Below are 56,233 nucleotides of genomic sequence, written 5' to 3' on the forward strand. Positions count from 1 at the left end.
GATCGCGAAATCCTGCATATCCGTGGTTTCGGCGGCAACCCACTTGGCGGAGCGTCGACGCTTTACTTCGGTCGCCGTGTGTTTGGCTTATCGCAGGCAGCGGATAGATCAGCCGGATCGATGTTTGAGAACGGTTTGCGACCTTCTGGTGTTCTCAAGTTCGAGAAGTGGCTGAACGATGAGCAGCGCGAGCTTGCCGAACAGAAACTTGCAGCGAAAATCGGAAGCGGCAATGCTGGCAAGCCTATCATCCTAGAGGGCGGCACCGAATGGCAGCAACTGACGATTACGCCAGAAGATGCCCAGATGCTGGAAACCCGCTCATTCTCTATTGAGGAAATCTGTCGGTTCTTCGGTGTGCCTCCGCATATGGTTGGTCACACATCGAAATCGACAAGTTGGGGATCGGGTATTGAAGCGCAAACACTCGGCTTTCAGAAGTTCACACTTCGCCGTCGTTTGAAGCGCATTGAACAGGCACTGATGAAACAGCTCCTGACGCCAGCGGATAAGGCGGCAGGGGTTATCATAGAATTTAACCAAGAAGGCCTTCTGCGGGGCGATACGGCGGGAAGAGCGCGGTTCTACCAGCAGATGACGGCAATCGGCGCGATGACGATCAACGAAGTCCGAGAGCTTGAGAACTTGCCACCTGTCGAGGGCGGAGATGTTCCACGCATGCAGATGCAGAATGTGCCCATTACCGAAGCCGGTGCAGACCGAGAACTGACCCCGCGTCAGAGCGACAACGAGGAATAATCTCGATGAAAACCAAAGACTTTGCCTTGCAGGTTAAAGACCTGTCGGAAGACGGCACCTTTACGGGTTACGGCTCGGTCAACGGCAATGTTGACAGCTATGGCGAGCGGGTAATGCCCGGTGCTTTCGCTGGCAGTCTCGCTAAGCATAAGCGCGAAGGCACAAGCGTTCTGATGCTTTGGCAGCATAACCCGAATGAACCGATCGGTATCTGGGATGATCTTGCTGAGGATGCAAAAGGCCTTTGGGGTAAGGGCCGCTTGATCATGGAAGTGCAGAAGGCTCGTGAAGTCCATGCGCTCATGAAGGCGAATGCTATCGGTGGTCTTTCCATCGGGTACCGAGAAATCAAAGCCACTCCTGACGGCAATGTGCGCAATCTGGATGAATTGGACCTGCGGGAAATCTCCCCGGTTTCTTTCCCAGCCAATCGCCGCGCCCGTATCGAGGCAGTGAAATCTGAACGCATGGATGAGTTTGCCAGACGCCTCCGCGATGGCGACCCCATGCCGATCAAAGAATTTGAGGACATCTTGCGAGAGGCAGGGGTTCCAAAAAGCATGGCATGCGCGATTGCCTCGCATGGTTATGCAAAGGCCGTTCTGGGTGATCCAGAGGGCGAAAAGGCAAGCGACGCAACCGCATTCTTAAAAGCATTGCGCGGTTAAATCTCACCCTCTTTGTCCAGAAAGGACATTATCAATGAGCGACAATAAAACAGCAGAGCAGCTTGCTCTGGAGGTTAAGGCTGACTTCGAGAAGAAGTTTGACAGCGTCAAGGAAATCGCTGAACAGGCCGTGGCTGAAGCCAAGAAGAATGGCGACATCAGCGAGAGCCTCAAGGCAAAGGCTGACGAAAGCCTTACCGCCATGAATGAACTCAAGGCACGTCTTGACGATTTCGAGCAGAAGGCAGCACGCGGCGGTGGCGAAGGCGACCGGGAAAAGTCGATTGGTGAGCAGTTCGTTGAAAACGACAAGGTCAAGGAATTTCTCGGTCAGGCGAACCCTCGCGGTCGCATCGACATTCAGACCAAGGCCACGCTGACCACGGCAACCACGAACGCCGCCGGTTCCGTTGGCGCTGCAATTCAGACCACCCGACTTCCCGGCATTCTTGAGCTGCCCCAGCGCCGTCTGACTATCCGTGATCTGCTCTCGCAGGGTCAGATGGACGGCGGTTCACTGGAATACGTCAAGGAAAAGGGTTTCAACAACCGCGCCGCTGGCGTGGCTGAAGGTGCGGCAAAGCCAAACTCGGATATTCAGTTCGAGCTGGTAACGACCTCTGCCAAGGTCATTGCACACTGGATGAAGGCTTCCCGTCAGGTGCTGTCTGACGTGTCACAGCTTCGCTCGATCATTGATCAGCGCTTGCTGTACGGTCTGGCATACGTTGAAGAAAACCAGCTTCTCAACGGTGACGGCACAGGCCAGAACCTGCTCGGCATCATCCCGCAGTCGACAGCGTTCGCTATCCCTGCCGGGACAACCATGCCAGCAACTGTTACCGGCATTGATCGTCTTCGTGTGGCGATGCTTCAGGCGGCGCTTGCTGAATATCCAGCAACCGGCCATGTCCTCAATCCGATTGATTGGACGTCGATTGAACTGCTCAAGGACACTCAGGGCCGTTACATCATCGGCAATCCGCAGGGTACGCTTTCGCCTACTCTTTGGGGCCTTCCTGTTGTCACCACTCAGGCGGTTGCGGCTGGTAAGTTCCTCACCGGTGCGTTCAAGCTTGGTGCGCAGATTTTCGACCGCTGGCAGGCACGTGTTGAAGTCGCAACTGAGAATGAAGACGACTTCATCAAGAACCTTGTCACCATCCTTGCTGAAGAACGTCTCGCTCTGGCTGTCTATCGTCCAGAAGCGTTCATCTACGGCGATGTGAACGCGGCTCCGGGTGGCGGCGAATAAGTTCTGATCAAATCGACGGGCAGTTAACGCTGCCCGTTTCTTGATCTGAAGGAGATTGCCATGAAAACCTATGAAGTTTTACGCCGTCATCAGGGTGATAAATTCTATGAACCCGGCGATGAACGACAGGCATCCGAAACTGATGTGTCGCATTTGGTGAAGAATGGCGTTTTGAAGGAAAAGTCCGAGGAAAAGCCGAAGAATAAGGCTGAAGGTCGGGCAGAAAAGAACAAAGGCGGTTGATAAATGCTGCTTCCTGTCCGCACACAAGCGCCAGCAGACCTACCGGTATCGCTTGAAGAAGCTCGTCAACATCTGATTGTGTCGGGTTTCACCGATGATGATAACCAGATCACGCGCTTTATTCAGGCCGCGACCGATCATCTTGAGCGTACGCTTAACATCGCGCTTGTCACTCAGACGTGGAAGCAATCGTTTTGCTCGTTTAATAGCTTCCTGCGGCTGCGTATGGGGCCAGTGGCTAGCGTTGAGGCCGTGAAGTACTTCGACACCGATAATGTGGAGAAAACCGTTTCAGAGGCCTCCTACAAGACGCTGGACTATGCCTGCGGAACAGTTCTTTCGCTCGCTTACGGTAACTCGTGGCCCGCTACTGTAGCCCGCGCCGATGCGGTCACTATCGAATACAAGGCAGGGACAGCCCCGGCAGACGTGCCAGCCTCTCTCAAGGCGGCAATCCTGATGCATGTTGGGCTGATGTACTCATACCGAGGCGACCCAGAAGGCCCACGGATTGAGAGCAATCAAGCCTATGAAGCTCTTATCTGGCCGTTTCGCCGTCCGAAGGTGTAATCATGGCTAGATTAGGATCAGGGCAACTTCGTTCATCTATCACCTTCAGCACCATCACCGAAGTGCCGGACGGGCATGGTGGTTTCGAGCCGACCCCGACCGATTTCACAGTCCGCGGCAATATCCGGTATCTGCGGGGAGGGGAAACGGTTCAGGCGGCAAGGTTGACGGGTAAGCAGCCGGTTGTTGTCACGGTGCGCAGAAGTAGCCAGACGGCAGCTTTGACCACTGATGACGGTATGCGTGATGCGCGCACCGGAACCGAGTACCAGATCAGGGCAATTGTCCCGACCGAGGATCGGCAGTTTATGGAAATTACAGCGGAAAGCGGGGTGGCGACATGAGTGTTTCCGTCTCATTCCAAGACCTGATTATTTCCACGCTCAAGGCCAACGCGAAGGTTTCGGCACTTGTCGGTGATCGTGTGTATGACGGCCCACCTGAAAAGCCGACATTTCCATATATCTCGATGGGCGCGAGTGATTTTCGCACCGATGATGCTGATTGCATCAATAGCCGTGAAGAAACAATCCAGATTGATTGCTGGGTGCGCAAGAATGGCCGGAAATGGCCGTGCAAAGAGATTGTTGACGCCATTGTAGGCGCTTTGAGAAACACCACTGGTGAGCTGTTAAGCGGCGCTCTTGTGGGTCTTAATATCGAATTGTCGCGTGTTTTGGATGATCCAGACGGTATAACCGCTCATGGCATTGTGCAAGTCACCGGACTGATTGACGAGGAATGGGAAGATGGTTGAGGGCTTAGACCGGCTCAAGCGAAAGCTTACTAAGACCATTCCGCAGGCTGTATTCGATGCGACGATCAAAGCAATGGAGCAAGGTGCTGGCGAAGTCGTCAGTATGATGCGTCGATTGGCACCGAAAGATACGGGTGCACTTGCACAGACGATCAACTGGACGTGGGGCGATGCGCCGAAAGGCTCAATGGTCCTCGGCAAGTCAGCACCGACACGCGACGGTTTGGTGATCACGATCTACGCTGGCGATACGTCAACGATGGTTGGTGAACGTGAGCAATTCCAGCTTGCCAGACTTCAAGAGTTCGGCACCCAGCACATGAAGGCCAGCCCGTATTTCTTCCCATCATGGCGCACGTTGCGAAAGCGTGTCCGGGGCAGGGTTACGCGCCAGATGCGCAAAGCAGTCAGAGACGGAGCGAAATAATGGCTTGGGCAATCTTTAAAGTGGAATGCAACTGGTCGCGTCCTCGCAGCCGGTATTCGTTCAACGCCAAGGCTTCGCCGGAACCGCAAGAACGTCCGCAAGACTTCATTGATTACTGCGTATCGAAAGGCTGGGCCGAAGCGGTCGCAAGCCCGACACGCGATCAGAAACGCGCCCTGAAAGGCCGTAAACGGGCTTAGCCCAATCACCTGAAACCGGGCCTCAAGCCCTATCAAGGCTGGCGTATTGCTGGCCCGTTTTCGCATGGAGAAATAACATGGCCGTTAAGCCAATTACCGCAGAATTTCAGCATCTTGTTGTTGAGATTGAAACAGATGTCGAGGGTACTTTCTCGAAGATTTGCGGCATCACACAGCGCGGTATCAACCGCCAGCACAACATGCAGACAACGGAAGTACCCGCCGATTGTGAAGATGAAAGCCTGCCAGCTGTTGTTGAACGTGCTGTTCAGTCCTCGGAAGTTACAATCTCAGGTACTGGCGTATGGGCCAGCCAGAGCCATCAAATGATGCTTGATTGGTGGTATTCGGGCGGTAAGAAGACAATTCGTGTTCAGCACGTCAATTCTGCTGTTGGTGACACAGAATATGAAACAGGATCAGCGATCCTCGTGTACCTCAACAATGCCGTTGAAAAAGGCCAAAAGGTATCGGCTGAAATCGAAATTCAGTTCGACGGATTGCCAACCCGTACCGCTAAGGCTGCGTAATGGCGAAGGCTCTCACATGGGCTGGCGGAGAGCATGATTTTGAACTCCGCCTTGTACACCTTCGCGCCCTGCAAGACAAATGCGATGCAGGGCCGCAATGGATATTGATGCGGCTCACTTCCAAGCAATGGTTCATTGATGATGTGATCCAGCCTATCCGCCTCGGTCTTGAAGGCGGCGGCATGGAAAAAGAAGCCGCTCGTAAGCTTGTCCAGAAATTCGTTGAAGATCGACCGCTCACATTGTCAGTGCTGACTGCGCAGGCTGTGTTGATGGTTGCACTCTTTGGCGATGAGGATGATCAGCCGGGGGAGCGGAAAGCGGGGGCGAAGAAGACCCGAACCCGCTCCCGCGCGGAAAGTGGAAATTCAACCGCTTCTACCAATGGGCCGGAATAATCCATCGCGACATCGGCAAGATGACGCTTTGGGAATTTCGCTGTGCGGTTGAAGGCTTCAAAGCCGCCAATGCGACCGAAGAAAAAGCCGCTCCCGGTATGAGCGACGATCAACTTGCAGAACTTGGAATTGAGGGCTTCTGATGGCGACTGACGTTGAACGCCTTGTCGTGGCTATGGAGGCCCGCACGGCCTCTTTTGAAAAGGCGCTCAACCGGGCAAATGGCGTTGCTAATCAACGCGCTCGCCAGATCGAGAAGCGCTTTTCCACGATGAACGACAACATCAGTCGTTCATTTCAGAATATGCTTCGTGCTGGTGCTGCGATCGGTGGCCTTGGCATTGGTGTAAGTGAAATCCAGCGTATGGCTGACACTTGGACTGATTTGTCCTCTCGTGTAGGCCTTGCTGTCGGGGATATGGATAAAGCTCCTCAGGTAATGGAGCGTATCTATGACATGGCGCAGCGCACCTATTCCGGTATGCAAAACACGGCTGAAAGCTTTCTCACAAATGCGGGCGCTCTCAAAGAGCTTGGTTACAATACCAATCAGCAGCTTGATTACACCGAAGCATTGAATAACGCGCTCGTGGTGTCAGGCGCTAAGTCTGATCGCGCAGCTCGTGTGATTGACGCTCTCGGCAAGTCGATGGCGGCGGGTAAGCTTCAAGGCGACAACCTGAATACGGTGATTGAAGTTGGTGGACGTGTTGCCGAAGTGCTTGCCGCCCAGCTCGGCATTGGTGTCAATCAGCTTCGCGAAGCAGGCAAGGAAGGCAAGATCACCGGTGACGTGATCTACAAGGCTTTGACCACGCGCTTGCAGGAACTGACAGCCGAAGCCGAGAGCATGCCTGCAACTATATCTGACGGGTTTCAGAAGGTCGCCAACGGCTTATTGAAGTTCGTCGGGACAATGGATCAGGCGTCTGGCGTTTCTGCTACTATCGCGCAAGGACTGGTTTTTGTCGGTGATAACTTCGAGCATGTTGCATTAGCAGCAGCGGCAGCGGCGACAGTTCTTCTGGGGCAGTATGTTCCGGCGATGGCACGAGTGGCGCTGGCAGGCGCGACGATGGTTGCAACTAACCCGTTCTTGCTTCTGATTACCGCGATTAGCTCGGCTACGTTCGCTCTCTCGGCGTTCGGTGACCAGATCCAGCCGATTGCAGGCGATATGGCTAATCTTCAGGATTACGCCTCGGTAGCATGGGAAACCATCAGTCAGGGCGCAATGGATGTTGCGTCACTTGTTCGCGATGATCTTCTAGGGGCGCTAAACCTGATATCCGATGCATTAGGCGGCAATGAGGTTAGCTGGGAAGATGTTTGGGAAACAACCAAGGGTGCAGCAAATAACATTATCGGTGCTGTTGGCCTTCTCTACGATACCACCGTAACGACATTTACTAAGCTGCCCGGTGCTGTTGCCGAAGCCGTCATTAATGCCATGAACTCGATGATTGCAGGCATAGAAAGCGGGCTTCAAACAGTTTTAAATGGCATCAACCGCGTTGCATCTGCGTTGAATGCCCTAGACCGGTTTGTCGGCGTCGCACCGATACTGCCAGAAGATATGACAGTAAATCTTGGTAGGCTTGATAACTCATTCGCGGGAGCTGGTAAGGCTGCTGGCGATGCATATGGCAAGGCTTTGACAAAAGCCGCTCAAGATCACCTTGGGAAGCTTGGCGAGAATTGGCGACAGTCTGCAAATGCCAGAGCGAGGGAAAGGACTGCCAATAGTAAAGATAACGACCTAGTTGCGCCGACAAGAAGTTCAGGCGGCGGCGGTTCGTCAAATGGTGGAGCAGGCGGATCGTCTGGTGGCGGCAAGGGGCGCAAAGGTGGAGGTAGGTCTCGACCTGATGAACTACAGCGCGAAATCGAGCAGATCAAAGAGCGCACAGCATCCCTACAGGCAGAAACGGCAGCTCAAGCCCAGATTAACCCACTGATTGATGATTACGATTACGCAATCACTAAGGCCCGCGCCACGCAAGAACTGTTGAATGCTGCCAAGAAAGCTGGGATTGAAATTACCCCAGCTTTGAAAGAGCAGATTGAGGGTTTGGCAGAAGGTTATGCCAATGCCACGGTTGAAGCTAATAAGCTCGCAGAAAGCCAAGAGCATGCGCGTGAATTGTCGGACTTCTTGAAAGGCTCCATGATGGATGCTTTTCAGTCGATGATCCCGGCCATTGAAACCGGCAATTCGGCGCTTGATAAATTCCTGAATACGCTCATTGAGGCCGTCATGCAGGCAACCTTGCTTGGCAAAGGTCCACTGGCTGGCATCTTCGGCGGCGGTGGGTCGGGGATATTCGGCGGTATTGGCAAGCTGCTTGGTTTCGACAAAGGCGGCTATACTGGCTCTGGTGGAAAATACGAACCGGCTGGCGTGGTTCATAAAGGCGAATATGTCTTTGACCAAGACGCGGTTCGCGCAGCTGGTGGGCCTGCCGCTTTGGATGCGATGCGCCGTGGCCTGAAAGGCTATGCCAACGGTGGTTATGTCGGCCCGTTGCCAACATCAAATGCACCGACCGCGCCCGGTATCAAAGGTATGCGGGGGCAGGGTTCAAACGAAACAATACGCATCATGTTGCAAGATGACAGTGGGCGAATGGCTAAAATCGCCGATCAGCGAATTCAGACGGCATCCGGTGCGATTGTACAGGTTTCTGTTCAGCAAAGCACCCGAACCGTTCAGCAGTCGCTACCGTCAATGATAGCCGACGCTCAAACAAGAAACATGTGAGGCCATGTAATGGTGACACCTATTTGGCCTCGTTCTGTGCTTAAGCCCAAACGAGCATCATTCAATATTGCCTCGCGCACATTGGCGGGGCCGTCGAGTGTGTCCGGTTTATCTCAGGTTTCCGCGTCTGATGCTGGTATATGGAAGGCAACATTTGCAGATATCATCATCAAACGTGGTTCATCAGCGGTTCTGGCATACCGTGCGATAGCCATGCTGCTTGAAGGCAAGTTGCATCCAATCCTTCTCCCGCGCTGTGGTGCTTATCAGCCATACGAGCCGGATTGGAGCAGCCTGCTTAAGGGCGTTCCGCATTCCGATACCAGCCCCTTTAGTGACGCTGGCCTATATCGCTCTCGCGCCATCGATATTCGCTTGATCAGCAACATTCCATTGCGTGGCACAACAGCAAATGTCGCCCTTGTTACGGCAGGTCAATTGCAACCGGGGCAGGATTTCTCAGTCGGTGAGCGCATGTATCGTATCCGTACCGTACAGATGACGGGCGACAAGTCAGCAGCCATCACTTTCAGGCCTCCTGCGCGTGAAGCTGTTTCTGCGGGTACTGAGATGGAATTCGATAATCCAATTTGCCGAATGCGTCTCGCAAGCGATGCGGAAATGGACATGGATCTAGACTTAGTCGCTCCATGGTCTTTCCACACCGTCAATTTCATTGAGGACGTGTGATGGCTTTTTTTACGAGCGCAGAACTCATTGAATTTTCTAAGCGCCAAGTGCGACTGGATTTGCTTGTTGAGTTTCGTTTTGCCTCTGAAACCATGCGAGTATGGAACGGCAATACCGCACTTGAGACAGGCGGGAACCGATATGAGCCGATGTATGGCTTTGGTTTGGTGGATGGGCTTGGAATGTCTTCAACGACAGCTGCACAGAATGTGACATTCCAACTGAGCGGATTGCCGGATACGACGCTGAATTTCCTTGCCGCTGCGCTCAACGCAAATGATGAGGTCGATCAACGCATAGTGGTCGTGTCGATCCAGCTATTTGACGAGGAATGGCAACCTTTGGGAACGCCTGCTCCGATCTGGTGGGGCTTCATGCAGCCGCCGCGTATTAGTCGGACCGAAATGCAGGGATCTGAAGGCGCTATTCAGTCAATTTCGATGACTGCTGAAAATGCATTCTTCAACCGCTCGCGTCCGGCCTTTGGCCGATACACCGACCGCGATCAGCAACGCCGTTCAGGTGGTGATAAGTTCTGCCAGTTTGTCGGTTCACTGCTTTTTAAATCCTTTAAGTATCCCGACTACTGATCTCATGCACATTGATGAATTTGTTGCTGCCGAAGCGCGAAAGCCCTTCCGCTGGGGCGAGACCGATTGTGTCTCGACTGCTGACAGATGGGTGCGAAACCGTACCGGGTTGTCACCTCTCGCGTGGATGGGTCGGCAATACAGAGATGAAGCGGAAGCTTCGGCAATCCTGTCTGTGCGGGGTTGCTTTCCCATACTTGTGAACCGCGCCATGCGCTCGCAAGGGTTTGAAAAGACGGCATCGCCGGTATGCGGTGATGTTGGTCTGATTATCCATAATCAAAAACTGTGTGTGGCTATACATGCCGAAACGATCTGGTTTTCTCATGATGAAACCGGATTGATCGGTGCACCGCTCGATGCAATCTGGAAAGCTTGGAGAATTCAATGCCAGTAGCGATTTCTGGATTGATTGCAGCGATTGCAGGTACTGGCGTAATCGGTGCTGCTTTGCAGACAGGTCTTGCGGCAATCACTATGTTTGCGGGTACGACATTAGGTGGGTTGGCTCTATCGCTAGGTTTTTCATATCTTGCCTCCTCCCTCTTTCGGCCATCCCAACCAAAACCTGAAGATGTTCAACAGCAGGTGCGGCAAGCAACGCCCGTTCGTGTTCGTCACTATGGTCGGGTCAAAACCTCTGGTGCATGGATATTCGCGGAAGCCAAGCAAGGCATCTTCCATAAAGTGCTGGCGGTCAATCAAGGAGAGATTGACGCTGTCGAGGAATACTGGATTGATGACCATCAGGTTGTTGTTGATGCGGATGGATGGGTACGAACCGGGCCATGGGGAGATTGGTGGGATTTGCGCATTCAGGTGCGTTTAGGTCTGCCAACTGAGACAAATTATCAAAGCCTGACTTCGACCTTTACAGAATGGACGTCTGATCATCGTGGCGATGGCATTGCATCGCTTTATGCCATGCAGGATGCCGTCAATGACGATGATTACCTTTCATACTTCCCCAATGGCGTGAACACTAATTATCGGCTGGTTATTCGCGCCTCCAAGGTGAAAAACCCCAGCACAGGTGTCGTTGCATGGGATGACAATGCAGCATCCATCATTCGGGATTTCATGACGCACAGTGACGGCATGCGCTTGCCGGAAAGCCTATTCACAACGCCTTTAGCTCAAGCCGGCTGGGTCGCAGCGTATAATCGCGCAGGACAAGCCATTGAACTCGCAGCTGGTGGCACTGAGCCGCGTTATCGCCTCTGGGGATCATACCAGCTCAATGAGCGTCCTGCTGATGTTCTGGGGCGTATGCTGGCTTGCTGCGATGGTCGTTTGGTTCCAACTCCAGACGGTGGGTTAACGCTTGACATAGGCGAATGGGCAGAGCCGACAGTCATCCTCACAGCTGATGCAATTACGGGCTTTTCTGATGTGGGTCGCGGTCGAGATGTTATGACGACTGCGAACACCATTCGCGCTACGTTTCTGGATCCTACACAAGATTATCAGTCTACGGATGCGGATCCTTGGGCGGATGAGGATGCTGTATCAGAGCGCGGTGAAGAGGCCAAAGACGTTCAATTCAACATGGCTCCATCGCACAGTCAGGCGCGTCGCTTGATGAAGCTTGAATGGTTTCGTGCAAATCCGAATTGGGTTGGCACCTTCAATACTAACCTGATGGGATTAGCAGCATTTGGAGAGCGCTTCATTCGCATTCATTATTCCCTTTTTGGGATCGATAGCGTCTTCGAGGTGCTAGACTTCAAGTTCATTATCGGTGAAGGCGGTATTCTGCAAGGCGCAACCATTCAAGTGCAGTCCATGCCATCAACCGCATATCAGTGGGATAGCTCTCAAGAGGGCGAGGCACCTGTGTCATCTGAGACAGATGTCGATGATGGTATCCCTGTCCCAGCCGCTCCAGTCATTGCAATAAAGGCTGGCCCTTCCGCTGAATTGACCTTCTCTCCAAGCTCAAGTGTTCTGTTGAACTATATGGTGCGTTGGAGAAAGACCTCAGACACCGAATGGACAGTTTACGGCCCCTTAGCAAACGAAGCTCAAAGCCTCACAATTCCGAACCTTGCAGCAGCCACGCAATACGAATTCCAGATGGCGCTGCGCACTGAAAAGGGACGCCTCGGTTCATATGGGCCAAGTGCCGTCGAAACAACACCGGCAGTGGATAGCTAACTTACTGAAACAATTAGACCAAAATCCCCCTGCTAAAGCGGGGCGCTTTGCTATGGAGCAATCGATGGGAAATATTAAGGAACTCGGCGACAAAGCTTTCCGTGATTACGTCAATGATGGCGTTCCGTCGAGTGGAGCCAATAATCCAAAGAAAGCCGAAATCCGTCAATTTATATCCGAGATTGACAGACAAGTTGATGAGCTTTCTGTGTCTGGTGATACCGTTACGAAGGCAACATGGGCGCAGCTCTCAGCTGTAGCAGGCACAAGAAACGGCCAACGTGGTTATGTCGAAGCTGACAGCGGAACACACACGGACCCGGTTGTCGGTGGCACGGTCCAGAATAATGGCATCTATACGTGGTCCACGTCGCCTGCCGGTTGGCGCTGGCTGCGATCTGACGACTATACGACAGTTGAGACCGAACTTGGTGTCAAAGAGGATTACTCTGTATCAACACCGGCTGGCGGTGTCGTTATTGACCACTATACCGGCAAGCTGCTGATCCCTCGTTTTGCCTTCAAGAGGAAGGCCGATGCCTTGCGCACCGTTGCCCCGACGCAAGGAAAGTATTTTGAGCTGGACGCGGCTGTTTTCAATGTTACGCAAACTGCCGTCTATTATAACCGTCAGACTTCAGCGGTGGAGTTCGCTGCCTTTTCAGCGATCCAGAATTCGCTTGTGAATGGCGATTATGTCTTGCTCGCCATTACCTCGCTTGGAGGCATAACCACTCAGATGTCGCGCGCCGATGTTATGAAGAACATCGTGGAAAAAGGCACGTTTGAGAAACAGTATAGCGGAGCGGCAACGTATAAGGCTGCTACCAGCAACGCTATCCTCAATGCCCTCGGGGTGACGGAAGTTTACGCCAGCACGGATGGCAATCCGGTCGTTGGTGTGCGCGTTCCTCATCGTTATCATGTCGGTTACGCCTTCATGCGCGTGTTTGTACTGCTTGGCGATGGTGAGCCGGAAAATAGCTGGCCTGCGACGATCACGGCATATTCCGTTTCCCGCGTGGCCTCGAATGCCGCTGGCGGGCCGCTGTCTCGTGGTGCGATGACGCTTGAAAAGGTTTATTCTGGCCGTTTGGCGTCATACGTACTTGCCAACAGTGGGGTTTCTCTGAGCTATGTGAACCAAGGCTGGCGTGTGGCAATCAGCGGCGAAAATGCATCGCGTGATATTTCCCTGTCGCTCCCTCAGATTGCACTTGGAGTGAACCCGGATATGTATGTGCAGCCGGATGACTGGCCACGTCTGGGTAGTTCAGGGGTGCCGCAGGAAAATGCCCGCGAGCCGAACTTGCTCTATCCAAAAATGGTTTACGGCATCGAGGGTAGGCCCATCGTTTTTTACCCTATGTCGATGCAGCTATCTCGTCGCGAGAGTGGTCCACTCACCATGATCAGTTGCCAGAATAACAGCGAAAACGGAAACAGTGCGATCCCGCCACTCTCCATCATGGGGCGGGATTACATTGAGGTGCCAGCCGGTCGTCTCGCTTCCGGCTTCCCGGTCGATATTATTACGTCCGAGCCGGAACCTCAGCCGGAATGGCGTGGACGCGTGGAAGCAACATCAAAGGTAACTGCTCTTTCTTATCTGGCGGGCAAGACGGCCAAGGTCTGCTTCATCGGGGATAGTATCACTGATGTTTTCCCGACTGCGGATCGTACGCTTGATATCCTTACCAATGCTGGGATCACGTCAACCGGCATAGGCACGATCACAGAGTATTCGCCGCCTAGAGAGGGTCGTAGTGGTCGCCTCTTGTCCGACTTGATTAACAAGACCACCACGCTCACGCCCGTTGATGGCAATATCACGCCTGCTGCGTATCTTGCCCTCACAAACGCAAACCGCCGCGCTTATAACCCCTTTGTGCGGCAACGGGTCGGCAACGAAAGTGGATCGTATAATGGGTATGTCTTCGATTTCGCACGTTATCTGTCTGATTACGGCCTCGATGTGCCAACCCATGTCGTCATTAACATGGGGACCAATGACATATCGTCCTATCCAAACCCGTCGGCGCTCTATGCCCATGTGCTTGATGCTCTCGGTATCATTGTGCCGTCCATTCTCGCAGCTGACGCCAATGTCAAAGTCATCCTGACGCACAATACCGATCAATGGTCTGCTGTCGATAATGCGCGATGGGAGCAGCGTGCACGCGGTGTGATAGCAGCAATCATTAATTATCAGGCGACCCTTGCCAATGCCCGATGTGTCGTAGCCCCGGCATGGGCGCACATGTCTCCGTTTGACTGGGGAAAAGCCACGATCACCAATCAACGGATCGATGCGATTACTGGCGCGAAGGTGCAGCAGATGGGCGGTGACGTGCATTTTCGGGATGTCGCGGTGCGCCAGTATGCCGAGTGCGTGGCGGCAGCGATTGCCGGGACGATCTAGAAGGAAATTAGCTTTCTTAAAAAATGGGGCGGGAGTTATACCCGCCCCGTGCATCATTTGTTATAACTATTATCTAGCTCAAGATAGACATGCTGTCTGTAGCTTCAAGGCCTTCATACTGCCAAGGCTTGAGGAACCTTAAACGTGCTGTTGTGGATATGGGCCCCAACGGATTATGTTGACTTTTCGGGCATCGATAACAGTCGAATAATATGCTTTGCGAATGGTCCGATTTGTCGCTTTGTTGCGCATAGCGCGCCAAAAAACTCATAAAGGGGTTCATCTGGTCCCGACAGTGATCCTCATCGCAAAGGTTCTGCCAGTAATAGATGCGAGGCAGACTTGCATCTGGCTGTTTAAGGCGCTCAATAACTGAAAATCGAGCACCGAACTGCTCGTGTGCTTCAGATAATCCAATACCATTAAATGCGCTTTTAAGGAGGGCATTTGTGCCACCTCTTTTGAATTTTAGCACATCGGTTTGAGGGTTGTTGATCAACACACTTGCGCCCGAAAAGTAGCTTGCCATCATTAACGATGTGAATCCTCCGGCAGATGACCCGTAGAACAGCAGGTTTTTGGGTCCAATTTCGAGTTGCTCAGCCATTAACCGGATAGCTTCCACGATGCGCGGAAGCGGATAATATTCTGGAGTTCCGATGCACCAGCCCAATGGAAGGTCAGCGATAAAAAGCGTTGGGTCGTTAATAACAACGACATTCTCTTTGATCTTCTCAGACCAATTCATTCGCTGGAACCGAGGAAGTTCTACTTCAGATCGGTCCAAGTACCCTTGACCAAATATGGTCAGAGGCAACTTTTTGTCCTTGATATGAGCGAACAAATAGAGAGGAAGCGGCTCATTGGGGAAATGATAAATATATTGCCCAACCTCTAATTGAAGCGATGAAACGTCATCGAACGAGAGAACCGGTAATTTTCGCTGTGCTAATATCGCTTCATTTAGATCGGACATGAGTATCCTCTGGTAAATTATAGAGAGATTGTATTCAGCGTCGGCTTGCCCGTCCAGCGGATTTGTCGGCGCCTCAGATAAAAACTGTTGTCATCCGATCTGTGGCGCGGCGCTAGCGATTTTGTCTTTTTGTGCCAAAGCTAATGACGGTCTGCCCAGAATGTGCCGCCGTGCCACACCTACCTCAGAACCGCTGATTTAACAGCTTCAATTCTTTTAAAATTTTCGCCTGACCGCCCACTGAGGCGGTTTTTTGTGCCGAAAGGAAATCACCTCGGCAAGCGCCACATGAGATAGCTAGCTAAAGCAAAAGCAAAAAATGCTGAACCCAAGAGCCAAAACTCAGGTTGTATGTTTTCTAAAATATTCATGCACGCCCCCACGTAACCCCTAACCGTGGCATCAATATTTCAGTGAGGTAGTGGTCACAAGTGGGTGTAACTGTCGCACTTTTCAAAAGTAAACCCCAGATGCTGGCGGGCGATCTGGGGCTACGCCTTGCACGATGCGGGTAGCATCAAAGCGCAATAGCATCATCTCACAAAAATAGGAAAAGACAATGAATATGCACCTTGGCGATACCCGCCTCTTGATTGAGGCAGGTCGAGAACGCGGACTATTGCGCAATCAAATGGCGTATGTGCTTGCAACTGCCTACCATGAGACAGCGCATACAATGAAGCCGATCAATGAGATGGGCGGCGACAAATATCTTCGCTCAAAGAAATACTGGCCTTACATCGGTCGCGGTTATGTCCAGATCACTTGGAAAGTAAATTACGAAAAGGCTGGTAAGGTTCTGGGCGTTGACTTCGTGTCAAAGCCTGAATTGCTGCTTAAGCCGGAATACGCGGCACCAATCATCATCGCTGGCATGGTCGAAGGCTGGTTCACTGGCAAGAAGCTTTCCGATTACATCACCCTGCAGAAGTCAGATTTCAAGAATGCGCGCCGGATCGTCAACGGAACGGACAAGGCTGGTCTGATTGCAGGATATGCTCGTGATTATGACAAGGCATTGCTGGCCGAAGGCTATGGCGTTGATCAAGTCGTTACGGCACCGGCTGCTGATGTCGTTCCTGAGCCTGTCGTCGAAAAGCCAATCTCGAAATCATCACGCTTTTGGTCATGGATCGGTAGCGGCGGGGCAGGTGCGGCAATCCCGTTTGTTGATTGGCGTGTTCAGATGGTGCTCGTCGTATTTGTTCTTGTTCTCACGGCTTATGCGATCTTCACCATGCCACAGGCCAAGGCCAAGCTTGAAAAGCTGGTGGATGCGTTATGAACGTAATCTGGGCGCTAATCCCCAACTGGTTGAAGATCGTCGCCGCCGCTGTTCTGGCGGCTTTTTTGTGTCTGGCGGTTGGATATGTGTCCGGAACCATCAAAGAGCGTCAGCGGTCGGCATTGGCCGCAGCAGAAGCAACCGCAAAGGCAATCCAAAAGAGGGCGGATATAGATGAGGAAGTTATCAACATGGATGCTGTTGCTTTGTGCAAGCGGCTTGGCGGCGGGTTGCAGTGCGACCAGCTCACCGTGCGCGGGATGGAAGCAGATAAGCGTTAAGCCTGACACAGCCGTCTATCTCGCCGGAAACGATATGAAAGCCGGGCAGGGGATTGCAGGACATAATGCCTACGGGCAGAAAGCATGTGGCTGGTAATGGGTGATGATATTAAGTGGCTGATCGGTATTGCTGTCACTTTTGGGCTGGCATTGATTGCGGCATTCCGATCTTTGTCAGCCTCGATGAAGGCTGGTGATGATGCTTTGCACGAGAGGATTAACCGCACTCGTGACGATTATGTGCGCCGCGTCGATCTAGACGGTCACGTCAGCCAGCTGCGCGATGGCATGAAAGAGCTGAAAGATGAAACCCGCGATAGTGCCAAGGAGACAAACAAACGTCTCGATCAGGTTCTGGCCGTTCTGGCTCAGGATAAGAAGTGACATGATTGGTCTTAGCCGAGGTTTTGGTTCGTATCTTATGACGTGCGCGGTAAAGGCTTCTGCAACTATTTAGCGAAAATTAAACTTCTTGCGCTAGAGCCGCTTAATTCGCGTACTTGGGGGAAATCATGACGTTTGCACAGTACAAAAGGCTGCTTCTTGTGGCGGCCATTCCGCTTATTTTATTGGGTGTACTTGCAACTGAAGTTTTCTTGCCATTACCTAGGTTTGCTCATGTTGGCTGCACAAAAATGGGGCAGGAGCAGTGTGTCAACTGGGGAGAATACGACAGTGAACTTTACAAGTTGAAGAAAAGCCAACAGGCGGCATGGTTCAACGTTATCAATCGGGACGAAAAAGGCAGCGTTAATGTTCTGGCATTGGCCGGAATAAGAATGATTATGCCTAAAATAACAGAGGTAAAAAGCCTTATAACTAATGACAGTGAAGTTCATAGATCAATGGAAAGATTGATTGGATTAGACGTTCCAGTCCAACTTGGTGATATTGAGGGCCGCAGTAAAATAGATACAACATCTAAAGATCGTTTTTATTGTAATACATTAATATTGGAAAACAATGCAGATAGCTATGCGTCTGCATGCGAAGTAGGAGCATGGAGCGGTTCAATTCGATTTGTTCCAAACGACAACGATAGAGATATGTTAATTGAATTGCAGTCGGCTCTGCATGAAAAACAGATGCAATGGGATAATGTGCTTATCCAAGCAAGGCTAGTTGGATATTCCATTTTTTTGATAGGATTTCTTCTTATTTCAATGATTATCTGGCTAAGTGTTCGCGCCTATAAATTTGTCAAAAACGGCTGAATTTAGAACTTAAATTTTCTTACTCGTCCGGGTCCGTTCCCCGCTCGCCCATGTGAATACCGTTGGCGATTTGGGGTAGAGCCTTGGCCGCTTCCAGCCTATCTCAGCCTGCTCTGCATTGTCTGAGGCTTCAACCAGTTTACCGGTGAGTCCCGCTAACGAACCATCGCGCAGTCTGGACATTTGTCCTGCTGCTTCAACGGAACTCTCGTTTTGAATGAAATAAATGTTCGTTTATAAGATTGACGAAACCTGTTCAATTAAGTCGATTTTAGTTTTTCTCGTCTAACAGCATTTTATCTCAGCATTGAGGAAGTTGGCTGACACTTTACAAACGAATAGAGGGTTGGGCTTATGACACTATCAACTAATGATGTTGTAAAGAGATGTATTGAAGCTGCTGATCTTGCATATCGTGATACTTACTTCGTCCGCCCAACCGGAGGAGATATAAATTTGGCGAGAAAGGTTGCGCTTTTGCATGCATTCCAAGCCTTTGTCTTAACGGCAGAAGATCTAGACCATAACCCTGCTCACTTACTAACTTTTGCCAAGATAAGTAATGATTTTGATGGGTTTTGATCATAATTTTCGGTCATTTTAATCAACCTCTTCCGATACTTATAAACAATCAGAAGTCAAATCGATCAAGTCAGCGTCTGGTAAAGGCTTCTGCATTTCCTTAGCTTCATCCCATGGCGCACGTAACCAAGTTTCGATCTCCTCAGTTGTGCGCAGGATTACAGGCATGGCCTTCGGGTGAACCGGCTTAACAACTGCATTAGGCTCAGTGGTCAGAAAGCCGAATATATCAACTTCAACTGGCCCTTCCTTTTTCTTCCGCATGCCTTTCCATGTCGTCCATATTCCAGCAAAAGCAAAAAGCGGCTTTTCTTCAGTCAGAGCAAACCAGTGCAGCGGTTTGCGCTTTGTCTTCGGGTCTGGTTCTTGCCCGTATTCGGAAAAGGATGTCGCAGGAACAACGCAACGGCTTTCAATGCCCTGCCAGCGCCTCCAATGGGGCGAGGTGAGATTGCGTATGTTTGTGACGCCGCTGTCTGCTTCACCCTTCACATAGATTGGTGGTGTCGGCATTCCCCATCGAAGGTGTGCCAGCTCATGCTCACCATCGGTCAAGTTACGCAGAACGGGCGCTGGATAGTCGGGATAAACGTCTAGCTGTGGATCAACACGGTTCGTCACGTCGCCAAACTTCGGAAACAGCCGGCGCATGGCCTCATGTGTCGTGGTGAGGTTATAAAGATTGCACATGTGATCCTCCTGATGAGGAAAGAATAGCGCGCCAATTGATGCCGCCCAGATACTCAGCCCGATTGCGAATAGTTCTAGCGAGGAATTTTTCTAACACCAAACTGACTTTCACCCTTTGATTTGCAAACCGTGCAACGCATTCGTTTGTGAAGGTCGATGAAAAAGGTGTGCGTGCCAAACTTGCGCAGAATGATCTTGTGCTGAATGGGCCCGATATGACCACACAGAAAACAATATCCGTGCAGCTCGTACCACGAAACAATATCCTTGATACGCGTCTCAGGCGGCATTCCTTCTAAGTGACGGGGCTTTGATCTCATTTTTCAAAGTAGGTTTCCCACGGCTTAGATTTCATGTCCCATGGATCATGTTTAACGCCGCCATAAAGCCGGATGAACTCTTTCTGACCTTCATCGGTCTGGAACATGGCAATCTCGAAATATTTGAGATCATGCCGTACGCCACCCCAAAGGTGATAACCACCCAGACGCGTCCGATCATTGAGCATTTCGATAAGATTTGTCCGATGCCAGTCGGTCAAGAAAAGCACGACCTGAAATGGATATTCCTTATTGATCAGCGTCTTTGACGGCTCACCGCGCGACCTGCTCATTTTACAAACACTGTCGGCTTCCATCCGCGAGCAAAGCCCATCGACATGGCAAGGCTGGCATACTCAATCTCTTTGACGAGGAAGTCCCGGTCTTTCAAAAGCGCTTCAATTGCCGCTTTTACATCGCCTTTGTGATAGGCGAGTACCAATTCAATTTCGTCGTCGTATCCGTTTTCTTGCGTAACCGCATTCATTGTACTGCTCCATTTAAAAAGCAGATACACACGCCATCCGTATATCTGTGTTTGTCACGACCGCCATCGATGTTCTTATTTTGTTCATGTCAATGAAAGAGTCAATCTTGAAATTGAATGTGATCTGAAAAACCAATTCAAAGGTGTATTATTCAGCATCGGAAACGAAGTCTCTGATCGAAGGAGGCGCTGAGGTGGAAAAGCGAAAAGCTGATGCACTTCCCAGATGGTTAACTAAGGCTAAACTGCAAACTCTTATGCAGATGGATCCAGAGGAAGCCCTTGAAGAAGCGCAGCGCCTGCGAGAGGCTTTCAACAGAAAGCGGCGCGATGATAGAGCCGCACGTAAAGAGATTGTCGCTCAGCAGGCGAAGAAATGGTCCCGCCGATACAAAGCAAAAAGGCGGGAAACAAGTCGAGCTCGGTTAGCCAAAATCAAAGTCGAAGACCCAAATTTATATCGCAGTATTTGCGATAGAAAAAATGCGCGTGATCGGGTCAGACGGCGGGGCAAAAAACAAATTCGCACAGACGCGATGCGTGAAAAAGACCGCCGAAAATATCAGCGCATCAAGGCACAAGATTTCGCTCGCGCTAACGTCACTGAAATGCGCAAGCTTATCAGTGTTCATGTGCCTGGCTATCTCATGGCCGCTGCGCAGATGGACGTTATTAATTCCGTGATGGTGCAAATTCTCGATCGGAAAGTTCCGTTCAATGAGCTTGCAGCATGGGTGAAGAAATCAGTCACCGAATACAATCGCCAGTATGACTACTTCAAAACCGTGTCAATTGATGCGCCAATAGCCGGAACTGACGGACTTACACGGGGTGATATGCTGGCTGACGACACCCCCCATTTTTAATCGCCATTAAGCCGTCGCCAGATTTGCAACACACAAGAAAAACCCCGCCGAAGCGGGGCTCAATCATGCCTGAAGGTGCTCACGCACTTCATCCTCAATGCGGTCAACGAGTTTCGGAACTTCGCTTTCCTCATATATCCTAGGGGAGAATGGCGCTGATTGTAAAATTTTCAACGCCCCATCGTATGCATTGCGCAGGCTTTCGTTACGGGGAGCGCCAACAACAAAGTTCAGATTGATATTCTCTGGAGATCCATCATGAACGGCTTCCAAGTGCCCTCTCCAACGACGCGCCTTATCCTTGATACCATCGGCGTCAGCCAAATCGAAAGAAAGCGCCTCATAAGCATGCCAAACGCCATTTTTCCAAGCGCGCTTGAATGAAATCTCGTCTGTTTTGCCAGAAACCGTTTTCTCTTCAAAGCTGACTGGAACGTTTCGCTCGTCCAACAACTGCCGCACCGGTCTCCAGATCTCATCATCAGTCCGGCGATGAGAGGATCTAACGTCATACTTGCTGACGAACCGCTCATATAGGCGTGCGAAAGTGCCATCCATATTTTTGCTTACACCTCCTCCCAGCGACGACCATTGCAATGAGCTATCGTCATGGACTACGGCAAACTTGCCAATAGAGGAGGCATCCATATTTCGGTCTAGCAAGTCTCCGCGCTCGCACCTTTTGCGATATGAGCTAATCGACCGATCAACGCTTTTCATCACTCTCAAGAACGCTTCTCGCTCGAAGTCGGGAAACACATTCTTTATGCGGCCAATCGATGTGCGAACTTGAGATTTGACAAAACCAGCTTCGCTCGAATGCATGACGAGCCCAACATTAATGAACTCGCCCGTTACCACATCATGCACATATCTCAGTACGACGTACGTGTATCGATGTTGTTCTGTCATGTTAGTACCCGTTCGATCTCTACGATGCAGGCATCTATATTATCACGAGCATCCTTAATCAGTTGTAACGCTGTTGCAACTGCATTGGTTGCCGCAGCCCATTCGTTTGGTATCACATTGCCATAAGAATGAATTCTGTCGTCACTAAGACCGGACCAAGAAGCTCGAATAGGCTGAAAATCTATTTCTCGCCCTTTCAATCCGTTTCTAAAAATATGAAATCCAGGCTGAGCAAGCACTTCAAGGCCGCCCGGTACCCAAGGCGGACGCCAACCCAATATAGGTCCTGCTGGGAATGAGAGTTCGTGATCGAAAATTCTTATCTCGTCGCCCTTAACGAGGCAGTTTGGATTGATGTCTCTTCGATCTGGATTTTGGATAATTCCGTCAAAAGTCAGAATAGCGGCAGCGTATTGACGCATAATTTCGGATACGATGGTCCCGGTTGTCCAGACCGTATATTGTCCTGTTATATGGCGAGATCCAAATGCGATGGCCGAACTATTACCCATTCTATTTTGCTGAGCGATGTCTGGAACGCTATTTACGAATTCACGTGATACGGTCACAATAAACGGCTGCGGTACAGGCAGCCCTAAATCTCCCGCCAAGCAAGCGCCAACAGCTTCAATTGCGAGACTGGTGACGCCTCTTTCACAACCAGCAGAGAACTTCGCAACGACCTCAACAGCCGTACCGTCATTTTTCTCGCAGGTTAAGAGGCACGGACCTGTTTTGCCGTTCGCCATAGACTTAACAAATTCGACTGCGTCAATTACTTCCAGCAAAATCGCCCCCGTTGGGTCAGCCCCGACATTTCGCCTGGCATATCTCATAAAGTGACTGCATTTCCAACATCAATGTTCATTGATGAACCAGCACAGCGTTTTAACCGCACCGTCAGAGATGCTTGGTCCAGTGTTCTTCGGATATGATAACTATTGGATGCCCCTGATCCCGCCATTCGCATGCGTTCAAAATCTTGTTCCCAAATGACGAGTGTTTCCAGGCTTCCGTAGCGTACGAGCCTATCACAAGAAAATTTGTCTTTTGGGACACTCCGCCGGTTGTTCCACCGCGTTCGTGGACAGCCTGCTCGCAATTCCGACGCTGGCCGAAAGTGAATGTGCCAGTGAAAGCGTAGCGCCTGCCTTCGAATGTGAGCGCCGGTGCAGGACGATCAAGAGGCAAGGATGTCGGCTTTAGAACTTCACCTAGTTCAAAATCGTGGTTTGCAAAACGGTTGAGTGTATCAAGCAACTCGGTCTTTTCGTCTTCATCAACCACGCCATCAGCAAGAATTTCATCGACCCGACGAAAAAGAACTCGCATCAACGGCTGATCACTAATGCCCGAGTTGGCAACTAGCCACTTATGAAGAAACTCGACTTCTGCTTGGTTAATTGCACCATCCGCAACTAACCCACGAGCTAGGCCAATAAGTTCATCAATCTGTCGGCTGCTGATGCGATCGCCATTCAGACGATTGTATAATGTGTCACGCATTTGAAGCTTCCCCACACGTTAAAGTGGAGCAAGCAGACTGAGTCGTCAATATGATGCTTAAGTAGCAATTTCTTATAATTTGCGGCCCCGATTTGTTTTTGCCGGTTTCAAGCCGACTCACACCGAAAATACATAATTAAAACTGAAACTTAATACCCGATTTAATGTGATTTCCTCTCAGTGGACTCGCGCTGCCTTTTTAGCCATTCGCTATCGTGCAAATTTCAAACTATTTGCTTTCCTCCAAAAGCTTGATGAGGCGCTCGTGAGTTCTTTTCATATCGAAAAGATGCTCAATTACCATGCCGAGACAGATCAATACCACACCCGAAACGCATAAGCTGATGCCGCAAGACAGGAGGACAAGCCTGTCGGTACCTGTCTCTCCAGCGCCAAAGGCGGCAATCGTTCCCCCGGGAATTAATGCCAATATGCCAATAATTTTTATGAAAAGACCCATCGTACCCAACCCACGCTTTCTAACAAGCTGTCAGAGCAAAGCGTAAACGTCAATCAACTCTTCCGCCTGTGCTTCTTTGCCCTTAGCTTATCGCGCAATGCTTTGAAATCAATTGGCTGGTACTGCTCGAATTTCTGATGCTTCGATGTTCGGACTGGTGCCGTCGCTTCGCGTGGGGTTTCTGTCACCTTGCGGCTTTCGATGAAAGCCTAATTGTCTGCCGGATCGTATCGGCGGATCGTTCGCAACCCACGACCGACATTTACAAACGGAGTTTCCCCGTCGCTGGTTAGATGGAGAAGGTGGCGCACCGAGATCGAGAGTGCTTCGGCTGTTTGTTCAGGCGTCAACAAGTTCACGATAAGCCTCGTTCCTGCTCAATTTTCTTCCACGCATCCATGCCAGCATCCGTCAAAGCGTAATGAGATATCTGGTTTGTGAAAGTTGGATGATTTCGCGTCTCGATAAATTTGCGAGCGATAAGCCGCTCCCCAGTATCCGAGCCGCAACCTTTGATCTCGATACACGCAACAAAAACACCAACACCGTGTAGACTAAGGACTTCGAGCGCATGTTTTTCCCGTTTGCCAATCGGCTTGCTAGGAAGTGAGGCTCGCCACTTATCTTCGGCTTTCTTATAAAGTACGGTGTACTCTTCGCTACCCATGGTCTTGGGATCAAAACCCAGCTTACGATAGTGTTCCGCAACAATATAATCGGGATTATCTAAGCGGGATCGGGCTGTTCTATCTTCCGGCGAGGAAGCTTCCGCCCGGTCCCGATCCTTTTTCCATGTATCGTAAGGAGAAAGAGCATCATCCTCCCAAACAAACGGAATGTGGTCCCCGCCGTCTTTAGTCGGCCAGTTGAGCATGGCTTTTTCGACCTCGGAGACCACCCAAATCTTTCGATTATGCCATTGTTTCGGTGGTGGAAGAAAACCTTCAGTGACCATATTGTCGATAGTGACAACGCTCACACCGATAGATTGAGAAAGCTCAACGCGGTTCATGCCAAGGCGAGGAATATGACGAGCGGGTTTCATGAGGTTCGCGTTGCCTTTGGCAGTATGCTTTCCAAAAGATTGCCGGGAACGTCTGGCAAATCAGTGAAACATGCATCTAACTTATACCTGTCCCAAATTACACGCCCGTCAACGCGTTTTCCTTGGGGCATGCGGCCATCTTTGACCAATTCATCAAACTTGGTCGTACCTACTCCGATATATCGTGCGGCATCTTCCCGGTTCATTCCGCGTGGTGGGTAAAAGTAGGGATCACTTTTCAAAAGTAGCCCTTTCCCTTATCCATATACGTTAATTCGTCTGAAACATCGTTTAGAAGCCCTTGAGGGATCAAACGGATAAAGGCGTTGCCGATCTTAATCTCTGGGAAGCATCCAGCCCTTTTTGCGCCTTCGCAAATGGCGGTCACTTGTCTGGCAGTTATATCAAGGCGCTTTGTCATCTATCGACCTCATGCAAATTTGCACGAAGTTCTCAGAGGCGGAGTGGGTGGTCAAGAGCGAAGAACTCCACAAAAGGGCAGTTGTTTAGAGGTCAGCTTTGGCATAGGCAGGTTCATGATTACAATTCCATGGTGGTTGGCCATCATTTTTTACATGTCGATGTATTGGCCGGTTACGTTATTGGTAGCTGCTTCAATTGTCGCGACCGCATTCATGGCAACGAATAGCGTTCGCTGGCGTCTCGCTTGGTCCTTAGTGGCTATTCTGCTTATTGCGCCGGTTATCTGTTTCTATTCAATGATTTAAATAAAAAGCCCCGGCACGTCTCCCAACGTCACGGGGCTGCTTGCCTTGGAGCCACAGGGTTTTAAAGACCCCGGCAAGCGGCATGAATTTAGTAATCAGTCACGCTGTTGCAAGACCCCGATTTAAATTTTTGTGCTGGCGGGTGTGTCCAAGTTTGGGCAGACCGTCTAGTTGCTCCAACTACGCTAGTAGATTAATAAGATTGAGCAGATAAACAATTGCTTGAGCCATTGCCGCCGCCGCTGCTGCTGATGCTGCCGCCTTGTTGTAGCGCGTAGATTTTAGCCATTGCTTGCGATGAGATTTCAAATTAGCCGAAAACTGCTCAACCCATTCATCCGAAAGGCTGCCTTCTTTATTCTTGTGGTGCTTCGTCGGTGCGATGTCCGGAATATCAATATCGGCTGAGCGAAACCACAAGATCGCGGCTGCGACGCCTGCAAATACAGAAATTACGTGTAACGAGATAATAAGAGCGTGCGTCATCATTTCGATTATTCCGGTATTTAGTGCGATTTAGTTAGATGAGTAAGAAAGCTCATTGGCTATGCAGATCGCTGCCATGAGGGATCAATGAGGCCTTTTCAAGCTAACGCACGAAACCTTGTCGCATGCACAGTTAACTTGTAGCCTATTGGCGCGAAGTTAAGGATCGGGAACTTAGGGACAATCGTCCCGAAGTGGGAATTTCCCGCTTCAGCGCAATTGGTTCTTTCCGCCGTGGAAATAACCTGAGTGACGCACAGGTTAAGCATCGTCTGTATTTCGGACTTTGTTCCGACGAAATCCGTCGCCACACCCAACACCGTGAAGCTTTTCAAATCGACAGCTTTAATCGCTTTGAAATCTGGGTAGGCAAATTTTCCGACTCACTAATCATCGATTTAGGCAACCCGCAAAAATGCATGCTCGTATTTGCAGTGCGCGACTCGGTGATTTGCGAGACGAAAACAAAGGTTCATGTCACGCCGCATGTCGCGTGGAATTGCCGATGATTTCAGTAAGTCATTGTTTTTTATTGGAATTGGTTTGTAATATGCTGCAACATGGAAACTGTGCAGATTGGAACCATCTAATCATCTAAGCTATTGAAAGCATTGAGATTTTAGTGGTGCCCCCAGAGAGACTCGAACTCCCGACCCCCTGATTACAAATCAGGTGCTCTACCAACTGAGCTATAAGGGCAGCACAGGCGTGGAATTAGCATATTTTTCACCTGTGTAAAGCGAAAATTCACATAAAACGGCAATGGTAAGCAAGTTTTGCATATGATAGCCATTTTGGCTGTGGAAACAGCACCGGCTGGTACATTGGAATGGAATAATATGGACGATAAATCCTTGGCGATTCACTTCCTTTCTTCTGGAACAGAGGAATCACTCGCAGCTCAAAAAGAGTTGGTGAAGCGTTATGGTCATGTGTCAGCCGAAGACGCAGACGTTGTCGTCTCGCTTGGCGGTGATGGGACGATGCTGCAAGCGCTTCGTGATTTCATGAACAGCGGCGTCCCGGTTTATGGAATGAACCGTGGTTCGGTTGGCTTCCTTATGAATGAATTTAACCTTGATTATTTGCCTGCGAGAATTCGTGCTGCACAAAAAGAGGTAATACGTCCGCTAGAGATGATTGCTGAAACAGAACATATGGCCCCCTTCAAAGCGCTTGCGATCAATGAAGTGTCCCTTTTCAGGCAATCTTATCAAGCGGCCAAGGTTCGTATCACTATTGATGGTAAGGTGCGACTTGAAGAGCTGGTCTGCGATGGCTTAATGGTGGCAACACCCGCAGGGTCAACCGCCTATAATCTCTCAGCTCAAGGTCCGATTTTGCCACTAGAAGCGCCACTATTGGCGCTGACCCCAGTAAGCCCGTTTCGTCCAAGGCGCTGGGGTGGGGCCCTTTTGCCCAAACATGTGACTGTGCGCATGGATTTGCTTGAGATTGAGAAGCGGCCTGTAAACGCTGTTGCAGATAATAATGAAGTGAAATCTGTCCGGGCAGTGACAGTGCGTGAGGCTGTCGATAGTCAGGTAGCGATCTTGTTTGATCAAAATCATTCTTGGGATGAACGAATTTTGACAGAACAATTCAGACATTAGTTGGTTTTGCTTTTAGTAAATACTCACGTAAGATAGATGTGAAAGATAATAAAATACAAATAAATAGGCATTTTTATATCTTGCAACCGTATTTTAGTTGACTTTTGCTCCTTGTAGACGTAGGCGATGCTGCAAGAAAACGCTTTTTGCGTTGCAGACGCCTTTTCTGCCTTCGTTCCTGCGCCTGATGACGTGGCGGCAATGACAGGATGGGTGGAACTTATTTCCAAACAGAGAGCTGCGCCTCCATTGACAACATTTGCCGAACTCGGTCTTTCCCCGAAAGTGCTCGCCGCCGTTGAAGCTGCGGGATATACAGCACCTACGCCTATTCAGGCGGGAGCTATTCCTCCTGCACTCGAACGCAAGGATGTGCTCGGTATCGCTCAGACTGGCACGGGTAAGACTGCATCTTTCGTTCTGCCGATGCTGCATCTTCTGGAAAAAGGTCGTGCACGTGCGCGTATGCCGCGCACACTCATTCTTGAACCAACGCGCGAACTCGCGGCGCAGGTCGAAGAAAATTTCGAAAAGTATGGCGTTAATCAGCGTCTCAACGTTGCGCTACTTATTGGTGGCGTCTCGTTTGAAGAGCAGGAGCGGAAGCTGGAGCGCGGCGCAGATGTGCTGATCGCGACACCTGGCCGTCTTCTCGATCATTTTGAACGTGGCAAGCTGCTTCTAACAGGTGTGGAAATTCTGGTTATCGATGAAGCTGACCGAATGCTCGACATGGGCTTCATTCCTGATATTGAGCGTATCTGCAAGCTGATCCCTTTTACACGTCAGACCCTGTTTTTCTCGGCAACTATGCCGCCGGAAATCACCAAACTGACAGAGCAGTTCCTGCATTCGCCAACGCGTATTGAAGTGGCGAAAGCGTCTTCGACTGCAAAAACTGTGACGCAGCGCCTAGTCAAGTCGGGCCGTAAGGACTGGGACAAGCGCGCAGCTTTGCGTGATTTGATCCGTTCTGAAGGTGATGCAATTAAGAATGCGATTATTTTCTGTAATCGCAAAAAAGATGTCTCAGAACTTTTCCGCTCGCTGACACGCCACGAATTCAATGCGGGCGCCTTGCATGGTGACATGGACCAGCGTGCACGCATGATGATGCTGTCGAATTTCAAGGAAGGCAAACTGCAGTTGCTGGTTGCCTCCGATGTTGCAGCGCGCGGTCTCGATATTCCTGACGTCAGCCACGTGTTCAATTACGATATTCCGATCCACTCTGAAGATTATGTGCATCGTATCGGTCGTACTGGTCGTGCGGGCCGCTCCGGTAAAGCATTCACGCTGGTGACAACCGGCGACACAAAATATCTGACCGCGATTGAATCCATGATCGGCGAAAAGATTGAATGGCATGACGGTGATCTTTCAACCTTGCCAGCAGCTGACGAATCTGAAGATACGTCGCGTAAGGGCAGAAATGCCCGAGGCAAAGGCAAAGATGCCAAGGGTAAATCGAAAGATAAACAGAAGGTCGAGGCACCTGTGATCGTTCAGGCCGATGAACCGCAGCCAATTATTCACGAAATCAGAGAGCGCCGTGATGCGATTCGCACATCAAATGATGAGCGTCGCAACAAGCCGCAGCACGATCATCATAAGCGTCGTCGTGATCGCGATGATGATGATGGTCCGGCACCAGTCGGTTTCGGTAGCGAAATCCCAGCGTTTATGCTGATCCCAACAGGGGTTTTGGCATAGAACGAAAAAAGCCGGTCTGATTATTCAGACCGGCTTTCTAGTTTTTTGCCCCAGAGCGCAGACTTGCAGCAAATGCCAGCTTTGCCCAGTCTGTCATGATCTCAGGATCATCAAAAGCATCGTCCGGCACACTCCAATAGGGCATGGCAACCGGCTTTCCGCTCTTCTTGCTGTCATAGGCCCATTGGCGCGAACCAGCGTCAATAAAAGCAGGCGCACTTTGAGCATCAGCTTTCAAAAGCAACTCATCACCAACGACGAGAGCTATGATCATCCCTTGATGATAAATACCTTTTCCGCCGAACATGCGGCGAATGCTGATCGCACCTAAGCCCGCAAATAACTCTCGTAGGGTCTCGTCATCCATTGCTTAAAGCCACTTGGTTAAGCGGCGCCTTGCATCTGGCGGATGCTCTCAGGTGAGACAGGTGTCAGTTCGACCGATTCACCACAACCGCAAGCGGATGTCTGATTAGGATTGTTGAATACGAAACCTGTGCGCAGTGTTGTGACTTCGAAGTCCATCTGCGTGCCGAGCAGAAACAGAACTGCTTCTGGCGCAATATAAACCTTAGCACCGTCTTTTTCGACGCAATCATCGCCAACTTTAGGCTCGGTTACGAGGTCAATGGTGTATTCCATCCCAGCGCAGCCGCCTTTTTTAACGCCAACACGAATGCCGAGCGCACCTTCTCTGGATGCCATGATTTCACTCACACGCGCTGCGGCTGCATCGGTAAGCGTCAAGACTGAGAAACGGCCCATTTTCATCTCTTCCGGTGTTCTGCTGGTCAGAGACTGAAGAATCATTCAGTCTGCTCAAAGCAATCGCTTTTTCTGCGGGATTGCCACGTTTTTACTATAGTTAGTGTTGTAACATCATTACTGCAAGACACCAAATCGCGAGCGCATCCAAAGGTGCGGTGCAGATTTCTAGGTTTTGCAAAAAAGAATTGCTGGAAGAGGAGATGCGAATGTCGATTGAGCGCATGAAGCCTTTGATGCTTGCCGGTGTTGCTGGTTTATTCAGTACAATGGTTTCGATTTCTGCCGCCGGTGCGCAAGACGTTCCGAAGAAGGCAGCGACAACACAAGAAGAGACAAAGCCTGTAGAGGAAACAAAACCCGCAGAGCAGACACAGGATGCTGCTGACGGTGTGATTGTTCCCGATTATCGCGATGATCGGTCAACACCGCAGGCGCTGATTGAATCCTATTACAACGCTATTAATCGCAAGGAATATGCCCGCGCTTATGGCTATTACTCGGAAGAGGGGCGTGAGCCCGATTTCAAGACTTTTGCTAAAGGTTATGACGGGACCAAGAGTGTGAAGGTGGCCGTACGCAAGACTGAACCTGATCCGGGGGCAGGGCAGATTTACTGGAGTTTGCCGATTGCTATTGAGTCAGAAGATAATGATGGCAAAACGCAGGTCTATACCGGCTGTTATACGCTGAGACTCACTAACCCGGCTATGCAGGAAGTGCCGCCCTATAAGCCAATCGAGATTATGACGGGTTCTCTGACAAAATCGCCTTTGGATATCGAGAAAAGCGTGCCTGAAAGCTGCGATGCTCCTTAATACATAACATGCTTGACCTTGCCACGATGGGAAGTTGTAAGGTCTTAGCCAAGTGTAGATAAGGAGTGGTTCAATGGTTACTTTTTCAGTTCCAAAGATGAAATGCGGCGGTTGTGCTCAGAGTGTTACGAATGCACTGCACAAGATTGATGCCACGGCCGCTGTAGAGGTCGATCTCGATAAAAAAGAGGTCAAGTTTGATGGCTCTGCTTCGCAGGCCGACGCACTCAATGCTCTGGCAGCGGCGGGCTATCCTGCATCTGTCGCGCAGTAATGTGAATAGTCCGCGCGGTCTTGTGATGGCTGTTGCCTTGCAAGATATTTTTTGAGAGCTTAGTTGCCGGATGCGAATGCTTCCGGCATTTTTGTGTTTACATAAGATGATACGCGTATGCAGAGGCGACCAAGTGTTGCAGTTGGGCTCGCAATTCCTGTGTCTGATTGACTGTAAGGTCGATTTTTGCCACATCAGCGGCAAAACTGGTTTATGGTGCCGAAAATGGCAGTGAACCGTGATTGTCACCGCTTTGTCGTATAGTCATGGTTCGTGTTATCTAGGATGCCGAAAGCATAATAATCGCGCAGGCGCGATATAGAAGGATGTAGGGCATGGCTATCTCAGCCGATTATCAAGATCTTCGCACAAAGATGGTCGACAATCAGATCCGTACGACGGATGTAACAGACTTGAGCGTTATTGATGCTTTTCTGGCAGTCCCACGCGAAGCTTTTGTTCCGGCAAGCCGTCAGGTTCTTGCTTATATTGATGAAGATCAGCTGCTTGAGGGCGAAGGCACTGCTCCGCGCTACATCATGGAGCCATCGCCTTTTGCAAAGCTTGTGCAGCTTGCACAGGTGAAAAAGAGCGATGTCGTTCTCGATATTGGTTGCGGTACTGGTTATTCGTCTGCAATCTTTTCGGAACTCGCAGGATCAGTCATTGGCCTTGAGAGTGATTCCGCATTGGCGGCTATTGCGACTGCTCGTTTGCAGGAGCTTGGCCATGACAATGTTGTGATCGTATCAGGCAATCTGAATACAGGCTATCCGTCTGAAGCACCTTACGATGTGATTTTCATCGAAGGCGCAGTTGATTTTGTTCCCGAAGTACTTTTCAATCAGCTCAAAGAAGGTGGCCGTCTGGTTGTCGTCGAAGGACGTGGAAATGCCGGAGTTGCGCGACTTTACGTAAAAGAAAATGGCACGGCTTCAGGTCGCAGCGTTTTCAATACGGCAGTTCGTCCGCTTCCTGGTTTTGAGCGTCTTGAGCAGTTTGAATTCTGATTTAGAGCGTGGGGCAATTCTGCAACCCTACTAAAATTGTTTGTGATAGTGGCTGCGGAAAGATGGAAATAACAAAATTTACAGGTTATTAAGTGCTTCCGAACTGATCGGTTCGATTAAAGATTCGTTTGTTCTTATATGAGGTATACGGTGTTCAAAGCGTGCAAAGGACTTATGGCGGCGGCAATACTCCTGTCTGGCACCGTTTTATCGGGTCAGGCTGCTTTGTCGGAAACGCTTAACGGCGCGCTCATCAAAGCCTATAAGAACAATTCAACGTTAAACTCCTCGCGTGCTGGTGTGCGCGTACAGGATGAAAACGTCGCTATTGCGAAGTCTGGCTATCGTCCACAGGTGACTGGTTCTTACAATGTTGGACGCAGTAAGTCGCCAACATCGGGCTACCGCACGTCCGGGACTTACGGTATCGAACTCAATCAGATGCTGTTTGATGGTTTTCAGACCAAGAATAACGTCGCAGCCGCTGAAACAACCGTTTTCGCGCAGCGTGAGAATCTTCGCAACACGGAGCAAAATACGCTTTTTCAGGCTGTCCAGGCCTATATGAATGTCTATCAGTTCAGGCAGATCGCTGTTCTTCGTGAAAAGAACCTGGCTGCAATGAATGAGCAGGTTCGTGCTTCACGTGCACGCCTTGATGTTGGTGAAGGCACACGTACTGACGTTGCGCAGTCAGAAGCACAACGCTCGACCGCAATTGCAGCACTTAATTCCGCGCGCGCTGATGTGAAGTCGGCGGAAGCTGCCTTTGTTCAGGTTGTCGGAGTGCAGCCAGATAGGCTTGCGGTTGCGCCTGCCGCAAAGAACCTGCCTAAAAGCCCAGATGAGGCTTATGCGAATGCGTTGAATATTCATCCCGGCATTCTGGCGACACAATATGCAGTCAACGCGCAGGGGTATAACGTCAAAGCCAAGGAAGGCGCTTTGTTGCCAACTGTTGGCTTGACCGCGAGCGCGAGTCACCTCGATACGTATTCGGGTACGAATGTTGGTGACGGCAACTCGGCATCGGTCGGTGTCGGCGTAAGCATTCCGATTTATACGGGTGGCCGTTCCTCGGCTCAGGTGCGTCAGGCTAAAGAACAGCTTGGTCAGGCACGTATTGAAGTGGATGTCATTCAGGATCAGGTGCGTCAGGCAATCGGTTCGGCATGGTCGCAGCTCGAATCTGCTCGTGCTTCGGTCAAAGCGAACCGCGATGGCATCTCCGCATCGCAGTTGGCGCTGGATGGTGTCATTGAGGAACGTAAGGTCGGTCAGCGTACAACGCTTGATGTGTTGAATGCGCAGAACAGCTTGGTCGATATTCAGATTGCGCTTGTTCAGGCTGAAGCCAATTCAATCGTTGCGAGCTATGCGCTTCTTGCTGCAAGCGGTCGCATGACAGCGCGGGATTTGCAGTTGCAGGTTGCTCAATATAAGCCAGAAGAACACTACAATGCCGTCAAGGACAAGTGGTTTGGTCTTCGTACGCCAGATGGTCGTTAATTGATCACTTTGGAGTTTTTTGAACGGCGCCAATGGCGCCGTTTTTGTTCGATTCGTGCTTTGCTCATTAATTCTTAACAAAATGATAAAGCTGTGGGTTTGGAATACACTTGCCTGTGCAGGGATTCTCAAAGTGCCGCATGTCCGATACCCTTGATCCAATGATTCTCTGCCTGAGTATGTAATTGGCAATAAGGGAAAGACGGACTGCTATGGCACAAACATCGAGCGCAGCACGCGAACCGTCAATGGAAGAGATACTCGCCTCCATTCGCCGGATTATTGAAGACAGCGATGTGTCGCGTCATCCGATGCCAGCGGCGTCTGCTTTTCCAGCGCGTGGTGATGTAGCTAAGTTCCGGACACCTACACATATTCAGGATGCAGCTCCGAAAGCAGAAGAAAAGCCCGCTTTGAAGTCTGTTGTGTTCAAGGAAGAACCAGTGTTGCGCGGAGCCGTCTCTGAGCCCGCACTTGATGTGACGGTTGCGGATGCGGAAACTGAAGAAGACGATGAAGATTTTTTCGTTCTGAATGCTCAGAACGATGATAATTTCAGCGAAGTTTCGGAGCCTGTCGCTAAATTAGACGATGCTCCATCGCTTGAAACGCAGATTGCCAGCGAGTTGAATATAGCGCAGACTGAGCAAGTTACTGTTTTACCAGCAGAAGCACCGGTTATTGCGAAGGAAGAGCCTGTTAACTTGAAACCAAGTAGCACAGATCATATTTTGTCCGAGGATACAGAGCGTAAGGTATCAGCGGCGTTTCAGGACTTGAACCACGCCGTTCACTTGGAGCCGCGACGATCATTCGATGATATTGCTTCTGAGATTCTCCGCCCCATGCTGCAAAACTGGCTTGATACCAATTTGCCGCCGCTCGTCGAACGGCTTGTTCGTGAAGAAATCGAACGCGTGGTGCGTGGCGAACGCTGATAGACAAATACCAGATTGGACCATTTGACCCGTCTGTCTCACAGGCGGGTTTTCACTTTTAAGGTGATTTGTTGGCGGTTAGTTGCTATTCAGCCGTCAATCAATTCATTCCGTATTCAGACCGGATAGTTCTATGCTTGAAAAGACTTATGACGCCGCGGCTGTTGAGCCGAAAATCGCTGAACGCTGGGAAGAGGCTGGCGCATTTAAAGCGGGTGCAGGTGCAAAGCCTGGCGCTGATCCATTTGCGGTTGTCATTCCTCCGCCGAACGTGACCGGATCGCTGCATATGGGCCACGCGCTCAACAATACGATTCAGGACATTATGGTCCGTTTCGAGCGTATGCGCGGCAAGAATGTTCTTTGGCAACCGGGCATGGACCATGCGGGTATTGCGACGCAGATGGTAGTTGAGCGTCAGCTTGCGGAGCGTCAGGAACCAAACCGCCATGCTATGGGCCGTGAAAAATTCATTGAGCGTATCTGGCAGTGGAAGTCGGAATCGGGTGGCCTGATCTCCAATCAGCTCCGTCGCCTTGGTGCATCATGTGACTGGTCGCGTGAGCGTTTCACCATGGATGAAGGTCTGTCGCGTGCGGTTCTTGAAGTTTTTGTCTCGCTCTACAAGCAGGGTCTGATTTATCGCGACAAGCGTCTGGTCAACTGGGACCCGAAGCTGCTGACAGCGATTTCCGACATTGAAGTCGAATCCCGTGAGATCAAGGGGCATCTTTGGCATCTGCGGTATCCGCTGGAAAACGTGCCTTTCGACCCTGAGAACCCGCACACCTTTATCGTTGTCGCTACAACGCGTCCTGAAACGATGCTGGGTGACACCGGCGTGGCGGTCAATCCGAAGGATGAGCGTTATCATGCATCCATCGGCAATAATATCGTGCTGCCGCTCGTTGGCCGCCGTATTCCGATTGTTGCCGATGATTATGCTGATCCAGAAGCGGGTTCGGGTGCGGTTAAAATCACGCCTGCGCACGACTTCAACGATTTTGAAGTCGGTAAGCGCAACGATCTGCGTGTGATCAATATCCTTACGCCAGAAGCAGCGATCACGTTGAAAGACAACGTTGATTTCCTTGAAGGTCTGGAACTCACACACGAGCTCACTGCGCTCATCAAAGAGTTTGAAGGACTGGATCGTTTTGCAGCGCGCAAGCGTCTTATCGAAACGCTTGAAGAGCAGGGCTATCTGGAAAAGATCGAAGATCACACACATGCGGTTCCGCATGGTGATCGCGGCGGCGTGCCGATTGAGCCATATTTGACGGATCAGTGGTATGTGAATGCTGCCGAACTCGCAAAGCCAGCCATGGCTGCGGTTCGTGATGGTCGCACGCAGATCGTGCCAAAAAACTGGGAAAAGACCTATTTCGACTGGATGGAAAACATTCAGCCATGGTGCGTTTCGCGTCAGCTCTGGTGGGGTCATCAGATTCCGGCATGGTATGGACCTGACGGCAAGTGGTTTGTTGAGAAGAGCGAAGAAGAAGCAAAAGCTGCCGCTCTTGCGCATTACGGCGAAGAGGTTTCTCTGGAACGCGACACAGACGTTCTGGATACGTGGTTCTCGTCTGGTCTCTGGCCGTTTTCAACGCTTGGATGGCCAGACAAGACACCAGAACTCGCAGCCTATTACCCAACCAGCGTTCTCGTTACTGGCTTTGATATCCTGTTCTTCTGGGTTGCCCGTATGATGATGATGGGCATGCATTTCATGGAAGAGATTCCGTTCCATACGGTTTATCTCCATGCGCTCGTGCGCGATAAGCACGGCGCGAAAATGTCGAAGTCTAAGGGCAACGTTATCGATCCGCTTGAACTGATGGACGAATATGGCGCGGATGCTTTGCGCTTTACGCTTGCCATCATGGCTGCTCAGGGTCGCGACGTGAAGCTCGATCCAGCACGTATTGCTGGTTATCGTAACTTTGGAACCAAGCTTTGGAACGCAACACGCTTTGCTCAGATGAATGGCGTTAAGCTTGATCCGAACTTCAAGCCGGATGATGCGAAGCTTGCAGTCAATCGCTGGATTCTCACGGAACTGACCAAGGCAACCCGAGCAGTGACTGAAGGTATTGCGAACTACCGCTTTAACGAAGCGGCAGGTGCAGCCTATCGCTTTGTCTGGAACCAGTTCTGCGATTGGTATCTGGAACTGCTCAAGCCAATCTTTATGGGCGAAGACGAGGCGGCAAAGGCTGAGGCACAGGCAACGGCGGCTTATTGTCTGGATGAGATCTACAAGATGCTTCATCCATTTATGCCATTCATGACCGAAGAGCTTTGGACGCTGACCGCGGGTGAAGGCGCAAAGCGCGATAGCGTTCTGGCACTGGCAGAATGGCCGCAATTGTCGTTCGAAGACGAAGAGTCTGCGACCGACATTAACTGGCTGGTTGATCTCGTCATGGGCATTCGTTCCGTTCGTGCGGAAATGAACGTGCCTGCTGGTGCGGTGGCTCCAATTGTGGTTCTCGAAGCCAATGCTGCAACACTTGACCGCTTCGCGCGACACGATGCGGCAATCAAGCGTCTGGCGCGTGTGGAGTCGGTTTCCTTTGCTGAAGAGGCACCAAAGGGCTCTGCTCAGCTCGTTCATGGCGAAGCAACAATCTGCTTGCCTCTCGGCAGCTTGATTGACCTCAAGGCCGAAGCTGCTCGTATGGCCAAGGAAGCGGGCAAAATCGCTGCTGAAATGGAAAAGATCGAGAAGAAGCTTTCCAATGAAAAGTTCGTAGCGAACGCAAAGGAAGAGGTCGTTCAGGCTGATCGTGAGCGTCTGGCCGAACTGAAAGAAGCAGCCGCCCGTGTCGCGACCGCTGAAGCACGCATTCGTGAAGCCGGGTAATTAAAAACCGTTTCAGGTTTTTGTGCGAATCATAAGCATCCGCTGGTTTCATCAGCGGGTGCTTTATTTATTGGAGTTGTATTCGCATCGGGCTTTTTAGACTCTAGCGCTCATCGAACTCGCATTTCGATTGTTTTTTGATGTTGTTGCGCTTTGGCAACAAGGCGAAAAATGGGCGTAAAAAGGGCGAAAAACGGCATAAATGTCGTGGAGTTATCTTGAAAGTTTAGAGATTTTAGAAATTGTACCTATCATTTTGGGATTTTCGTCATATCCCTGTTTCGCTACCCATTCGCACATAAATTAAAGCACCTTGCGGGTTTAAACATTCCTGATTTACGTTTGCGTCAAAGTAAAAATATCGGGATCGCTACATTGTGTTTGGGAGGACATCTTATGAAGGTTAAGAACCTGACAGTTGCTGGTATAGCCACTGTTCTGCTGGGAAGCACCATTAGCGCGAATGCGGGTGGATTAGAGCGCAGTTCTCAGGATTTCGACATTCTGTTTGAACAAGGAACTGTCCTAGACACCACTGGTACGTTTGTATCGCCACAGAGAAAGCTGAAAAATATTCGTGGTTCACAGGTTGGTGCTTTGACGCCTAACGGAAACCCATTCAGTGGTGGGGCATATAAAACGGAAGTGGACGAGGCGAAAAGCTATTGGGTTCCCAAGTTTTCTGCCAAAGTTGACCTTACGGACGATCTTGCCTGTGCCGCCCAGTATCGTCAGCCATGGGGTATTCATACTGACGTTGGAACCGGGACTGTTCGTAGCTTCGTCGCGATTGAGCAGAAGATTTCGTCACACGACTATGGTTTGAACTGTTCCTATCGCTTCGCTGCCGGTGAAAAAGGATATTTCCGTATTCTTGGCGGCGTCAGCTATCAGGAGCTAAAGGGTGAACAGACGAAGCTCATTCCTCCATTTGGTCAGCCGTTTGGTGGAGATTGGCGCATTGCGTCTTTGGATGTTGAAGATAAGTCAGTAGGCTGGCGCATCGGTGCTGCTTACGAGCTTCCTGAATATGCGATTCGTGCAAGCGTTGTTTATCAGTCTGAAGTGAAGTATTCACTTGATGGAACTATTGGCAACCTGGCTATCAACCCATTCACGAATGCAAGCATACCAATTGCCGTTGAAGGCGATGTTTCTACGCCACAGTCGGTTGAGTTCAAATTTCAGACCGGTATCGCTCCAGATTGGTTGGCATTTGGTTCGGTGAAGTGGACCGATTGGTCAACTATCACTGATGTAAACTTCCTTGCGAAGGCCAATCAGGTTGTTCCTCAGGGGCAGAAAATTACAGGTCTCAATCTTTATTATCAGGATGGCTGGACTGTTAGCGGTGGCGTTGGACATAAGTTCAACGACCAGTGGTCTGCTGCGGCGACGGTGACATGGGATCGTGGAACCACGACTGGTCTTACGTCACAGACAGATATTTGGCTGTTTGGTTTGGGTACAAATTACAAAGCGACAGATAATTTTGAAGTTCGACTCGCAGGTGCAGCGGGTTGGCTGACGTCTGGAGAGATCGACGATACCGTGGTGAATGGAGTACCTAGCGGTAGCGGATCAAAGGGCGATTTCGGCAATGACTTTGTTGGCGCTTTGTCCTTGACAGCTAAAGTCAAATTCTGATCTCTGCATCGTAAAAGAAAAGCCCGGCATTGCCGGGCTTTTTTGTTTTAATAGCCAATCACTTTTCAAGTCTTGCAAGCAGGGATGACGTATCCCATCGGCCGCCACCAAGCTTCTGGACTTCCTTGTAAAACTGGTCGACAAGAGCCGTTACTGGCAGCGATGCACCGTTTCGATCAGCTTCATCAAGGCAGATGCCAAGATCTTTGCGCATCCAGTCGACGGCAAAACCGAACTCATATTTGCCTTCGTTCATAGTGCCGTGGCGATTTTCCATCTGCCATGAGCCTGCAGCGCCCTTGGAAATAATGCCGATGAGTTTTTCGATATCAAGCCCAGCTTTCTTGCCAAAATGAATGCCTTCAGAAAGTCCCTGTACCAGACCGGCGATGCAGATTTGGTTGACCATTTTTGCAAGCTGGCCTGAACCAACAGGACCCATCAGGCCTACCGAACGGGCGTAAGCTTCAATGATCGGCTTTGCGCGTTCAAAAATATCTTCGGATGCACCAACCATGACCGTGAGCACACCATTTTCAGCGCCGGCCTGTCCGCCGGAAACCGGGGCATCAATGAAATGAAAGCCACGTTTTTGAGCTTCCGCATCGAGTTCACGGGCAACTTCTGCTGAAGCAGTCGTGTTATCAATGAATACGGCATCTTTCTTCATCGTTGAGAAAGCGCCATCCGACCCCGTTGTCACCTGACGCAGATCGTCATCATTGCCTACGCAGCAGAAGATAAAGTCAGCATCACGCGCAGCTTCAGCGGGAGTGGTCGCATGTTTACCACTGAACTGTTCAGCCCATTTGATAGCTTTCGTACCCGTGCGATTGAAGACGGTGACATCATGGCCACCTTTTACTTTCAGATGGCCAGCCATTGGATAGCCCATCACGCCGAGGCCGAGAAAGGCCACTTTAATTGCCGTCATTGTCGGATACCTCCAGAGAGAATTTTTGAATGCCTAGAAACGGGTAACGTTGCGTCATCACTAGTATGGCGAACCCGAAATTCGTTTCACCTTGAAGCAGCTCTCGGAGCGAATTTCGGGTTCTAAGCCATACCAGTAAATTTTTGAATCTAGTGTAGTTTACGGATTTGAAGTTCCTAAATGTGATTGCAACAGAAATGATAGGAACTTCAAATCCACCACACTAGGTGAGGGGTGTCATGACGGCTTTGCGATAAGCATAGCGTTGCGTCAGGCGCTGATACCATTCCTCAAAATGCGGCAAAGAAGGGCGCGTCATCGGAAATTCAAACCAAGCATAGGCATAGCAGCCCAGCGGTATATCGCCGATGCCAAAAGTCTCGCCTGAAAGCCATGGTTGAGTGGAAAGCGTTTCTTCCGCAATTTGGAACGAGCGTGTAAGCCCATCAATACCGCGCTGCAAAATCGCCGGATCGCGCTTGTCTTCAGGCAAGCGGATCAGATGCATGATGATGTCACGAAAATCATTGTAAAGGGTCGTTGAAGCCCAATCCATCCACTTTTCGGCCTGTGCGCGCTGCGCTGGACTTTCGATCCACAACCCACCATTAGGGTTGCTTGCCGCCAGATAACGAACGATGACGTTTGATTCCCAGAGAGTGGTCTCGCCATCTTCCAAAAGCGGAATAAGACCATTGGGATTGCGGGCTAGAAAATTAGTATTCTGCAACCCGCCAAACTGCCCGCCGACGTCGATCTGTTCATATTCCAGACCAAGTTCCTCGGCTGCCCAAAGCGCCTTTTTTACGTTGGTTGAATTAATTCGACCCCAGATTTTTAACATTTTGGCCTGTCATCTTACTATAGAATTGCGTTCATCACGCTTTAAAGCATGTCGTTATCGGAAAACCGGTTCCCACTTTTCCGCGACATGCTTTAGATCAGGCGTACATTTAAAGCAGATCGTCCCCGGTGGCTGCAAGGCTACCGGGGGCGATTAGTTTTCTTTTATTCTTTTAATTTATCGGACCAAATGTCTGGTTAATCGTCTTTCGAGGAAATCCCAGATGTGTCGCAAACATTCGACGATAAGCAAGTAGATAACTGCTGCCCAGATATAGGTCTGGAAGTCGAAAGTCCGTGAATAAGCGCGGCGTGTTTCGCCCATCAGGTCAAGGACCGTGATGATTGCAACAATTGCCGATCCTTTGATCATCAAAATGATTTCATTGCCGTAAGGGCGAAGTGCAACAATCAAAGCTTGCGGCAGAATGACTTTCCAGAATGTGACACGCTTTGAAATACCAAGGGCCGCAGCACCTTCCCATTGTCCGAGCGCCACACTTTGAATAGCGCCACGCAGGATTTCTGCCTGATAAGCAGCCGTGTTGAGCGAGAAGGCAAGGATAGCACAGTTCCACGCATCGCGGAAAAACACCCATAGACCGATGCTTTCGAGGAAAGGTCTGAACGTACCAAAACCGTAATAGATCAGGAATGTTTGGGCCAGAAGCGGTGTGCCACGGAAGAAATAAACATAACCGAATGCCAGACTGCGCAGGAAGCGGTTCTTAGACATTCGCGCGGCGGTGATTGGTAGCGATAGGATCGCACCGATCACGATGGAAATTGCGACCAGTTGCAGTGTGACCAGAAGGCCGGACCAGTAACGCGGCCCATAGGTTTCGAACAGATCAACACGCCACGTGTTGTAGAGATAAATAGCTAGACCCGCAAAGAGCAGCGCCCACACCGCAACAATGATATGCCCAGCTATTCTGAGACGCGTCCACTTACGTTCAACCGGCGGCGGAGCAAGAACCTCTGAAATGGTTTCACTCATAATCAGGCTCCTCGCGACGCGTTGTTACCGGCATCCGCCCAGCGAGCGATACGGTTGATAAAGTAGGAGGAGATGATCGCAAGAGCGAGATAGAGCAGACATGCGACGCCAAAGAACAGAAACGGTTCTTTCGTTACACGCGCTGCAATCGATGTCTGACGCAGAATATCAGAGAGCGTGATGACCGAGACCAGCGATGTGTCTTTCAACAGCACGAGCCAGAGATTGGCGAGGCCCGGCAAAGCAATCTTGATGAGCTGAGGCAAGATGACCTTGCGCATGGTTTGCCAATGCGAAAGACCAACCGCATAGCCGCCTTCATATTGTCCACGCGGAATGGCGCGGAAAGCGGATAGAAAGACTTCACTCGAATAGGACGAGAAAACAAAACCCAATGCGATCATGCCGGCGACAAAGGCATTAATCTCGATTTTCGCATTGATCTCGAAAAATGCGAGTGCCTGCTGGAGCAATAGCGACGCACCAAAATAGACCAGAAACAGTGTTAGAAGTTCGGGCAGTCCACGAAAAATAGTCGTGTAAATATTGCTTGCAAGTCGCATGGAAGGTTCTGAGGATTGCTTTCCGATCGCAACCAGAAATCCCAGAATTAATCCTAGCGGTAATGTAGCCAGAGCAAGCGAAATGGTGACGAGAAGTCCCCAGGCGATGCTTCGGCCCCATCCTTCTGGACCAAAGCTCAATAAGGTGGCGTAATGTTCCATGCGCCTAATCTCTTCCCTTGGATCTGTTTGCTACGCCTGTTTTAAAGTCGCGGCCTCGCGCCTTTTACAGATCTTGAAATTTATGAACAGTCCAAATAGTCGCGCCGGTTTACTTGGGAGTAAACCGGCGCATAAAAGTTAAATTATGTTAGTTTTCTGCACCATAGGCATCGAAATCAAAGTATTTGTCGTTGATTTCTTTGTACTTGCCGTTGGTACGGATTGCCTTGATCGCCTCGTTGAACTTTTCGATAAGCTCAGGGCGGCCCTTTTTGAAAGCAACGCCTGCACCTGGACCGTGAATTTCAATCACAGGCGGGAAGGTGCCCACCATCTTACAGCAAGCGCCATCTGGCGACTTGAGCCATTCAGCCAAAGTCACGCTGTCGTCATTGACGGCATCAAGACGACCGTTTGCCAGATCAAGACGATATTCTTCAGCAGTTGGATATGCCTTGATCGTGCTGTCGGTGAAGGTCTTTTCAGAATAGTTGGAATGCGTGGTCGAAACCTGCACGCCAACTGTCTTGCCTGCGAGATCTTCCTTGGTGACGCCCTTGATGTCGGTGTCCTTAGGCGCTGCAACACCGGGAGGTGTGTTGTAATATTTGTTTGAGAAGTCGACCTGCTTCTTGCGCTCGTCAGTGATCGACATGGATGCGATGAAGGCATCGAACTTGCCGGACTGAAGGGCTGGGATTGCGCCGTCCCATTCCTGCGTAACGAATTCACATTCGGCTTTCATTTCGTCGCAAAGCGCCTTGGCGATATCAACGTCGAAGCCTGACAGTGTGCCATCCGGTTTGATGAAGTTGAATGGAGGGTAAGCGCCTTCCGTACCAATTTTAAGCTTTAGGGGTTCCTGAGCATTGGCGATACCGGCGGTCATGCTGCCGAGTGTGATTGCAAGTGCTGCTACGGATGTTGCTGCAGCGATACGCTGAATAACGCGCATTCCTAGTCCTCTCGTTTCGTTGTGGCTGGTTCCCTGATTCTTTTTCTGGTTCAGCCGCTTAAAAGGATGCTGTCGACGTGTTTTATCATTAGCAAGTCTGACAGTGATCCTTCATTCACTACACATAGATGCTGGACACAACAACGCGCAATATTTTTTCTTGAACATGCCCAATCATCTACCCAGAAGCTAATAATCCCACCAATTCCGGGTGGATTGCAAGATGGTCCGCGTAATTTAATTGTGCACGCAATATGGCTATTTAAAAGGGATTTTTGCGTATTATGGCAATGTTTCCAATTTTAGCACTGCCAGATGTGAAAAAATAAGAGAAATCCTCATAGCTTCATGGCTTGCTGAACGAAGTCTGCAATATCCGCAATCGCGTCCAAATGAAACACGGGTAACTTCGCGTCGTGATTGTTGTGATCGCTGGCGATAGCAACGATGGTTGGGTCGCCGTCCGAAAGGGTCGGCCCCGTGTGTCCACCTGTGCGTCGCAGCTCAATTTTGTAATGAGATTCGCGTTTATAGCCTTCTACGAGAATCAGATCGCAAGGCGAGAGTTTTGCGACAACCTCTTCCAGTGAAGGCTCTTCTTCGCCCAGATTTTCATGCATGATCGCATAACGCGCAGATGAGACGATTGCCACTTCACCCGCACCAGCGTTTCTGTGGCGCCACGAATCCGTGCCGACGTGATCAATGTCGAAGTTGTGGTGCGCGTGTTTCACGGTCGAAATCTTGAAGCCACGCTTGGTAAATTCTTGAACAAGCTTTTCGGTGAGCGTTGTTTTACCTGAGTTTTTCCAACCTGTGATGCCGAATATTTTTTTGGTACCAATGTTTTCTTCGGTCATTGCAGCGCCTCATAGAGCTTTCTTGCGTTGTTCAGGTCTTCGGCTGTGTTAATGTTGAAAAATGTATCGTAGGTTTCGTTGGTCTTCGGCAATGCTTGGAGCGGAAAATCAACCGTCTCAAATCCGATGGTTCGTGCAAAAGCCAATACACTTGCCTTTTCAGTATGTTCCAGCCACGCGTTTAGTGGCTGTAGGAGATCTGGCTTCCAAAGAGCGAAAATTGGATGAACCTGGCCCTTGGAACTTGCCATAACAATGCGCACACCGGTTTTTTGTTGGCGTTCATAGAGGCGGATCATCAGGTCGGAAGGAATGAAAGGGCAGTCGCCAGTAACACTAAGCAAGAATGAAAATTTGTGCGCATACTCGAATGCAGTCTTAAGACCAATAAGCGGCCCGCCATAATGAGATTGAGCATCGACAATTATGGGTAAGCTCAAGTCAGGGAGGCCACTCTTGTTGGTGTTTGTATTAATAAACAGGTGATCGACTTGTGGTGAAAGTCGAGCAGCCACGTGGTCCAGAATTGATTTAGAACCAAGTAATTGCAGGAATTTATCGCCAGCAATACCATCTGCACGCATGCGGCTGGATTGCCCTCCAGCGATAATAGCGCCTGCGACGTGCATTGCTTTTGTCATTAAATAATTTCCAGTTTGCGCAATTTCTGTTCGCGTTTTTTGCGAATATTCTCGCGATAGACCATGTAAATCCCACTTCCTACGACAAGAACCGACCCGGCTATTGTATACGAATCGGGTGCCTGATTGAAAACGACGGTGCTCAGCATTATCGCCCATAGCAAGCTTGAATAGCGGAATGGCGACACAAATGATATTTCGCCTTCCCGCATTGCCATGATGATAAAGTGATAGCCAATCAACAAAAGTCCTGCCGCTAAAGCCATGAAAAGTATTGGTTCTAGCCCCACGGGTTGCCAACCGCCCATGGGAACAGTCAGTGCGCCGCCCGTCAATGCGATTGCTCCGGCGGTTAGCGTTGAGAGATAAAGCGTTGGGACATGTGCTGGTACGCGACGCGTGGCGATATCACGCATCGCGGCAAAGCAAACACTGGACAGCAAAACGCCAACAGCAGCAAAACTTGTTGAGTTGTCGGCACCCGGCCGAATGATAATTATGACGCCAATCAGGCCTACTGAGATACACATCCAGCGTCGCCAGCCAACCTTTTCATTCAGAAATAGCACTGCGCCGAGGGTAACGACCAGCGGTGTTGCCTGAAAAACTGCTGAACAAAATGCCTGTGAAAGATGTCCGAGTGAATAAATATACGTAATCGTGGCTACAACTTCACCAATAACCCGAAGCAGCGTCATTCGGTCCATGGATAGACTACTTAATGCTCCGTTGCGCCACGCAAGCAAGCCAATAGCGATGGTCGCAAAAATTCCGCGAATGAACATGTATTGTCCGCTGTTCATCTGCTCAAGAAGGAACTTGGTTATCGTGTCGCCAATGGTGAAAGTACCCATTGCAAGGAGCATGAAAACGCTGGCACGGAAGTTCGCTGACTGCGGCACGATATGAAATCCGGTTTATGGTTTCATATCGCTAGCTTATCGTTTGGATTCGGTCCAATCGATACTTGTTGTGAACTTATTTAAATTATTTATCCGCCTGTGAGACTCATATGACGGGCAACTGCTGGACGGTTGTGTTCACGATCAATAATGAAATCATGGCCTTTGGGCTTGCGGGAGATAGCCTCATCAATCGCATCATTGAGCACGGTATCGCTTTCGCTCGCACGCACCGCCGCACGCAGATCAGCCTCATCATTTTGACCAAGGCACATATAAAGCATGCCCGTACATGTAAGACGCACGCGATTGCAGCTCTCGCAAAAATTATGCGTCAGCGGAGTAATCAAGCCAAGACGGCCACCCGTTTCCTTGATCGTGACATAGCGGGCAGGGCCACCAGTGCGATAAGACACATCAGTTAGCGTAAACTGTTGACTAAGGTCGGCGCGAAGCTTCGAGAGTGGAAGGTATTGATCTGTCCGATCCACTTCGATTTCGCCCATCGGCATTGTCTCAATGAGCGTCATATCCATGTCGCGCGCATGCGCCCAGCGAATAAGCTCCGGGATTTCAAATTCATTGAATTCTTTAAGTGCGACCGCATTAATTTTTACACGGATACCAGCTTTTTGCGCGGCATCAATTCCTTCGATGACACGATGAACATCGCCCCAGCGGGTGATTGTGCGAAACTTATCCGGATCAAGCGTATCGATGGAAACATTAATACGCTTCACACCGCAATCAGCCAATTCATCTGCGTAGCGGACAAGCTGTGAACCGTTGGTGGTGAGTGTCAACTCATCCAGTGCGCCAGTTTCCAAATGCCTCGAAAGACCGCGAATGAGATGCATGATGTTTTTTCGGACCAGCGGTTCACCGCCAGTCAGCCGCAACTTGCGCACGCCCTTAGCAATAAATGCGCTGCAAATCCTGTCGAGTTCTTCGAGACTGAGCAGGTCTTTTTTCGGCAGAAAAGTCATATGCTCTGCCATGCAATAGGTGCAGCGGAAATCGCAACGATCGGTAACAGATACACGCAAATAGGTAACAGCGCGTCCAAACGGATCGACCATCGGTCCATTCGGAGAAACATCAGGCCGTTGAAGGAGCTGTTGCGTAAGATTTGCCATATGTTCCCATGTGTCGCGAAGTTTGCTCGCTATTTATGAATAGAGATAGTTTTCCTCTTTCACTTTGTCCAGTTCGTGCTCAATCAAACCACCTTCAACAAAATGCGAATAATAAGAATAGACGCTAATGAACGGCATGTTTATTGAAGAAACATACGCTTTCAAAGCGACGGAGAATGAATATGAGTGATGTCTGGCCCACTGAACTGCGTGTCTCAAAGGATCGCAAGCTTTTGACGATGGCTTTTGACGGTGGCGAACGCTTTGAACTGACGGCGGAATTGTTGCGCGTTTTATCACCATCTGCGGAAGTGCAGGGCCATTCGCCGGAACAACGCGTGACCGTTGGCGGCAAACGCAATGTCGAAATCATGCGTATGGACCCAGTCGGTAATTATGCCGTTCGCATCACCTTTGACGACATGCACGACACGGGCCTGTTCTCGTGGAACTATCTCCATAAGCTTGGCATAGAAAAAGAAACGCTCTGGCAGACCTATCTGGATGAGCTTGTCGAAAAAGGCCTGAAACGCGATCCAAGATAAAGATAAGGGCGATCTTGGTCAGATCGCCCTTTGTTTTTAGCCTAGATTGAGTTCTTTGAAGAAGTCATTGCCCTTGTCGTCAATGACGATGAAGGCAGGGAAGTCAACCACTTCAATGCGCCAGATGGCTTCCATGCCGAGTTCTGGGTATTCAACGACTTCAACTTTCTTGATGCAATCCTGAGCAAGGCGGGCTGCTGGACCACCAATTGATCCGAGATAAAAGCCGCCATGTTTGCCGCAGGCTTCGCGCACTTGTCGCGAGCGATTGCCTTTTGCGAGCATTACCATCGATCCACCAAACGACTGGAATTGATCGACATAAGAATCCATACGTCCTGCCGTGGTTGGGCCGAAGGAACCTGATGCATACCCCGTCGGTGTCTTGGCCGGGCCAGCATAATAGATGGGATGGTTCTTGAAATAATCTGGCATAGATTCGCCATTTTCCAGACGTTCGCGGATTTTCGCATGCGCCAGATCGCGTGCAACGATAATCGAACCTGTTAGAGAAAGCTGGGTTTTAACCGGATGTTTCGACAGTTCCTTCAGAATATCTTCCATCGGCTGATTAAGGTCGATTTTGACCACATGCGATGAGAGTTTTTCCTCGTCAATCTCCGGCATATATTGCGCTGGATTGGTTTCGAGCTGTTCAAGGAAGATACCGTCTTTGGTGATCTTGCCCTTTGCCTGACGATCGGCGGAGCAGGAAACACCAAGACCAATTGGCAGCGACGCACCGTGACGGGGCAGGCGGATAACGCGCACGTCATGGCAGAAATATTTGCCACCAAACTGTGCGCCCACGCCCAGCGATTGTGTCAGTTTGTGAATTTCCGCTTCCATTTCAAGATCACGGAATGCATGGCCGGTTTCCGACCCTTTGGTGGGAAGTTCATCAAGATAACGGGTGGAAGCAAGCTTAACGGTTTTCAAATTCATTTCGGCAGATGTACCGCCGATAACGATTGCTAAATGATAAGGCGGGCAGGCGGCGGTCCCGAGGGTCAGAATTTTGTCTTTCAGAAACTCGATCAGCCGATCATGCGTTAGCAGTGATGGCGTTCCCTGAAACAGGAACGTTTTGTTAGCAGAGCCACCACCCTTTGCAACGAATAGAAATTTGTAAGCGTCTTCGCCTTCTTCATAGATGTCGATCTGCGCAGGCAAATTGTTCTTGGTGTTTTTTTCCTCGAACATCGACAGAGGCGCAAGCTGGGAATAGCGCAGGTTTTTCTTGTTATAGGCATCAAGAACGCCAGCGCCGAGCGCATCGGCATCGCCGCCTTCGGTCCAGACGCGACGGCCCTTTTTGCCCATAATGATCGCAGTGCCGGTATCCTGACACATAGGCAGCACGCCACCAGCAGCAATATTGGCGTTTTTTAGAAGATCATAAGCGACAAAGCGGTCGTTATCAGTGGCTTCAGGATCTTTCATGATATTTGCAAGCTGTTGCAAATGGCTGGGCCGCAGCAGATGATTAATGTCTGCAAAGGCAGCTTCCGACAGAATGCGTAGACCTTCCGCATCGACGCTCAGAATTTCCTGCCCCTTAAATGTATCAACTGAAACATAGTCAGATGTCAGTTTGCGATAAGGGGTCTTGTCTTCGCCCAGCGGGAAAAGATCGGCGGCGCTTGCTTCTGCCATTATGGTACCTCGCTTGCTTGCCCGTAGTTAAACTGTCGGGCTTTTAACGCGATGCGGGATGAAATCCACTGCGGCACTTTGCGCAATCTTGCACAAAACAAAGGGCGAGGCTTTATCTAACAGTTAGCTTTTCAATAAAAATTGATGGAGCCTGGCAAAAAAAAATAGGAAGATGCGTTAACGTTAAAAGATTCTATACGAGATTCATCAATTCTACGGGCAAAGATTGACGCGGCTTCGCTCAAAAGCGGTCGCACTGAATTGGCGGTTAGAATGCACTTCTCCAGACAGTTTTATCGCGACATGAATAGTCATCGCAAAAGCGGTTCTTATATTCGTAGTACATTGGCGGTTGCATTAGCAGCGTCGACACTCTTCTCAACCACGCAGGCACAGGCTGCAAATTCTTTGCTGGAATTGTTTCAGCAACGTCGTCAGCAACAGGCGCAGCCAGTTCAGCCTCCCGTTCAGGCAGTCCCTGCGGCGCCTGTGCAGAACGACACAAAGACCGTTTCGGTGCCGCGAGCAGTCGTGCCTCCAGCACAGCGCGTGACGGTTAAAGGTCCGCAGATTTATAATTACAAGCCAGACGCGCTGATCAAAGTCGATTTCAGCGCTTTGGATATGCAGGTAACCGCTGCTGTTGAACCGTCTTCGGTTGATCCGCTGACATCGGGCATGTCGCCAATTGGGCCAGTTAAGAGAGTTGATGAAACGCAGGGTGAGCTGGCCTTCGATGCGGCTTCGGATTATCTCAAGACGACGGATGTTCAGGCTGAGAAGCAAATTGCTGATGCGATCGTGAGCTTTTATTCACAACATCGCAGTTTCATCTGGTCGGCTGATAGCAAGGCGCTCGATAAAGCGCGTGACGTCGCGGCTTTCTTCGCCCAGTCTGATGAAGATGGTCTCAATCCGGAAGAATATGCAGTTGCTATTCCCGGCGATCATTTTGATGCAGCGCAGCTTGCAGAACGACAGCAGAAGCTTGCTGATTTTGAAATCAAAATGTCGGCGCGCGCTTTGCGTTATGCAATCGATGCAGGCGAGGGGCGAATTGTTGCCGACAGGCTGAGTGGCTTTTATGATCTTCCGCGAAACCGTGTTGATCCCAAAGCCGTTCTTGAAAAACTTGCTGCTGAAAGCGATCCGGTCGCTTATCTAAAGGGCTTCCAGCCCAATAACGAAGCTTACGCCACGTTGAAGCGTGAACTTGCCAACATACAAGCGCCATCCAGAGCGCCAATCCGTATCTCGCTTGATAAAGCTATTCGCCCGGGTGATACCAACGATGAGCTTGGTAAAGTCATAGCTCTTATTACGCGTCACGCCCCTGAAAAATACATGAATGAGCATCGGGATGTGTTGCAGGCGCATGCCGATGCGAGCATCTATGATCCAGAGCTTGCGGCGGCCATCAAAGACTATCAGAAACTATCGGGTAGTACACCGGATGGTATCATCGGCAAGAACACGATTGCTGCCCTTCAGGGCGAGCAGAGTTCGGTGAAGCGTGATCGCATCCTGTATTCGATGGAGCGCCTTCGCTGGCTGCCACATGATTTTGGTTCGCGCTATGTGATGGTCAATCAGCCGTCGTATCGTGCCGAGTATTATGAAGACGGCAAAGAAAAATTGGCGATGAATGTGGTGATCGGTTCGCCGACACATCAAACCTATTTCTTTTATAACAAAGTCCAGACCGTCGTTTTCAATCCTTCATGGGGTGTGCCGCGTTCAATTATTCTGAATGAAATGCTGCCAAAGGTCATGCGAGATACCAGCTATCTCGACCGCAATGGGTATGAAGTCTATGTCGGCGGCAAGAAGGTTTCGGCGAGCGCTGTTAACTGGAATGCTGTTGCGGCAGGTAAGGCGCATGTCGGCATCCGCCAAAAGCCAAGCCTCGACAATGCATTGGGCGAATTGAAAATCCTGTTCCCGAATGCGCATGACATTTACATGCATGATACTCCGGCAAAGGCTTATTTCAGCCGTGACATGCGAGCGCTGAGCCATGGCTGTATTCGCCTTGAACGTCCGCGTGACATGGCAGCTGCTGTACTTGGCAAGCAAGTTGATGAACTTGGAAAATATTTTGGCAAGGGTGAACGCGGCATCAAAGTTGCCAATCCTGTGCCGGTCTACATCGCTTATTTCACCGCCTGGCCGGATGCGGGCGGCAAGGTACGTTTTTATAACGACGTTTATGATCGCGATTCAGGAATGCAGAAGGCATCTGACAAAACTGCTGAAGCGCGATTGGCCGCGCTTTAAATAGCTGTTGCATGCTATGCGATTTGTAAAAAAGGCGGGCATTTTACCCGCCTTTTTGTTTTAGTTCTGAATGTAACACGCTTTACCCTGACCGCGCGCCGGATCGCCGAAGGCACGATTGTCACAAGGTACACCGTCACGGAATACGCGTTCTACGAAACGTCCTTTGGCTCCATAGCGAACCAATTTTCGACCATAGAAGTCACAGAAACCATTTTCTTTCGCGCATTGCTGCCATTGACTACGGCCACGATCATCACGACGGTTGCCACGCCAATCGTTTCGACGGTCATCACGTCGATCTTCGAAGCGGTCACGGACAACATACGAGCAGCTCTTTCCTCTGCCCGGCGCCGGGTCACCGAATACGCGATTGGAACAACGAACTTCCGGACGGTCAACAAAGCGCGATGTACCCTGTCCATCTGCACCGTAAATAACCTCGGTCGGGTAGGGCAGCTGACAAATGCCGTTTTCCGAAGCGCAGCGCTGCAAACGCGCTGCTTCGGCAGGCGGTGGAGCAAACATATACATGGATGCTAAGAATGCTGAAGCGCCAGCAATCAGGCTGACGTTGTTAGACAGAAAAGCTGTCATGGTGAACACCATTGTTTGAGCGTTAATATGATATTCTATAAGCCTCAGACATTGAATATAGAATGAACGGCGTTCCACGTCTCTAACGATCTTAATGTTATGCATTTGTCATTTATTTGAGCGGAAAGTTCATAAATTAGCGGTGTCGCAGTTTCCTTTTTCCAGTGAATCCGCAAGAGTGCGCCCTGATGTTTCTCGTCAGCAAGGTCGTATGAAAATGCATGGTGAATATAAGGTCCACGGTGGCAAGCTGGTTGTTATTGATCTGGAGGTTCAGGACGAAAAACTGAGCCAGGTTCAGGTCGCAGGCGACTTTTTCTTAGAGCCGGCAGAAGCACTTGACGATATTCGTAATGCTTTGAACGGATTGCCAGCAACCGCATCTGCCGAAGAAATCGCTGAGGCTGTACGCAAAGGACTGCATCCTGACGCTTTCATGATCGGCTTTAGTCCTGAAGCCGTTGCTATCGCAGTTCGCCGCGCGCTTGGTGTTGCACGAACATGGCGCGACTATGAATGGCAGATTATCGATATTCCACCGCTTACGCCCACAATGCATCTGGCTGTCGATGAGGTTCTGGCGCGTGAAGTTGCTGCTGGACGCCGTGCGCCCACTTTGCGTTTCTGGGAATGGGAGCGTCCATCAATCATTATTGGTGCTTTCCAGTCGCTGCGTAACGAAGTTGACATGGGGGCGACTGAAGAAATGGGCGTTGAGACAGTACGCCGCGTCACGGGTGGCGGTGCAATGTTTGTCGAGCCGGGCAACTCAATCACCTATTCGCTCTATGCGCCGGGTGAACTGGTTCGGGATATGAGTTTTGCTGACTCCTATGCATTTCTGGATGAATGGGTACTGAAAGCGCTTAATTCTCTGGGTATCGACGCCTTCTATAAGCCGCTTAACGATATTTCGAGCTCAAAAGGCAAGATTGGCGGAGCCGCACAAAAACGATACTTAGGCGGGACCGTCCTGCACCATGTCACAATGGCTTACGACATGGATGCGGAGAAGATGCTCAAAGTGCTGCGTATTGGTCGCGAGAAGCTTTCCGACAAAGGGACTGCCAGTGCAGCCAAGCGCGTTGATCCGGTTCGCAGCCAGACCGGCTTGCCGCGCCGCGAAGTCATTGATCGCATGAAGGATATGTTTGTATCGCTGAACGGTGGTGTAAGCGGAGCGATCACTCCCGAGGAGCTTGCTGCCGCAGAAAAGCTTGTCGAAGAAAAATTCGCAACCAAAGAATGGCTGTACCATATTCCGTAATGGATCTAACTGCCATTGTGTCCGTGACAGCGCGGGCAAGCCGTGTCATAGGGAGGCCAAGTTTTCACAAGGCCTCCCTCGACCATGATCCGCATCGATAATATCAGCAAGTCTAACAGCCATCGCATTCTCTTCATCGAATCCTCTGCTGCGTTGAATCGCGGCGAGAAGATCGGTCTCGTTGGGCCAAATGGTGCGGGTAAAACTACGCTTTTTCGTATGATTACCTGCGAAGAACTGCCTGATGAAGGGCAGGTCAATGTCGAAAAAGGCGTGACAATCGGCTATTTCAACCAGAATGTTGGTGAAATGGGCGGACGTTCTGCTGTTGCCGAAGTTATGGACGGGGCAGGGCCAGTCAGTGCTGTTGCAGCCGAACTGCGCGAACTCGAAAGCGCCATGTGCGATCCTGAACGTCTCGATGAGATGGATGCAATTATCGAGCGCTATGGCGAGGTACAGGCGCGTTACGAAGAACTTGATGGCTATGGTTTGGACGGTCGTGCACGTGAAGTGCTTGCTGGTCTTAGTTTCAGTCAGGAAATGATGGACGGCGATGTCGGCAAACTGTCCGGCGGCTGGAAAATGCGTGTGGCGCTTGCCCGTATTCTTCTGATGCGTCCTGACGTTATGCTGCTTGACGAACCAAGCAACCACCTTGATCTCGAAAGCCTGATCTGGCTCGAATCCTTCCTCAAAAACTACGACGGCGCATTGCTGATGACCTCGCATGATCGCGAGTTCATGAATCGTATTGTGACCAAAATTATTGAAATCGACGGCGGCTCACTCACAAGCTACTCCGGCGATTATGCTTTCTATGAAGGCCAGCGTGCGCTCAATGAAAAGCAGCAGCAGGCGCAGTTTGAACGCCAACAAGCCATGCTTGCCAAGGAAATCAAATTCATCGAACGCTTCAAAGCACGCGCATCCCATGCATCGCAGGTGCAGAGCCGTGTGAAAAAGCTTGAGAAAATCGACCGCGTGGAGCCGCCACGTCGCCGTCAGACGGTGGCTTTCGACTTTTTGCCTGCGCCACGATCGGGCGAAGATGTTGTTAGTCTTAAGGGCGTGAACAAGTCTTACGGCAGCCGCACGATTTATGACGGTCTGGACTTTATGGTCCGCCGCCGTGAACGTTGGTGCATCATGGGCGTCAATGGCGCTGGTAAGTCAACGCTTCTTAAGCTGGTTACTGGTACAACGGAGCCTGATCAGGGTGTGGTCAATCTTGGTGCCAGCGTAAAACTTGGCTATTTCGCGCAGCACGCCATGGATATTCTGGATGGTGAGAGCACCATTCTCGAATGGCTGGAGCAGCGTTTCCCGAAAGCGGGGCAGGCACCTTTGCGCGCACTTGCTGGCTGCTTTGGTTTTTCTGGCGATGACATTGAAAAGAAATGCCGGGTTCTCTCCGGTGGTGAGAAAGCCCGTCTGGTGATGGCTGCAATGCTGTTTGACCCGCCGAATTTCCTCGTGCTTGATGAGCCGACGAACCATTTGGATCTCGATACCAAGGAAATGTTGATCAAGGCGCTTTCAGCTTATGAAGGCACCATGCTTTTTGTATCACATGATCGTCGGTTTTTGTCCGCACTTTCCAATCGCGTGCTCGAACTCACGCCCGATGGCATTCACCAATATGGTGGCGGCTATACAGAATATGTTGAAAGCACGGGACAAGAAGCTCCTGGTTTGCATGTTGGATAAAAAAAGGCGGGAATTTCCCGCCTTTTTTGTCATCTGCTTAGCGGTAAACAATGCCGCCATCGGTCAGGATAGCCTGTCCGGTGATGTAGTCTGAATCCGGGCTCGACAGGAAGGACACCAGCGACGCAACGTCTTCCGGTGTTTGTGCGCGGCCAAGAGCAATGCCCTCGACATATTTCTTGTAGGTCTCACCCTTTGGTGCTCCCGTGATTTCTGAGAAGCGCTCATCGATTTCGACCCACATATCAGTGCCAACAATGCCCGGGCAGTAGGCATTAACGGTGATGCCGGCGCTTGCATATTCCTTGGCGGCTGCTTGGGTCAGGGCGCGCACGGCAAATTTGGTTGCCGAATAAACGCCGAGCATTGCAAAACCATCATGGCCAGCGATTGAGGAGGCGTTGATAATTTTACCTTTATGTCCACGTGCCTTGAACTTGGCCGCTGCCGCTTGAATACCCCACAAAACGCCTTCAATATTGATTTTTAGGATGCGGTCGACTTCTTCTGGCTTCACATCAGAAATTGGCTGCACCTGCGCAATGCCTGCATTGTTGACGATAACATCAAAACCGCCGAGTTCTTTTTCGGCATGATCAATTGCAGCATAGACGTCATCGCGCCTGCTAACGTCGGCGGAGAAGGTTGAAGCTTTGCGCCCAAGCCCTTCAACTTCTTTTTTCACTGCTTCTAACTTGTCTGCCTTCAGATCGACCAGTGCAATATCAAAGCCATCTTTTGCGAGACGCAAAGCAATACCGCGACCG

63 protein-coding genes, 1 tRNA gene and 1 pseudogene (1 of these 65 cut by a window edge) are annotated in these 56,233 nt (G+C 50.4%); 38 read left to right on the forward strand and 27 right to left on the reverse strand.

Annotated features, from left to right (window positions below):
* From RI570_RS00005 to RI570_RS00090, 18 genes and pseudogenes are all read left to right on the forward strand, one after another.
* Positions 1–759, forward strand: a 759-nt coding sequence (locus RI570_RS00005) for a phage portal protein (RefSeq protein ID WP_313826403.1), incomplete at its 5' end; no start/stop codon positions are given.
* Positions 760–764: 5 nt separating this feature from the next.
* Positions 765–1,427: an HK97 family phage prohead protease gene (locus RI570_RS00010; protein WP_313826404.1), complete on the forward strand. Its 663-nt coding sequence runs from the start codon at positions 765–767 to the stop codon at positions 1,425–1,427.
* A gap of 34 nt (positions 1,428–1,461) precedes the next feature.
* Complete coding sequence (locus tag RI570_RS00015; RefSeq protein ID WP_313826405.1) at positions 1,462–2,682, forward strand: phage major capsid protein; 1,221 nt, start codon at positions 1,462–1,464, stop codon at positions 2,680–2,682.
* A 60-nt stretch (positions 2,683–2,742) separates the two neighbouring features.
* Positions 2,743–2,925, forward strand: coding sequence for a hypothetical protein (locus RI570_RS00020; RefSeq protein ID WP_253177031.1), 183 nt, complete (start codon positions 2,743–2,745; stop codon positions 2,923–2,925).
* 3 nt (positions 2,926–2,928) lie between these two features.
* Positions 2,929–3,495: a phage head-tail connector protein gene (locus tag RI570_RS00025; protein ID WP_313826406.1), complete on the forward strand. Its 567-nt coding sequence runs from the start codon at positions 2,929–2,931 to the stop codon at positions 3,493–3,495.
* 2 nt (positions 3,496–3,497) lie between these two features.
* Entirely contained in the window at positions 3,498–3,839 is a 342-nt protein-coding gene (locus RI570_RS00030) for a head-tail adaptor protein (RefSeq protein WP_313826407.1), read from the forward strand.
* Positions 3,836–4,252 (forward strand): DUF3168 domain-containing protein, encoded by a 417-nt coding sequence (locus tag RI570_RS00035; protein WP_313826408.1) that lies wholly within the window; start codon positions 3,836–3,838, stop codon positions 4,250–4,252. The genes RI570_RS00030 and RI570_RS00035 overlap by 4 nt, the downstream gene beginning before the upstream one ends.
* Complete coding sequence (locus tag RI570_RS00040; RefSeq protein ID WP_313826409.1) at positions 4,245–4,679, forward strand: HK97-gp10 family putative phage morphogenesis protein; 435 nt, start codon at positions 4,245–4,247, stop codon at positions 4,677–4,679. The genes RI570_RS00035 and RI570_RS00040 overlap by 8 nt, the downstream gene beginning before the upstream one ends.
* Positions 4,679–4,879, forward strand: a complete 201-nt coding sequence (locus tag RI570_RS00045) for a hypothetical protein (protein ID WP_313826410.1) — start codon at positions 4,679–4,681, stop codon at positions 4,877–4,879. Before RI570_RS00040 ends, RI570_RS00045 begins: the two co-directional genes overlap by 1 nt.
* A 77-nt stretch (positions 4,880–4,956) precedes the next feature.
* Positions 4,957–5,409 (forward strand): phage tail tube protein, encoded by a 453-nt coding sequence (locus RI570_RS00050; protein ID WP_313826411.1) that lies wholly within the window; start codon positions 4,957–4,959, stop codon positions 5,407–5,409.
* Entirely contained in the window at positions 5,409–5,807 is a 399-nt protein-coding gene (locus RI570_RS00055) for a gene transfer agent family protein (RefSeq protein WP_313826412.1), read from the forward strand. The genes RI570_RS00050 and RI570_RS00055 overlap by 1 nt, the downstream gene beginning before the upstream one ends.
* Positions 5,808–5,827: 20 nt before the next feature.
* Entirely contained in the window at positions 5,828–5,950 is a 123-nt protein-coding gene (locus RI570_RS00060; protein ID WP_313826413.1) for a hypothetical protein, read from the forward strand.
* On the forward strand, positions 5,950–8,568 hold the full coding sequence (locus tag RI570_RS00065) for a tape measure protein (protein WP_313826414.1): 2,619 nt from the start codon (positions 5,950–5,952) through the stop codon (positions 8,566–8,568). The genes RI570_RS00060 and RI570_RS00065 overlap by 1 nt, the downstream gene beginning before the upstream one ends.
* 9 nt (positions 8,569–8,577) lie before the next feature.
* Entirely contained in the window at positions 8,578–9,258 is a 681-nt protein-coding gene (locus RI570_RS00070) for a hypothetical protein (RefSeq protein WP_313826415.1), read from the forward strand.
* Complete coding sequence (locus RI570_RS00075; RefSeq protein ID WP_313826416.1) at positions 9,258–9,848, forward strand: hypothetical protein; 591 nt, start codon at positions 9,258–9,260, stop codon at positions 9,846–9,848. Before RI570_RS00070 ends, RI570_RS00075 begins: the two co-directional genes overlap by 1 nt.
* A gap of 4 nt (positions 9,849–9,852) precedes the next feature.
* Positions 9,853–10,245, forward strand: coding sequence for a DUF6950 family protein (locus tag RI570_RS00080; RefSeq protein ID WP_313826417.1), 393 nt, complete (start codon positions 9,853–9,855; stop codon positions 10,243–10,245).
* Positions 10,246–11,261: 1,016 nt separating this feature from the next.
* Positions 11,262–11,921: pseudogene (locus RI570_RS21615) on the forward strand (fibronectin type III domain-containing protein); the annotation flags it as partial.
* Between the two features lie 148 nt (positions 11,922–12,069).
* A complete protein-coding gene (locus RI570_RS00090; RefSeq protein ID WP_313826418.1) occupies positions 12,070–14,427 on the forward strand; it encodes an SGNH/GDSL hydrolase family protein in 2,358 nt (785 codons plus the stop codon).
* Positions 14,428–14,500: 73 nt separating this feature from the next.
* Here the strand turns inward: RI570_RS00090 and RI570_RS00095 are convergent, their stop codons facing one another.
* Entirely contained in the window at positions 14,501–15,403 is a 903-nt protein-coding gene (locus RI570_RS00095; protein ID WP_313826419.1) for a hypothetical protein, read from the reverse strand.
* 559 nt (positions 15,404–15,962) lie between these two features.
* Here RI570_RS00095 and RI570_RS00100 point away from each other — a divergent pair.
* The 5 genes from RI570_RS00100 to RI570_RS00120 all read left to right on the forward strand — a co-directional run bounded on the left by RI570_RS00100 (position 15,963) and on the right by RI570_RS00120 (position 18,765).
* A complete protein-coding gene (locus tag RI570_RS00100) occupies positions 15,963–16,688 on the forward strand; it encodes a glycoside hydrolase family 19 protein (RefSeq protein ID WP_313826420.1) in 726 nt (241 codons plus the stop codon).
* A complete protein-coding gene (locus tag RI570_RS00105) occupies positions 16,685–16,969 on the forward strand; it encodes a hypothetical protein (RefSeq protein ID WP_313828636.1) in 285 nt (94 codons plus the stop codon). Before RI570_RS00100 ends, RI570_RS00105 begins: the two co-directional genes overlap by 4 nt.
* Before the next feature lie 96 nt (positions 16,970–17,065).
* A complete protein-coding gene (locus RI570_RS00110; protein WP_313826421.1) occupies positions 17,066–17,353 on the forward strand; it encodes a hypothetical protein in 288 nt (95 codons plus the stop codon).
* Positions 17,354–17,481: 128 nt separating this feature from the next.
* Complete coding sequence (locus tag RI570_RS00115) at positions 17,482–18,183, forward strand: hypothetical protein (RefSeq protein WP_313826422.1); 702 nt, start codon at positions 17,482–17,484, stop codon at positions 18,181–18,183.
* Between the two features lie 354 nt (positions 18,184–18,537).
* Entirely contained in the window at positions 18,538–18,765 is a 228-nt protein-coding gene (locus RI570_RS00120) for a hypothetical protein (RefSeq protein ID WP_313826423.1), read from the forward strand.
* A gap of 39 nt (positions 18,766–18,804) precedes the next feature.
* On the opposite strand, the gene RI570_RS00125 is transcribed toward RI570_RS00120, so the two are convergent.
* The 3 genes from RI570_RS00125 to RI570_RS00135 form a co-directional block, all read right to left on the reverse strand.
* Positions 18,805–19,455 (reverse strand): SOS response-associated peptidase, encoded by a 651-nt coding sequence (locus RI570_RS00125; RefSeq protein ID WP_313826424.1) that lies wholly within the window; start codon positions 19,453–19,455, stop codon positions 18,805–18,807.
* Positions 19,456–19,771: 316 nt separating this feature from the next.
* Positions 19,772–20,068 (reverse strand): hypothetical protein, encoded by a 297-nt coding sequence (locus tag RI570_RS00130; protein WP_313826425.1) that lies wholly within the window; start codon positions 20,066–20,068, stop codon positions 19,772–19,774.
* On the reverse strand, positions 20,065–20,262 hold the full coding sequence (locus RI570_RS00135; RefSeq protein WP_313826426.1) for a CUE domain-containing protein: 198 nt from the start codon (positions 20,260–20,262) through the stop codon (positions 20,065–20,067). The genes RI570_RS00130 and RI570_RS00135 overlap by 4 nt, the downstream gene beginning before the upstream one ends.
* Positions 20,263–20,456: 194 nt before the next feature.
* On the opposite strand from RI570_RS00135, the gene RI570_RS00140 reads away from it, so the two are divergent.
* Positions 20,457–21,128, forward strand: coding sequence for a hypothetical protein (locus RI570_RS00140; RefSeq protein WP_313826427.1), 672 nt, complete (start codon positions 20,457–20,459; stop codon positions 21,126–21,128).
* A 63-nt stretch (positions 21,129–21,191) separates the two neighbouring features.
* Here RI570_RS00140 and RI570_RS00145 read toward each other — a convergent pair whose 3' ends face one another.
* The 8 genes from RI570_RS00145 to RI570_RS00180 all read right to left on the reverse strand — a co-directional run bounded on the left by RI570_RS00145 (position 21,192) and on the right by RI570_RS00180 (position 26,268).
* On the reverse strand, positions 21,192–22,040 hold the full coding sequence (locus tag RI570_RS00145) for a DUF3037 domain-containing protein (protein WP_313826428.1): 849 nt from the start codon (positions 22,038–22,040) through the stop codon (positions 21,192–21,194).
* A complete protein-coding gene (locus RI570_RS00150) occupies positions 22,037–22,828 on the reverse strand; it encodes a HipA family kinase (RefSeq protein WP_313826429.1) in 792 nt (263 codons plus the stop codon). Before RI570_RS00150 ends, RI570_RS00145 begins: the two co-directional genes overlap by 4 nt.
* 112 nt (positions 22,829–22,940) lie before the next feature.
* Entirely contained in the window at positions 22,941–23,546 is a 606-nt protein-coding gene (locus RI570_RS00155; RefSeq protein ID WP_313826430.1) for a BRCT domain-containing protein, read from the reverse strand.
* A gap of 669 nt (positions 23,547–24,215) precedes the next feature.
* Entirely contained in the window at positions 24,216–24,365 is a 150-nt protein-coding gene (locus tag RI570_RS00160) for a helix-turn-helix domain-containing protein (RefSeq protein WP_313826431.1), read from the reverse strand.
* A complete protein-coding gene (locus RI570_RS00165) occupies positions 24,362–25,051 on the reverse strand; it encodes a hypothetical protein (protein ID WP_313826432.1) in 690 nt (229 codons plus the stop codon). Before RI570_RS00165 ends, RI570_RS00160 begins: the two co-directional genes overlap by 4 nt.
* Positions 25,048–25,257: a hypothetical protein gene (locus tag RI570_RS00170; RefSeq protein ID WP_313828496.1), complete on the reverse strand. Its 210-nt coding sequence runs from the start codon at positions 25,255–25,257 to the stop codon at positions 25,048–25,050. Before RI570_RS00170 ends, RI570_RS00165 begins: the two co-directional genes overlap by 4 nt.
* Positions 25,258–25,289: 32 nt before the next feature.
* Positions 25,290–25,472 (reverse strand): hypothetical protein, encoded by a 183-nt coding sequence (locus tag RI570_RS00175; RefSeq protein WP_313826433.1) that lies wholly within the window; start codon positions 25,470–25,472, stop codon positions 25,290–25,292.
* A 487-nt stretch (positions 25,473–25,959) separates the two neighbouring features.
* A complete protein-coding gene (locus tag RI570_RS00180) occupies positions 25,960–26,268 on the reverse strand; it encodes a hypothetical protein (protein ID WP_313826434.1) in 309 nt (102 codons plus the stop codon).
* A 191-nt stretch (positions 26,269–26,459) separates the two neighbouring features.
* Between RI570_RS00180 and RI570_RS00185 the strand changes: the two genes are divergently transcribed.
* Positions 26,460–26,774, forward strand: a complete 315-nt coding sequence (locus RI570_RS00185) for a hypothetical protein (protein WP_313826435.1) — start codon at positions 26,460–26,462, stop codon at positions 26,772–26,774.
* Positions 26,775–26,888: 114 nt separating this feature from the next.
* On the opposite strand, the gene RI570_RS00190 is transcribed toward RI570_RS00185, so the two are convergent.
* A tRNA-Thr gene (locus tag RI570_RS00190) sits at positions 26,889–26,964 on the reverse strand.
* Positions 26,965–27,104: 140 nt separating this feature from the next.
* Between RI570_RS00190 and RI570_RS00195 the strand changes: the two genes are divergently transcribed.
* Both RI570_RS00195 and RI570_RS00200 read left to right on the forward strand, forming a co-directional pair.
* Positions 27,105–27,878, forward strand: coding sequence for an NAD kinase (locus RI570_RS00195; RefSeq protein WP_313828497.1), 774 nt, complete (start codon positions 27,105–27,107; stop codon positions 27,876–27,878).
* A 249-nt stretch (positions 27,879–28,127) separates the two neighbouring features.
* On the forward strand, positions 28,128–29,591 hold the full coding sequence (locus tag RI570_RS00200) for a DEAD/DEAH box helicase (RefSeq protein WP_313828498.1): 1,464 nt from the start codon (positions 28,128–28,130) through the stop codon (positions 29,589–29,591).
* Positions 29,592–29,628: 37 nt separating this feature from the next.
* Here RI570_RS00200 and RI570_RS00205 read toward each other — a convergent pair whose 3' ends face one another.
* Together RI570_RS00205 and sufA are read right to left on the reverse strand one after the other, a co-directional pair.
* Entirely contained in the window at positions 29,629–29,958 is a 330-nt protein-coding gene (locus RI570_RS00205) for a TfoX/Sxy family protein (protein ID WP_313826436.1), read from the reverse strand.
* Between the two features lie 17 nt (positions 29,959–29,975).
* Positions 29,976–30,356 (reverse strand): Fe-S cluster assembly scaffold SufA, encoded by a 381-nt coding sequence (gene sufA / locus RI570_RS00210; protein WP_313828499.1) that lies wholly within the window; start codon positions 30,354–30,356, stop codon positions 29,976–29,978.
* Positions 30,357–30,565: 209 nt separating this feature from the next.
* Between sufA and RI570_RS00215 the strand changes: the two genes are divergently transcribed.
* The 7 genes from RI570_RS00215 (at position 30,566) to RI570_RS00245 (ending at position 39,418) form a co-directional block, all read left to right on the forward strand.
* Positions 30,566–31,174, forward strand: a complete 609-nt coding sequence (locus tag RI570_RS00215) for a hypothetical protein (protein WP_313826437.1) — start codon at positions 30,566–30,568, stop codon at positions 31,172–31,174.
* Positions 31,175–31,247: 73 nt separating this feature from the next.
* Complete coding sequence (locus tag RI570_RS00220) at positions 31,248–31,448, forward strand: heavy-metal-associated domain-containing protein (RefSeq protein ID WP_313826438.1); 201 nt, start codon at positions 31,248–31,250, stop codon at positions 31,446–31,448.
* A 341-nt stretch (positions 31,449–31,789) separates the two neighbouring features.
* Positions 31,790–32,458 (forward strand): protein-L-isoaspartate O-methyltransferase, encoded by a 669-nt coding sequence (locus RI570_RS00225; protein WP_313828500.1) that lies wholly within the window; start codon positions 31,790–31,792, stop codon positions 32,456–32,458.
* A gap of 138 nt (positions 32,459–32,596) precedes the next feature.
* Positions 32,597–33,967 (forward strand): TolC family outer membrane protein, encoded by a 1,371-nt coding sequence (locus RI570_RS00230; RefSeq protein ID WP_313826439.1) that lies wholly within the window; start codon positions 32,597–32,599, stop codon positions 33,965–33,967.
* Between the two features lie 212 nt (positions 33,968–34,179).
* Entirely contained in the window at positions 34,180–34,905 is a 726-nt protein-coding gene (locus RI570_RS00235; RefSeq protein ID WP_313826440.1) for a PopZ family protein, read from the forward strand.
* 133 nt (positions 34,906–35,038) lie between these two features.
* A complete protein-coding gene (locus RI570_RS00240) occupies positions 35,039–37,771 on the forward strand; it encodes a valine--tRNA ligase (RefSeq protein ID WP_313826441.1) in 2,733 nt (910 codons plus the stop codon).
* A 396-nt stretch (positions 37,772–38,167) separates the two neighbouring features.
* A complete protein-coding gene (locus RI570_RS00245) occupies positions 38,168–39,418 on the forward strand; it encodes an OmpP1/FadL family transporter (protein WP_313826442.1) in 1,251 nt (416 codons plus the stop codon).
* Positions 39,419–39,476: 58 nt separating this feature from the next.
* On the opposite strand, the gene RI570_RS00250 is transcribed toward RI570_RS00245, so the two are convergent.
* The 9 genes from RI570_RS00250 to moaA all read right to left on the reverse strand — a co-directional run bounded on the left by RI570_RS00250 (position 39,477) and on the right by moaA (position 47,414).
* Positions 39,477–40,352 (reverse strand): NAD(P)-dependent oxidoreductase, encoded by an 876-nt coding sequence (locus RI570_RS00250; protein ID WP_313826443.1) that lies wholly within the window; start codon positions 40,350–40,352, stop codon positions 39,477–39,479.
* 223 nt (positions 40,353–40,575) lie between these two features.
* Positions 40,576–41,196 (reverse strand): glutathione S-transferase, encoded by a 621-nt coding sequence (locus tag RI570_RS00255; protein ID WP_313826444.1) that lies wholly within the window; start codon positions 41,194–41,196, stop codon positions 40,576–40,578.
* Positions 41,197–41,373: 177 nt separating this feature from the next.
* Positions 41,374–42,195: an ABC transporter permease gene (locus tag RI570_RS00260; protein ID WP_313826445.1), complete on the reverse strand. Its 822-nt coding sequence runs from the start codon at positions 42,193–42,195 to the stop codon at positions 41,374–41,376.
* 2 nt (positions 42,196–42,197) lie between these two features.
* The gene (locus RI570_RS00265) at positions 42,198–42,920 is read right to left on the reverse strand and encodes an ABC transporter permease (protein WP_313826446.1); all 723 of its coding nucleotides are present in this window, start codon (positions 42,918–42,920) and stop codon (positions 42,198–42,200) included.
* Between the two features lie 148 nt (positions 42,921–43,068).
* Positions 43,069–43,875, reverse strand: a complete 807-nt coding sequence (locus tag RI570_RS00270; RefSeq protein ID WP_310010277.1) for an ABC transporter substrate-binding protein — start codon at positions 43,873–43,875, stop codon at positions 43,069–43,071.
* Between the two features lie 338 nt (positions 43,876–44,213).
* A complete protein-coding gene (gene mobB, locus RI570_RS00275) occupies positions 44,214–44,735 on the reverse strand; it encodes a molybdopterin-guanine dinucleotide biosynthesis protein B (RefSeq protein ID WP_313826447.1) in 522 nt (173 codons plus the stop codon).
* On the reverse strand, positions 44,732–45,376 hold the full coding sequence (gene mobA, locus RI570_RS00280; RefSeq protein WP_313826448.1) for a molybdenum cofactor guanylyltransferase: 645 nt from the start codon (positions 45,374–45,376) through the stop codon (positions 44,732–44,734). The genes mobB and mobA overlap by 4 nt, the downstream gene beginning before the upstream one ends.
* Complete coding sequence (locus tag RI570_RS00285) at positions 45,376–46,242, reverse strand: DMT family transporter (protein ID WP_409558639.1); 867 nt, start codon at positions 46,240–46,242, stop codon at positions 45,376–45,378. Before RI570_RS00285 ends, mobA begins: the two co-directional genes overlap by 1 nt.
* Positions 46,243–46,367: 125 nt before the next feature.
* Positions 46,368–47,414, reverse strand: a complete 1,047-nt coding sequence (gene moaA / locus RI570_RS00290) for a GTP 3',8-cyclase MoaA (protein WP_313826450.1) — start codon at positions 47,412–47,414, stop codon at positions 46,368–46,370.
* Positions 47,415–47,596: 182 nt separating this feature from the next.
* On the opposite strand from moaA, the gene RI570_RS00295 reads away from it, so the two are divergent.
* On the forward strand, positions 47,597–47,959 hold the full coding sequence (locus RI570_RS00295) for a DUF971 domain-containing protein (RefSeq protein WP_313826451.1): 363 nt from the start codon (positions 47,597–47,599) through the stop codon (positions 47,957–47,959).
* Positions 47,960–47,995: 36 nt separating this feature from the next.
* Here RI570_RS00295 and RI570_RS00300 read toward each other — a convergent pair whose 3' ends face one another.
* Positions 47,996–49,615 (reverse strand): fumarate hydratase, encoded by a 1,620-nt coding sequence (locus RI570_RS00300; RefSeq protein ID WP_313826452.1) that lies wholly within the window; start codon positions 49,613–49,615, stop codon positions 47,996–47,998.
* 273 nt (positions 49,616–49,888) lie between these two features.
* Between RI570_RS00300 and RI570_RS00305 the strand changes: the two genes are divergently transcribed.
* Positions 49,889–51,892: a murein L,D-transpeptidase gene (locus RI570_RS00305; RefSeq protein ID WP_409558604.1), complete on the forward strand. Its 2,004-nt coding sequence runs from the start codon at positions 49,889–49,891 to the stop codon at positions 51,890–51,892.
* Between the two features lie 60 nt (positions 51,893–51,952).
* Here the strand turns inward: RI570_RS00305 and RI570_RS00310 are convergent, their stop codons facing one another.
* Positions 51,953–52,489 (reverse strand): hypothetical protein, encoded by a 537-nt coding sequence (locus RI570_RS00310; RefSeq protein ID WP_313826453.1) that lies wholly within the window; start codon positions 52,487–52,489, stop codon positions 51,953–51,955.
* A gap of 211 nt (positions 52,490–52,700) precedes the next feature.
* Between RI570_RS00310 and RI570_RS00315 the strand changes: the two genes are divergently transcribed.
* Both RI570_RS00315 and abc-f read left to right on the forward strand, forming a co-directional pair.
* On the forward strand, positions 52,701–53,756 hold the full coding sequence (locus RI570_RS00315) for a biotin/lipoate A/B protein ligase family protein (RefSeq protein WP_313826454.1): 1,056 nt from the start codon (positions 52,701–52,703) through the stop codon (positions 53,754–53,756).
* 84 nt (positions 53,757–53,840) lie between these two features.
* Positions 53,841–55,466: a ribosomal protection-like ABC-F family protein gene (abc-f, locus tag RI570_RS00320; protein WP_313826455.1), complete on the forward strand. Its 1,626-nt coding sequence runs from the start codon at positions 53,841–53,843 to the stop codon at positions 55,464–55,466.
* Between the two features lie 37 nt (positions 55,467–55,503).
* On the opposite strand, the gene RI570_RS00325 is transcribed toward abc-f, so the two are convergent.
* Positions 55,504–56,233: the 3' portion of an acetoin reductase gene (locus RI570_RS00325; protein ID WP_313826456.1), read on the reverse strand. It continues 50 nt past the right edge of the window; 730 of the gene's 780 nt are visible here — the last part of the coding sequence; its start codon lies off the right edge, out of view; it ends in the stop codon at positions 55,504–55,506.

Origin of the sequence: Brucella pseudogrignonensis, from assembly GCF_032190615.1 — a bacterium.
In the GTDB taxonomy this organism is placed as follows: Bacteria; Pseudomonadota; Alphaproteobacteria; order Rhizobiales; family Rhizobiaceae; genus Brucella; species Brucella pseudogrignonensis_B.

Coding starts and splice junctions, on each gene's coding strand:
- RI570_RS00010 (WP_313826404.1), top strand. CDS start 765: ATGAAAACCAAAGACTTTGCCTTGCAGGTTAAAGACCTGTCGGAAGAC.
- RI570_RS00015 (WP_313826405.1), top strand. CDS start 1,462: ATGAGCGACAATAAAACAGCAGAGCAGCTTGCTCTGGAGGTTAAGGCT.
- RI570_RS00020 (WP_253177031.1), top strand. CDS start 2,743: ATGAAAACCTATGAAGTTTTACGCCGTCATCAGGGTGATAAATTCTAT.
- RI570_RS00025 (WP_313826406.1), top strand. CDS start 2,929: ATGCTGCTTCCTGTCCGCACACAAGCGCCAGCAGACCTACCGGTATCG.
- RI570_RS00030 (WP_313826407.1), top strand. CDS start 3,498: ATGGCTAGATTAGGATCAGGGCAACTTCGTTCATCTATCACCTTCAGC.
- RI570_RS00035 (WP_313826408.1), top strand. CDS start 3,836: ATGAGTGTTTCCGTCTCATTCCAAGACCTGATTATTTCCACGCTCAAG.
- RI570_RS00040 (WP_313826409.1), top strand. CDS start 4,245: ATGGTTGAGGGCTTAGACCGGCTCAAGCGAAAGCTTACTAAGACCATT.
- RI570_RS00045 (WP_313826410.1), top strand. CDS start 4,679: ATGGCTTGGGCAATCTTTAAAGTGGAATGCAACTGGTCGCGTCCTCGC.
- RI570_RS00050 (WP_313826411.1), top strand. CDS start 4,957: ATGGCCGTTAAGCCAATTACCGCAGAATTTCAGCATCTTGTTGTTGAG.
- RI570_RS00055 (WP_313826412.1), top strand. CDS start 5,409: ATGGCGAAGGCTCTCACATGGGCTGGCGGAGAGCATGATTTTGAACTC.
- RI570_RS00060 (WP_313826413.1), top strand. CDS start 5,828: ATGACGCTTTGGGAATTTCGCTGTGCGGTTGAAGGCTTCAAAGCCGCC.
- RI570_RS00065 (WP_313826414.1), top strand. CDS start 5,950: ATGGCGACTGACGTTGAACGCCTTGTCGTGGCTATGGAGGCCCGCACG.
- RI570_RS00070 (WP_313826415.1), top strand. CDS start 8,578: ATGGTGACACCTATTTGGCCTCGTTCTGTGCTTAAGCCCAAACGAGCA.
- RI570_RS00075 (WP_313826416.1), top strand. CDS start 9,258: ATGGCTTTTTTTACGAGCGCAGAACTCATTGAATTTTCTAAGCGCCAA.
- RI570_RS00080 (WP_313826417.1), top strand. CDS start 9,853: ATGCACATTGATGAATTTGTTGCTGCCGAAGCGCGAAAGCCCTTCCGC.
- RI570_RS00090 (WP_313826418.1), top strand. CDS start 12,070: ATGGGAAATATTAAGGAACTCGGCGACAAAGCTTTCCGTGATTACGTC.
- RI570_RS00095 (WP_313826419.1), bottom strand. CDS start 15,403: ATGTCCGATCTAAATGAAGCGATATTAGCACAGCGAAAATTACCGGTT.
- RI570_RS00100 (WP_313826420.1), top strand. CDS start 15,963: ATGAATATGCACCTTGGCGATACCCGCCTCTTGATTGAGGCAGGTCGA.
- RI570_RS00105 (WP_313828636.1), top strand. CDS start 16,685: ATGAACGTAATCTGGGCGCTAATCCCCAACTGGTTGAAGATCGTCGCC.
- RI570_RS00110 (WP_313826421.1), top strand. CDS start 17,066: ATGGGTGATGATATTAAGTGGCTGATCGGTATTGCTGTCACTTTTGGG.
- RI570_RS00115 (WP_313826422.1), top strand. CDS start 17,482: ATGACGTTTGCACAGTACAAAAGGCTGCTTCTTGTGGCGGCCATTCCG.
- RI570_RS00120 (WP_313826423.1), top strand. CDS start 18,538: ATGACACTATCAACTAATGATGTTGTAAAGAGATGTATTGAAGCTGCT.
- RI570_RS00125 (WP_313826424.1), bottom strand. CDS start 19,455: ATGTGCAATCTTTATAACCTCACCACGACACATGAGGCCATGCGCCGG.
- RI570_RS00130 (WP_313826425.1), bottom strand. CDS start 20,068: ATGAGCAGGTCGCGCGGTGAGCCGTCAAAGACGCTGATCAATAAGGAA.
- RI570_RS00135 (WP_313826426.1), bottom strand. CDS start 20,262: ATGAATGCGGTTACGCAAGAAAACGGATACGACGACGAAATTGAATTG.
- RI570_RS00145 (WP_313826428.1), bottom strand. CDS start 22,040: ATGACAGAACAACATCGATACACGTACGTCGTACTGAGATATGTGCAT.
- RI570_RS00155 (WP_313826430.1), bottom strand. CDS start 23,546: ATGCGTGACACATTATACAATCGTCTGAATGGCGATCGCATCAGCAGC.
- RI570_RS00165 (WP_313826432.1), bottom strand. CDS start 25,051: ATGAAACCCGCTCGTCATATTCCTCGCCTTGGCATGAACCGCGTTGAG.
- RI570_RS00170 (WP_313828496.1), bottom strand. CDS start 25,257: ATGAACCGGGAAGATGCCGCACGATATATCGGAGTAGGTACGACCAAG.
- RI570_RS00175 (WP_313826433.1), bottom strand. CDS start 25,472: ATGACAAAGCGCCTTGATATAACTGCCAGACAAGTGACCGCCATTTGC.
- RI570_RS00180 (WP_313826434.1), bottom strand. CDS start 26,268: ATGATGACGCACGCTCTTATTATCTCGTTACACGTAATTTCTGTATTT.
- RI570_RS00195 (WP_313828497.1), top strand. CDS start 27,105: ATGGACGATAAATCCTTGGCGATTCACTTCCTTTCTTCTGGAACAGAG.
- RI570_RS00205 (WP_313826436.1), bottom strand. CDS start 29,958: ATGGATGACGAGACCCTACGAGAGTTATTTGCGGGCTTAGGTGCGATC.
- sufA (WP_313828499.1), bottom strand. CDS start 30,356: ATGGGCCGTTTCTCAGTCTTGACGCTTACCGATGCAGCCGCAGCGCGT.
- RI570_RS00215 (WP_313826437.1), top strand. CDS start 30,566: ATGTCGATTGAGCGCATGAAGCCTTTGATGCTTGCCGGTGTTGCTGGT.
- RI570_RS00220 (WP_313826438.1), top strand. CDS start 31,248: ATGGTTACTTTTTCAGTTCCAAAGATGAAATGCGGCGGTTGTGCTCAG.
- RI570_RS00230 (WP_313826439.1), top strand. CDS start 32,597: ATGAGGTATACGGTGTTCAAAGCGTGCAAAGGACTTATGGCGGCGGCA.
- RI570_RS00235 (WP_313826440.1), top strand. CDS start 34,180: ATGGCACAAACATCGAGCGCAGCACGCGAACCGTCAATGGAAGAGATA.
- RI570_RS00240 (WP_313826441.1), top strand. CDS start 35,039: ATGCTTGAAAAGACTTATGACGCCGCGGCTGTTGAGCCGAAAATCGCT.
- RI570_RS00245 (WP_313826442.1), top strand. CDS start 38,168: ATGAAGGTTAAGAACCTGACAGTTGCTGGTATAGCCACTGTTCTGCTG.
- RI570_RS00250 (WP_313826443.1), bottom strand. CDS start 40,352: ATGACGGCAATTAAAGTGGCCTTTCTCGGCCTCGGCGTGATGGGCTAT.
- RI570_RS00255 (WP_313826444.1), bottom strand. CDS start 41,196: ATGTTAAAAATCTGGGGTCGAATTAATTCAACCAACGTAAAAAAGGCG.
- RI570_RS00260 (WP_313826445.1), bottom strand. CDS start 42,195: ATGAGTGAAACCATTTCAGAGGTTCTTGCTCCGCCGCCGGTTGAACGT.
- RI570_RS00265 (WP_313826446.1), bottom strand. CDS start 42,920: ATGGAACATTACGCCACCTTATTGAGCTTTGGTCCAGAAGGATGGGGC.
- RI570_RS00270 (WP_310010277.1), bottom strand. CDS start 43,875: ATGCGCGTTATTCAGCGTATCGCTGCAGCAACATCCGTAGCAGCACTT.
- mobB (WP_313826447.1), bottom strand. CDS start 44,735: ATGACCGAAGAAAACATTGGTACCAAAAAAATATTCGGCATCACAGGT.
- mobA (WP_313826448.1), bottom strand. CDS start 45,376: ATGACAAAAGCAATGCACGTCGCAGGCGCTATTATCGCTGGAGGGCAA.
- RI570_RS00285 (WP_409558639.1), bottom strand. CDS start 46,242: ATGCTCCTTGCAATGGGTACTTTCACCATTGGCGACACGATAACCAAG.
- moaA (WP_313826450.1), bottom strand. CDS start 47,414: ATGGCAAATCTTACGCAACAGCTCCTTCAACGGCCTGATGTTTCTCCG.
- RI570_RS00295 (WP_313826451.1), top strand. CDS start 47,597: ATGAGTGATGTCTGGCCCACTGAACTGCGTGTCTCAAAGGATCGCAAG.
- RI570_RS00300 (WP_313826452.1), bottom strand. CDS start 49,615: ATGGCAGAAGCAAGCGCCGCCGATCTTTTCCCGCTGGGCGAAGACAAG.
- RI570_RS00305 (WP_409558604.1), top strand. CDS start 49,889: ATGCACTTCTCCAGACAGTTTTATCGCGACATGAATAGTCATCGCAAA.
- RI570_RS00310 (WP_313826453.1), bottom strand. CDS start 52,489: ATGACAGCTTTTCTGTCTAACAACGTCAGCCTGATTGCTGGCGCTTCA.
- RI570_RS00315 (WP_313826454.1), top strand. CDS start 52,701: ATGAAAATGCATGGTGAATATAAGGTCCACGGTGGCAAGCTGGTTGTT.
- abc-f (WP_313826455.1), top strand. CDS start 53,841: ATGATCCGCATCGATAATATCAGCAAGTCTAACAGCCATCGCATTCTC.